Annotated in this window: 57 protein-coding genes and 2 tRNA genes (2 of these 59 running past the window's edge); 24 read left to right on the forward strand and 35 right to left on the reverse strand. The window is 61.1% G+C overall.

From position 1 onward, the window contains the following. The 4 genes in view from WDB86_RS07000 to WDB86_RS07015 are tightly spaced (at most 9 nt apart) and all read left to right on the forward strand, a layout consistent with a single transcriptional unit that may run on beyond the window. On the forward strand, window positions 1–29 hold the end of the coding sequence (locus WDB86_RS07000; protein ID WP_406736981.1) for a phage terminase small subunit P27 family. 370 nt of this gene lie to the left of the window's left edge; only the last 29 of its 399 coding nucleotides appear in the window; its start codon lies beyond the left edge, outside the window; it ends in the stop codon at window positions 27–29. Next, window positions 10–1,662: a terminase large subunit gene (locus WDB86_RS07005; protein WP_406736982.1), complete on the forward strand. Its 1,653-nt coding sequence runs from the start codon at window positions 10–12 to the stop codon at window positions 1,660–1,662. Before WDB86_RS07000 ends, WDB86_RS07005 begins: the two co-directional genes overlap by 20 nt. A 9-nt stretch (window positions 1,663–1,671) precedes the next feature. Next, on the forward strand, window positions 1,672–4,002 hold the full coding sequence (locus tag WDB86_RS07010) for a phage tail tape measure protein (protein ID WP_406736983.1): 2,331 nt from the start codon (window positions 1,672–1,674) through the stop codon (window positions 4,000–4,002). Continuing rightward, window positions 3,999–4,334 carry a hypothetical protein gene (locus WDB86_RS07015; RefSeq protein WP_406736984.1) on the forward strand — a complete coding sequence of 112 codons (336 nt, stop codon included), beginning with the start codon at window positions 3,999–4,001 and terminating at the stop codon, window positions 4,332–4,334. Before WDB86_RS07010 ends, WDB86_RS07015 begins: the two co-directional genes overlap by 4 nt. A 1-nt stretch (window position 4,335) precedes the next feature. Here the strand turns inward: WDB86_RS07015 and WDB86_RS07020 are convergent, their stop codons facing one another. Together WDB86_RS07020 and WDB86_RS07025 are read right to left on the reverse strand one after the other, a co-directional pair. After that, window positions 4,336–4,731, reverse strand: coding sequence for a hypothetical protein (locus WDB86_RS07020; RefSeq protein WP_406736985.1), 396 nt, complete (start codon window positions 4,729–4,731; stop codon window positions 4,336–4,338). A gap of 165 nt (window positions 4,732–4,896) precedes the next feature. Continuing rightward, on the reverse strand, window positions 4,897–5,286 hold the full coding sequence (locus WDB86_RS07025) for an Arc family DNA-binding protein (protein ID WP_406736986.1): 390 nt from the start codon (window positions 5,284–5,286) through the stop codon (window positions 4,897–4,899). 105 nt (window positions 5,287–5,391) lie between these two features. Here WDB86_RS07025 and WDB86_RS07030 point away from each other — a divergent pair, with 105 nt between their 5' ends. The 5 genes from WDB86_RS07030 to WDB86_RS07050 all read left to right on the forward strand — a co-directional run bounded on the left by WDB86_RS07030 (window position 5,392) and on the right by WDB86_RS07050 (window position 7,515). Next, complete coding sequence (locus WDB86_RS07030) at window positions 5,392–5,544, forward strand: Arc family DNA-binding protein (protein ID WP_406736987.1); 153 nt, start codon at window positions 5,392–5,394, stop codon at window positions 5,542–5,544. Window positions 5,545–5,569: 25 nt separating this feature from the next. Next, complete coding sequence (locus WDB86_RS07035) at window positions 5,570–5,806, forward strand: hypothetical protein (protein ID WP_406736988.1); 237 nt, start codon at window positions 5,570–5,572, stop codon at window positions 5,804–5,806. Next, window positions 5,806–6,006: a hypothetical protein gene (locus WDB86_RS07040; protein ID WP_406736989.1), complete on the forward strand. Its 201-nt coding sequence runs from the start codon at window positions 5,806–5,808 to the stop codon at window positions 6,004–6,006. Before WDB86_RS07035 ends, WDB86_RS07040 begins: the two co-directional genes overlap by 1 nt. 169 nt (window positions 6,007–6,175) lie before the next feature. After that, window positions 6,176–6,415: a hypothetical protein gene (locus tag WDB86_RS07045; RefSeq protein ID WP_406736990.1), complete on the forward strand. Its 240-nt coding sequence runs from the start codon at window positions 6,176–6,178 to the stop codon at window positions 6,413–6,415. Then, window positions 6,412–7,515, forward strand: a complete 1,104-nt coding sequence (locus WDB86_RS07050; protein WP_406736991.1) for a tyrosine-type recombinase/integrase — start codon at window positions 6,412–6,414, stop codon at window positions 7,513–7,515. The genes WDB86_RS07045 and WDB86_RS07050 overlap by 4 nt, the downstream gene beginning before the upstream one ends. A 50-nt stretch (window positions 7,516–7,565) precedes the next feature. Here WDB86_RS07050 and WDB86_RS07055 read toward each other — a convergent pair. The 17 genes from WDB86_RS07055 to WDB86_RS07135 form a co-directional block, all read right to left on the reverse strand. After that, window positions 7,566–7,641 (reverse strand) — tRNA-Phe (locus tag WDB86_RS07055). Window positions 7,642–7,783: 142 nt separating this feature from the next. Next, entirely contained in the window at window positions 7,784–7,963 is a 180-nt protein-coding gene (locus WDB86_RS07060; protein ID WP_339109185.1) for a DNA gyrase inhibitor YacG, read from the reverse strand. Then, window positions 7,960–9,003 (reverse strand): ribonuclease E/G, encoded by a 1,044-nt coding sequence (locus WDB86_RS07065; RefSeq protein ID WP_406736992.1) that lies wholly within the window; start codon window positions 9,001–9,003, stop codon window positions 7,960–7,962. Before WDB86_RS07065 ends, WDB86_RS07060 begins: the two co-directional genes overlap by 4 nt. After that, window positions 9,000–9,575: a Maf family protein gene (locus WDB86_RS07070; RefSeq protein ID WP_406736993.1), complete on the reverse strand. Its 576-nt coding sequence runs from the start codon at window positions 9,573–9,575 to the stop codon at window positions 9,000–9,002. The genes WDB86_RS07065 and WDB86_RS07070 overlap by 4 nt, the downstream gene beginning before the upstream one ends. 4 nt (window positions 9,576–9,579) lie before the next feature. Further along, window positions 9,580–9,798, reverse strand: coding sequence for a translation initiation factor IF-1 (gene infA, locus WDB86_RS07075; RefSeq protein ID WP_036636451.1), 219 nt, complete (start codon window positions 9,796–9,798; stop codon window positions 9,580–9,582). 87 nt (window positions 9,799–9,885) lie between these two features. Beyond that, complete coding sequence (locus WDB86_RS07080) at window positions 9,886–10,797, reverse strand: carbon-nitrogen hydrolase family protein (protein ID WP_406736994.1); 912 nt, start codon at window positions 10,795–10,797, stop codon at window positions 9,886–9,888. Then, entirely contained in the window at window positions 10,794–11,375 is a 582-nt protein-coding gene (locus WDB86_RS07085; protein ID WP_406736995.1) for a GNAT family N-acetyltransferase, read from the reverse strand. The genes WDB86_RS07080 and WDB86_RS07085 overlap by 4 nt, the downstream gene beginning before the upstream one ends. Further along, window positions 11,375–11,782 carry a ketosteroid isomerase-related protein gene (locus WDB86_RS07090; RefSeq protein ID WP_406736996.1) on the reverse strand — a complete coding sequence of 136 codons (408 nt, stop codon included), beginning with the start codon at window positions 11,780–11,782 and terminating at the stop codon, window positions 11,375–11,377. Before WDB86_RS07090 ends, WDB86_RS07085 begins: the two co-directional genes overlap by 1 nt. Window positions 11,783–11,803: 21 nt before the next feature. Continuing rightward, window positions 11,804–12,262, reverse strand: coding sequence for a low molecular weight phosphatase family protein (locus WDB86_RS07095; RefSeq protein WP_339109179.1), 459 nt, complete (start codon window positions 12,260–12,262; stop codon window positions 11,804–11,806). Continuing rightward, window positions 12,262–12,741, reverse strand: coding sequence for a UPF0262 family protein (locus WDB86_RS07100; protein WP_339109178.1), 480 nt, complete (start codon window positions 12,739–12,741; stop codon window positions 12,262–12,264). Before WDB86_RS07100 ends, WDB86_RS07095 begins: the two co-directional genes overlap by 1 nt. A gap of 111 nt (window positions 12,742–12,852) precedes the next feature. Further along, the gene (gene hisD, locus WDB86_RS07105) at window positions 12,853–14,154 is read right to left on the reverse strand and encodes a histidinol dehydrogenase (RefSeq protein ID WP_406736997.1); all 1,302 of its coding nucleotides are present in this window, start codon (window positions 14,152–14,154) and stop codon (window positions 12,853–12,855) included. Window positions 14,155–14,210: 56 nt separating this feature from the next. After that, a complete protein-coding gene (gene arsJ, locus WDB86_RS07110) occupies window positions 14,211–15,461 on the reverse strand; it encodes an organoarsenical effux MFS transporter ArsJ (protein ID WP_406736998.1) in 1,251 nt (416 codons plus the stop codon). Next, the gene (locus tag WDB86_RS07115) at window positions 15,458–16,456 is read right to left on the reverse strand and encodes an ArsJ-associated glyceraldehyde-3-phosphate dehydrogenase (protein WP_406736999.1); all 999 of its coding nucleotides are present in this window, start codon (window positions 16,454–16,456) and stop codon (window positions 15,458–15,460) included. Before WDB86_RS07115 ends, arsJ begins: the two co-directional genes overlap by 4 nt. 1 nt (window position 16,457) lies before the next feature. Next, on the reverse strand, window positions 16,458–17,276 hold the full coding sequence (locus WDB86_RS07120; RefSeq protein WP_339109174.1) for an ArsR family transcriptional regulator: 819 nt from the start codon (window positions 17,274–17,276) through the stop codon (window positions 16,458–16,460). Window positions 17,277–17,529: 253 nt separating this feature from the next. Continuing rightward, window positions 17,530–18,015, reverse strand: coding sequence for a DUF2948 family protein (locus WDB86_RS07125; RefSeq protein WP_406720349.1), 486 nt, complete (start codon window positions 18,013–18,015; stop codon window positions 17,530–17,532). Between the two features lie 114 nt (window positions 18,016–18,129). Beyond that, window positions 18,130–19,398: a UDP-N-acetylglucosamine 1-carboxyvinyltransferase gene (gene murA / locus WDB86_RS07130; RefSeq protein ID WP_406720348.1), complete on the reverse strand. Its 1,269-nt coding sequence runs from the start codon at window positions 19,396–19,398 to the stop codon at window positions 18,130–18,132. Beyond that, window positions 19,398–19,604, reverse strand: a complete 207-nt coding sequence (locus WDB86_RS07135) for a hypothetical protein (RefSeq protein ID WP_339109171.1) — start codon at window positions 19,602–19,604, stop codon at window positions 19,398–19,400. Before WDB86_RS07135 ends, murA begins: the two co-directional genes overlap by 1 nt. A 134-nt stretch (window positions 19,605–19,738) precedes the next feature. Here WDB86_RS07135 and WDB86_RS07140 point away from each other — a divergent pair. From WDB86_RS07140 to WDB86_RS07180, 9 genes are all read left to right on the forward strand, one after another. Continuing rightward, window positions 19,739–19,813, forward strand: a tRNA-Thr gene (locus WDB86_RS07140). A 223-nt stretch (window positions 19,814–20,036) separates the two neighbouring features. Then, window positions 20,037–20,555, forward strand: coding sequence for a hypothetical protein (locus WDB86_RS07145; RefSeq protein WP_406737000.1), 519 nt, complete (start codon window positions 20,037–20,039; stop codon window positions 20,553–20,555). A 109-nt stretch (window positions 20,556–20,664) separates the two neighbouring features. After that, window positions 20,665–22,032, forward strand: coding sequence for a CmpA/NrtA family ABC transporter substrate-binding protein (locus WDB86_RS07150; protein WP_406720346.1), 1,368 nt, complete (start codon window positions 20,665–20,667; stop codon window positions 22,030–22,032). Between the two features lie 83 nt (window positions 22,033–22,115). Then, window positions 22,116–23,207: an ABC transporter permease gene (locus WDB86_RS07155; RefSeq protein WP_339109161.1), complete on the forward strand. Its 1,092-nt coding sequence runs from the start codon at window positions 22,116–22,118 to the stop codon at window positions 23,205–23,207. A 5-nt stretch (window positions 23,208–23,212) separates the two neighbouring features. Continuing rightward, window positions 23,213–24,886: an ABC transporter ATP-binding protein gene (locus tag WDB86_RS07160; protein WP_406737001.1), complete on the forward strand. Its 1,674-nt coding sequence runs from the start codon at window positions 23,213–23,215 to the stop codon at window positions 24,884–24,886. A 5-nt stretch (window positions 24,887–24,891) separates the two neighbouring features. After that, the gene (locus tag WDB86_RS07165) at window positions 24,892–26,130 is read left to right on the forward strand and encodes an NAD(P)/FAD-dependent oxidoreductase (protein ID WP_406737002.1); all 1,239 of its coding nucleotides are present in this window, start codon (window positions 24,892–24,894) and stop codon (window positions 26,128–26,130) included. A 25-nt stretch (window positions 26,131–26,155) separates the two neighbouring features. Beyond that, window positions 26,156–28,801, forward strand: coding sequence for a molybdopterin-dependent oxidoreductase (locus WDB86_RS07170; protein WP_406737003.1), 2,646 nt, complete (start codon window positions 26,156–26,158; stop codon window positions 28,799–28,801). Between the two features lie 100 nt (window positions 28,802–28,901). Beyond that, window positions 28,902–29,486, forward strand: coding sequence for an ANTAR domain-containing protein (locus WDB86_RS07175; RefSeq protein ID WP_339109157.1), 585 nt, complete (start codon window positions 28,902–28,904; stop codon window positions 29,484–29,486). Continuing rightward, entirely contained in the window at window positions 29,483–30,649 is a 1,167-nt protein-coding gene (locus tag WDB86_RS07180) for an ABC transporter substrate-binding protein (RefSeq protein ID WP_339109156.1), read from the forward strand. Before WDB86_RS07175 ends, WDB86_RS07180 begins: the two co-directional genes overlap by 4 nt. Before the next feature lie 52 nt (window positions 30,650–30,701). On the opposite strand, the gene cynS is transcribed toward WDB86_RS07180, so the two are convergent. From cynS to cyoA, 11 genes are all read right to left on the reverse strand, one after another. Continuing rightward, on the reverse strand, window positions 30,702–31,166 hold the full coding sequence (gene cynS, locus WDB86_RS07185) for a cyanase (protein WP_406737004.1): 465 nt from the start codon (window positions 31,164–31,166) through the stop codon (window positions 30,702–30,704). A gap of 22 nt (window positions 31,167–31,188) precedes the next feature. Further along, window positions 31,189–32,859, reverse strand: coding sequence for a protein kinase domain-containing protein (locus WDB86_RS07190; RefSeq protein WP_406737005.1), 1,671 nt, complete (start codon window positions 32,857–32,859; stop codon window positions 31,189–31,191). 65 nt (window positions 32,860–32,924) lie between these two features. After that, the gene (locus WDB86_RS07195; RefSeq protein WP_339109153.1) at window positions 32,925–33,776 is read right to left on the reverse strand and encodes a formate/nitrite transporter family protein; all 852 of its coding nucleotides are present in this window, start codon (window positions 33,774–33,776) and stop codon (window positions 32,925–32,927) included. A gap of 45 nt (window positions 33,777–33,821) precedes the next feature. Further along, a complete protein-coding gene (nirD, locus tag WDB86_RS07200) occupies window positions 33,822–34,148 on the reverse strand; it encodes a nitrite reductase small subunit NirD (RefSeq protein WP_339109152.1) in 327 nt (108 codons plus the stop codon). Then, a complete protein-coding gene (gene nirB, locus WDB86_RS07205) occupies window positions 34,145–36,589 on the reverse strand; it encodes a nitrite reductase large subunit NirB (protein WP_406737006.1) in 2,445 nt (814 codons plus the stop codon). The genes nirD and nirB overlap by 4 nt, the downstream gene beginning before the upstream one ends. Before the next feature lie 385 nt (window positions 36,590–36,974). Continuing rightward, window positions 36,975–37,862 carry a uroporphyrinogen-III C-methyltransferase gene (gene cobA, locus WDB86_RS07210; RefSeq protein ID WP_339109150.1) on the reverse strand — a complete coding sequence of 296 codons (888 nt, stop codon included), beginning with the start codon at window positions 37,860–37,862 and terminating at the stop codon, window positions 36,975–36,977. 208 nt (window positions 37,863–38,070) lie between these two features. After that, a complete protein-coding gene (locus tag WDB86_RS07215; RefSeq protein WP_406720333.1) occupies window positions 38,071–38,793 on the reverse strand; it encodes an SURF1 family protein in 723 nt (240 codons plus the stop codon). 86 nt (window positions 38,794–38,879) lie between these two features. Further along, the gene (cyoD, locus tag WDB86_RS07220) at window positions 38,880–39,254 is read right to left on the reverse strand and encodes a cytochrome o ubiquinol oxidase subunit IV (protein ID WP_339109148.1); all 375 of its coding nucleotides are present in this window, start codon (window positions 39,252–39,254) and stop codon (window positions 38,880–38,882) included. After that, on the reverse strand, window positions 39,254–39,877 hold the full coding sequence (gene cyoC / locus WDB86_RS07225; protein ID WP_339109478.1) for a cytochrome o ubiquinol oxidase subunit III: 624 nt from the start codon (window positions 39,875–39,877) through the stop codon (window positions 39,254–39,256). Before cyoC ends, cyoD begins: the two co-directional genes overlap by 1 nt. A gap of 2 nt (window positions 39,878–39,879) precedes the next feature. Next, entirely contained in the window at window positions 39,880–41,877 is a 1,998-nt protein-coding gene (gene cyoB / locus WDB86_RS07230) for a cytochrome o ubiquinol oxidase subunit I (protein ID WP_339109147.1), read from the reverse strand. After that, window positions 41,867–42,982: a ubiquinol oxidase subunit II gene (gene cyoA, locus WDB86_RS07235; RefSeq protein WP_339109477.1), complete on the reverse strand. Its 1,116-nt coding sequence runs from the start codon at window positions 42,980–42,982 to the stop codon at window positions 41,867–41,869. Before cyoA ends, cyoB begins: the two co-directional genes overlap by 11 nt. A gap of 726 nt (window positions 42,983–43,708) precedes the next feature. Between cyoA and WDB86_RS07240 the strand changes: the two genes are divergently transcribed. From WDB86_RS07240 to WDB86_RS07260, 5 genes are all read left to right on the forward strand, one after another. Then, complete coding sequence (locus WDB86_RS07240; RefSeq protein ID WP_406735583.1) at window positions 43,709–44,455, forward strand: siderophore-interacting protein; 747 nt, start codon at window positions 43,709–43,711, stop codon at window positions 44,453–44,455. A gap of 72 nt (window positions 44,456–44,527) precedes the next feature. After that, window positions 44,528–45,028: a DUF4405 domain-containing protein gene (locus WDB86_RS07245; RefSeq protein WP_339109145.1), complete on the forward strand. Its 501-nt coding sequence runs from the start codon at window positions 44,528–44,530 to the stop codon at window positions 45,026–45,028. A gap of 67 nt (window positions 45,029–45,095) precedes the next feature. Continuing rightward, on the forward strand, window positions 45,096–45,755 hold the full coding sequence (locus WDB86_RS07250) for a response regulator (protein ID WP_339109144.1): 660 nt from the start codon (window positions 45,096–45,098) through the stop codon (window positions 45,753–45,755). Next, a complete protein-coding gene (locus WDB86_RS07255) occupies window positions 45,752–47,164 on the forward strand; it encodes a sensor histidine kinase (RefSeq protein ID WP_406735584.1) in 1,413 nt (470 codons plus the stop codon). Before WDB86_RS07250 ends, WDB86_RS07255 begins: the two co-directional genes overlap by 4 nt. 357 nt (window positions 47,165–47,521) lie before the next feature. After that, window positions 47,522–49,750, forward strand: a complete 2,229-nt coding sequence (locus WDB86_RS07260; RefSeq protein WP_406735585.1) for a methyl-accepting chemotaxis protein — start codon at window positions 47,522–47,524, stop codon at window positions 49,748–49,750. A 38-nt stretch (window positions 49,751–49,788) separates the two neighbouring features. Here WDB86_RS07260 and WDB86_RS07265 read toward each other — a convergent pair whose 3' ends face one another. Continuing rightward, window positions 49,789–50,709, reverse strand: a complete 921-nt coding sequence (locus WDB86_RS07265) for a formate/nitrite transporter family protein (RefSeq protein ID WP_406735586.1) — start codon at window positions 50,707–50,709, stop codon at window positions 49,789–49,791. Between the two features lie 179 nt (window positions 50,710–50,888). Between WDB86_RS07265 and WDB86_RS07270 the strand changes: the two genes are divergently transcribed. After that, window positions 50,889–53,210, forward strand: coding sequence for an FdhF/YdeP family oxidoreductase (locus WDB86_RS07270; RefSeq protein ID WP_339109140.1), 2,322 nt, complete (start codon window positions 50,889–50,891; stop codon window positions 53,208–53,210). A 71-nt stretch (window positions 53,211–53,281) separates the two neighbouring features. Here WDB86_RS07270 and WDB86_RS07275 read toward each other — a convergent pair whose 3' ends face one another. The 4 genes from WDB86_RS07275 to gcvP form a co-directional block, all read right to left on the reverse strand. After that, window positions 53,282–53,977: an anti-sigma factor domain-containing protein gene (locus WDB86_RS07275; protein ID WP_406735587.1), complete on the reverse strand. Its 696-nt coding sequence runs from the start codon at window positions 53,975–53,977 to the stop codon at window positions 53,282–53,284. Beyond that, window positions 53,974–54,573, reverse strand: a complete 600-nt coding sequence (locus tag WDB86_RS07280; protein ID WP_406735588.1) for a sigma-70 family RNA polymerase sigma factor — start codon at window positions 54,571–54,573, stop codon at window positions 53,974–53,976. The genes WDB86_RS07275 and WDB86_RS07280 overlap by 4 nt, the downstream gene beginning before the upstream one ends. Before the next feature lie 67 nt (window positions 54,574–54,640). Continuing rightward, the gene (gene nadC / locus WDB86_RS07285) at window positions 54,641–55,477 is read right to left on the reverse strand and encodes a carboxylating nicotinate-nucleotide diphosphorylase (protein ID WP_339109137.1); all 837 of its coding nucleotides are present in this window, start codon (window positions 55,475–55,477) and stop codon (window positions 54,641–54,643) included. Between the two features lie 103 nt (window positions 55,478–55,580). Beyond that, window positions 55,581–55,990: the end of an aminomethyl-transferring glycine dehydrogenase gene (gene gcvP / locus WDB86_RS07290; protein ID WP_406735589.1), read on the reverse strand. 2,422 nt of this gene lie beyond the right edge of the window; only the last 410 of its 2,832 coding nucleotides appear in the window; the start codon falls outside the window, past its right edge; the stop codon is at window positions 55,581–55,583.

Below are 55,990 nucleotides of genomic sequence, written 5' to 3' on the forward strand. Positions count from 1 at the left end.
GGGGTGAAGATGATCCACTCGACATGTGAGGGTGTGCTCAATTTTGAGCAGGCCCCCAAGGGCGTGGCCTCGACCTTCCCGACATGGATCTATGACGGCTCGGAAATCCCTGACCCTCTGGGCTTCGGGGAACGCGCTGTGCGCTTCCTGCGGATGCTGAAGCACCCCAAGAGCGGCAAGCCGTTCCAGCTCGACCCGTGGCAAGAGCGCGTCGTGCGGCGCATCTATGGCCCGCGCGACGAGCACGGGCGGCGCATTGTCCGGCAGGTGATCCTTCTCCTCCCTCGGGGAAACCGGAAAACATCCCTATCGGCGGCGCTGGCGCTACTGCATACGATCGGCCCTGAGCATGTGGCGGGCGGTGAAAGCATCGTGGCCGCGTCTGACCGCAAGCAGGCCAAGATTGCCTATCGGGAGGCGCTGGGGCTCTGTCAGGCCCATGCGAAGATCAAGCCGCATGTGAAGCCGCTAGAGAGCCAGAACAAGCTTGTTTTCCGGAAGGACGGTTCGTTTTTCGAGGCCATTTCCTCGGATGCCGGAACCCAGCACGGGCGGACGCCTGTCTTCGCGCTGGCCGACGAGCTGCACGTTCACAAGAAGCGCGACCTCTGGGAAGCGATCCGCACCGGCCTTGTGAAAACGCCGGGGGCGCTTCTCGTCGTGGCGACCACGGCAGGGCGCGGGCAGGAGAACCTTGCTTGGGATGTGATCGAGGATGCCCGGAAGGTGGCGCGGGGTGAGGTTGACGATCCGTCAATCCTGCCCGTCCTGTTCGAGGCTGACCGGAACTGCGACTGGACCGACGAAGATGTGTGGATGATGGTCAATCCGGGCTTGCGGCATGGTTATCCGGATCTGGACGCGCTGCGGCAGATGGCGCTGGAGGGCTCGCGCAAGGTGTTCGAGCGCGAGAGCTTTCGGCAGCTGCACCTGAACATCTGGCTCGACCACGCGACCGACCCCTTCGTCGAGATGCCGATTTATGACGAGGGCGCGGGCGCGGTCGATCTGGATGATCTGGAAGCGACACAGGCCCCGTGCTGGCTTGGCGTTGACCTTTCCTCGAATAACGACCTCACAGCCGTTGTGGCGGCATGGAAGGACGGCGAAGACGGCTATCAGGTCCACCCGTGGTTCTTCTGCCCGGAAGAGAACCTTCAGCTTCGTCAGGACGTGGCCGGCGTCCCGTATGTCGATTGGGCACAATCCGGACAGTTGACCGCGACCGATGGCAATGTCGTCGATTTCCGCGCGGTCGAAGATCAGATCCGCGAGCTATGCGCCCGCTTCAATGTCCGCGAGATCGCCTTCGATCCGCACCTCGCGCGGGTGATGCTGAACACGCTTTTGGAAGACGGGCTTCCGGCGGTCGAGTTCCGGCAAGGGTGGGTGACGATGGCACCTGCGGTGAAGGAACTCGAACGGGCCATCGTGGGGCGGCGCTTCCGGCACGGCGGGCACCCTGTCCTGCGGTGGAACTTCGCCAATATCGAGGTCCGGACGGACAGCGCGGGCAACCGTGCGTTTCACAAGGGCAAATCGAAAGACAAGATCGATGGTGCTGTCGCTGCGGCTATGGCCGTGGGCCGCGCTGCAATGGACGAGGGCGGCCTGAACACGGCGCAGCCTTGGTTCGATGATGACGACATGTGGCTTGCATAGGGGGATAGCATGGCAGGAGATGAAGAACGGCTTGTGGTGCTTCTCGAAGCCCGTGTGAATGATTTTGAGAAGCGGATGAAGGCCGCCGAGCGCACCGGCTCGAACAGCTTCCGGCGCTTGCGGCAGGACAGCCGGACGGCATCGCGGCAGATGCAGCGGGACATGCAGCAATCGACCGCCTCGATGAACCAGTCGCTCGCGCAGGCTACGACCAAGATCGGCGCTTTCGGCAAGGCGTTCATCGGCGGGGCCATCGCGAGCGCGGCGACCGCTGTCTTCGCGGGCATCACCTCGCACGTCAACGAGACCGTCACGGCGATTGCCGAGATGGGAGACGCGGCCAAGAGGTCCGGCCTCGCGCTCGAAGCCTTTCAGGAATGGTCCTTTGTAGCCGACCAGAACCGCATCGGCATCGATAGCCTTATCGACGGGTTCAAGGAACTGTCCCTGCGGGCCGACGAGTTCATCGTAACCGGCGCAGGCTCTGCGCAAGAGGCGTTCACCCGTCTGGGCTATACCGCGACCGACCTGAAGCAGAAGCTCAAAGACCCGTCCGAACTGATGCTGGAAATCATCGGGCGCTTGGAGGGCATGGACAAGGCCGCGCAGATCCGGATTGCCGATGAAGTATTCGGGGGCACGGGCGGCGAACGTTTCGTAGAGCTTCTGAGCCAAGGCGAGGACGGGCTTCGCAAGACGATCTCCCGCGCCCATGAGGCCGGTGTGGTGCTGGATGAAGAGCTTGTTCAGAAGGCGGCGGAGCTGGACCGCAAGTTTTCCGAGCTGACGGCCAAGGTCTCGACCTTTGGCAAGAAGCTGGCCGTCGCGCTGGCGGATATTCCCTTCGACATGGTGCAGACCCGCCTGAACGAGATTTTCAGCGATGAAAACATGGGCCGGTCGATCCTTGGCGATGATGTCTATGATGCGCTGCGCGAGGCTGGCAGCCTGACCGATGACCAGATCCAAAGCCTAGAGACTCTGCGCAATCGATATTCTGCGGTCGAGGAGCAGGCTCGCTCGATGGCGGTGGCGCTGTCCGGAGCGGCGACCACGGCAGACCAGATGGGCAATGACGCGCTCTGGGAAGTGCTGGCGGGTGCCTCGAACGATATGCGGGCGCTGGCGGACGAGTTCGCGCAAGGGTCGATCGATGGGCAGACCTTCGCCACCAAGCTCGACGAGATCCGGAGCAACGCGAGTGACGCGCTTTCCGAACTGGAAGGCATCGACCAGCAGTCTTTCGGCGGCGTGATGGCGCAGCTCGGGGCGCTGGGGAATGTCATCCTCGCGCTTATCCCGAAGGCCAAGGAGCTGAAGAATAGCCTTCCGGGTTCGCAGATGGGCATGGATACAGGAACCGGCCTGACGGTCGATGACATTCAGCTTCCCGGAACGGCCAGTGCGCCGACCTCTTCCCCGCGCCCGAAAACCACGCCTTTCGTGGGCGATGTGGTCACGACCGATAACTTCGACACCTCGACCGGCAAGGGTGGTGGTGGCGGTTCTTCCCGCAATGTCTGGGCTGATCGGGTGAAGAGCATTCAGGAGGAAACCCAAGCCCTGCAGAACGAAGCCGCGGCGCTTGTGCAGGCAGCCGGAACCCAAGGGGCCTATGCCGATGCGGTCGAATATGCCCGCACCCGCGCCGAGCTTCTGACGGCGGCACAACGGCAGGGTATCGAGATCACGCCCGAAATCGAGGGCCAGATCGATCAGCTTGCCGAGGCCTATGTGAAGGCGGGCAATGCGGCAGACGATGCGGCCGATCGGCTTCAGAAGATCCAAGACCAAACGAACGCGGGCGCGGACGCTATGTCTAACCTGTTCATGACCATCACCGAAGGTGGTGACGCGGCAAAGCAGGCGATGGCGCAGCTTCTTTTGCAGATGGCGCAGGTTCAGATGAAGAAGGCGCTTCTGGGGCTTGATGCGGCAGGTGGCGGCGGCTTCCTTAAAGCTGTCGGGTCGATGCTGGGATATGCGTCCGGCGGCTATACCGGATCGGGCGGCGTCAACGAGCCTGCGGGCGTGGTCCACAAGGGTGAATATGTCTTCAGCCAGCGGGCGGTCCAGAACATCGGGGCCAGCAGCTTGGAGAGCCTTCACCAGCAGGCACGGCGCGGCTCGACGGGCAGCGCAGGCGGCAACGGTGGCGGCGGTGGGTCTCAGCAGGTCGATGTGACGGTCTCGGTCGATGACAAGGGCGGCCTGAAAACCTTCGTCGAGAAGCGCAGCACGGCCATAGCTCAGCAAGCGGCGGCGAGTGCGGTGGGCCAATACGATAAGATAATGCCCGACCGCGTGAATTACATTATACGGAACCCGTGGAAACGATGATGACCCTGAAAAAGCAACTCGTCCAAGCTGTCCGGGATGGCCGCAAAGGCAAGGGCCGCGTTCCGGAAGCCGGTGCCATCATCTGGGAAGCCTTCATTGCCCTCTCGATGCGGCGGGCCCATGACCAAGGCATCCCGAACCCGATCAGCTTCACCGAGATCGATGCCTATTGCCGCGTCATGCGCTGGCCGATGGAGCCCCATCACGTCGATATGCTTCTGGCGATGGATGACGCATGGCTTGCCACGATCCAGACCGGCGGAAAGGCGAAGGACATGCAGAAATCAGCGCACGGCCTGACGCCGGATCTGTTCGACGTGAGCTTCGGCTAGGTCAACAACCTACTAAGACATATGAATAAAGCTGCGAGACGAGCGCCCAAGTGTACACTCCTATCCAAACTCCAATGAAAACTAGCAGGACGCCGAACAAGAACTTGGCTGCCTTGGGTGGTGTTTTTCCACCCTCCTTGTCGTGGAAGACGCTTAACATTACAAACCGAGAGGCTGTTGAGGAGATTGCAAGTAACGCTGCAATCACTCCAAAGACGAAAGCAGGGTCGCCCCACGCGGAAAGCACATCAAACTTTCCCGGATGCTTCACGAAGTACGCTTTTGCCGCAAGCATGCTCAAAGCAATCCAGCGCCAGATTTTCCAAAGATCATCACAGGTTGACCAAATGATCGCGGAGACGGCTTGTAGTTTATTCTTTTGGGATATTTCAGTCATGCTTCAGAATATTGCTTCGTTAAGTTTAGGCTCGATAAACATCCGATGCGGGGTTCGTTCCATATTATCGAGCTTCCGACGCCCCCAGATTTGGGCTGGTTGGGGGGGGGCCCAAATTTGCCCCCCCAACGGAGGGCGGACGCCCCCCAAATTTGAGGCGAGTGCTCAATCTTCGTCGGGATGCCTGTAGATGTGCTGCGTATACCCCTCTTGCTCATCGACGGGCTTATCCAGCTCTGACAAGGGGATGAACTTGATTTTCGACTGATAGCGGTCGCGGGCGAGCTCTAGGTGAACTCTGGAAATCACCTCTGCCAACGCAGGGTCATGGGGGTCCTTAATGCCAGATGCCTCAATAGCCTCGCGGAAACGCTTGGCAATCGCATCCTCGTTGCGCGGCGCGGGATACTTCTCGTCAAGCGTTGCGACAATTTCGGCGTTCATGCTGCGATTGTTCGCCTCGGCAGCAGCCTTGATGCGGTCGCGCATCCCGTCGGGAAAGCGGACCATGAACTGTTCCTGCTTATCGCTCGGGAAGCCTTTGCGCGCCATCATCTACCTCACTGCACTTTCATCATAGTGAATAGCTACATAAGAAGTTGACGCAATAGTAGTGAGTCGCTATTTTTTATTGTAGCGAATCACTACTAAGGAAACCACATGCAGAAAGATATGAAGCAACTGCCGATCCGCTTTCCTCCGGAAGTAAAGGACTGGCTGGCAGACCAAGCGAAGAAAAATAGCAGCTCGCAAAATTCCGAAGTCATTCGGGCGGTTCGCGAGCGCATGGAGCGCCTCGACGCTCAAGCCTGACCCTTAACTCTGTGGAGAATCCCAGATGAACACCACGACCACCGACCCCGCCTATCAGGCGCTCGTTGCTCATGTCCAAGACCAGCAGGACAGCATGATCACCGTATGCGGCCTTCTCGAGGCGATGGACCGACTCATGGAGATGAAGGATATGGAAGACGCCCGCTTCAGTCTCTTGGCTATCGTCCGCGAGAAAGCTGACGCCGTGAGACGTGCCCTAGATGTGCAGGCGATCGGGCGCCTCGAAGACGGTGCGGCCTGATGACCAGAAAGCAGCACGAAGAGATGATCAACGCGCTCTATGACGCCATGTGCCTTACCTCTCTCGTTTCGGCGGCGACCTGCCAGCTTGATGACACCCCGACAACGGCAGGCATCCGGACCGGCTGCGAGACCATCATGGCCAAGATCAGCGCTGTGCAGGACACGCTGGAAGTCGAATGGAGGCCCGCCCCGAGATGATCGGAGCCCTTTTATGTGGAAAACTCGAATCAGGCATTTGGCGTTTTCGCGATAATGCCTGATCTTATGCGCAAGGCCCGCACAGACGGCGGGAAGTGGGACAAAACAACGACACGCCTTGTCTCCACCAGGGCAGCAGAGCCGGTGGCGGCAATACAAGGAAATTCAAATGGCAGGAGCAACACTTAGCGTTAGCGTGATCGAAAAGCGCATGATGAACCAGACAGAGGCGGCGGACTACTGCGGTCTCGTTGTGAAGCACTTCAAGTCACATTGCCCCGTCGCCCCCATCAGGCTCGACATGAGGCGCGAACTCTTCGACAAGCGCGATCTGGATCAGTGGATCGATACCGTCAAGCAAGGCGCGATCGCTGCATCCCATGACGACATTATCGGGAGACTCGCTTGACGGTCATTCGCATCAAGGGCTTCAAAATCTTCAAGGACAAGAAGCCTCCCTACAAGCAGCGGTGCTATCACCGCAAAACCAACACGAAGATCGATCTTGATCGCTTCCCTATCGGAACGGCTGAGTTCTTCTCGGAATGCGACCGGATCCGCCTTATTTCCGAGGCGGCCAAAAGGGCTGCGCCTAAGGCTGGCACGCTTGGCGGGCTGATTGAAACCTATTATCGGACCGAGCATTTCGCCGACACGCTGTCGGATCGCACCCGGAAGGACTATCTGAAGGTTGCAGATTACCTTGAACCGATCCGGGATATTCCCGCCACATCGATCACAACGCCTCTTCTCACGGATATCCACGATAAGGCGTCAAAAAAGCTGGGCTGGCGGCAAGCGAATATCCTTCGGACATTCTTGTCTGAGGTCTTCAAGTACAACATCCCCAAGGGGCAGATCGATCAGAACTATGCCACCGGGGTCATTCCTAAGCCGCGACCCAAAAACAGACCTCGCGCCAACCGACCTTGGACAATCGAAGAACTCGTGTTCGTGCTGGATAATGCTCCCAGCCAGATAGCCGCGGCTATCGCACTTATGGCGAATACTGGCCTTGATCCATCTGACGCACTGTCGCTAACCCGCAACGCCATTTCCGACGGGATGATCTGGGCGCAGCGCGGCAAGACCGGCAATCAGGCACCGATGCCCATGCCTGAGCGACTGAAGGCCGTCCTGGACGCACAGCCACCCCACGATGCGATCACGATCCTAGCCACTTCGCGCGGCCGCCCTTGGACATATGACGGCTTTTCGACGGTGTGGCACCGCTACAAGGCAACCCAAGTTGCCGCCGAGACGCTGCCTGCGGACCTGACCCTTAAAGGCCTGCGGCACACTATGGCGACCATCCTGCGCGAAAGCGGCATGGACCTACGGTCGATTGCTGACCTCTTGGGCCAAAAGACCGAGAGCATGGCGAACTGGTATTCACGGGACGCGGAGCTGGCCGAGCGCAACCGAGAAACGATGCAGGCCTACCAAGACGAGATCGAGCGCAGAACCAAAACTGTCAAACCCTTCCCAAAAACTGTCAAACCCCAATAAAGGAGCGGGCCTTGAAACAGGAAAAAACCAACAATTTTAGGGTGAAAAAGTGGTGCCCGGAGGCGGATTCGAACCACCGACACGCGGATTTTCAATCCGCTGCTCTACCAACTGAGCTATCCGGGCACTTTCAGCTTCGGGCGCTGCCCTCTGCTTCGGTAGGGCGGTATTTAGAGAAGCTCGGGGGTGGTGTCCAGAGGGAATTTGAAGTTTTTTCAAATTTCCTTCCAGCCCCCCTCAAAATTCCGAATTCTCCAGTATTTTCAGATCAGTGGGGTTTCTGATCGGGGGCCCATTCCTCCGGTGCGCGCTCTTCTTCCTCGGCAATATCGCCCGGAATCACATAGGACCCGTTAAGCCACTTCGCCAGATCCACATCGGCGCAGCGTCTGGAACAGAAGGGCCGGTATTTGGCATCGGCTTTCTTGCCGCAGACGGGGCAGCTCATGCTGCCCCCTTCCCGACCAGCGCCTCCAGCGAGACGCGATCGCGTTTGCGTTGCAGCTCGTAATTGCCCAAGGGCGTCCAGCCCGCAAGCGACGCCTCGGCCTCGCCCTTGAAGGCGGTCTTCATCTGCTGCTCCAGCGGCTGGCGGTCACGTTTGGGCATCGGCGCGAAATCGACAACGATCTGCCCACCCAAGCCCCGCAGACGCAGCTGACGCGGCAGCTCGCGCGCGGCGGCGATATTGGCCTTCAGGCTGGCCGCAGGCGAGGTGTCATTGCCGGTATTCACATCCACGGCGATCAGCGCGCGCGTCGGCTCGATCATCATATGCGCGCCACCCGGCAACTCGACCCGCGCGCGCAGAAGCGCGTCGAGCTGCTCGAGCACCCCGTGCTCCTCGAAATCGCCCTCGATCACCTCTTCGGGTTCCGGCTCGGCCCAGTCGCGCCATGCCTCCTCATGCGGGTCCGGCACATCGACCAGCAGCTCCGGCTCGCCCGAGAGATCCGCCATCACCGCCTCGGCCAGCTCGCGCATCGCGTTGATATCCTCGGCCAGCTCGCCCTCCTCGGCCAGCGGCGCGGCAGAGCGCAGGATCAACCCCATATCCGAGCCGTCCATCACCACATCCGCCAGCGACTTCAGACCATCGCGGGTGTCCTCGTCGCGGATACGGCGCGAGATATTGATGCCGGGCGCACCGGGCGTCACGATACAATAGCGCGATTTGAACAGCACCCGCAGCGAGACCGGAACGGCCTTGCCCGCCTCGGTGCCGCCAGTGACCATGCAGATGACAGTCTGACCGGGCGCAAGGCCCTTGACCTCGCGCAGGAAGCCGCGCTGACCTTCGGGCAGGTCCACGAAAACCCCGCCCTGCCCCTTCATCTGGCGGCCCACCTTGCCGCGCAGGATCGCACCCGGCGCAAGCGGCTGCACTTCGGAGGCATCAATCAGGAAATCTTCCAGTTGACCATCCACCATCAAAGCGGCGGCCTCGCGTTCTTTGTAGCTGCCCAGAACGATAGTACGCCCCTTCATACGGCCTCCTTGGCGGTCACGCCCGCCGATGTCAGTAGGATTGCGGTCTCGGCGAGGGGAAGTCCCACGACGCCGGTGTAAGACCCTTGGATCCACGGGATGAAGGCCCCGCCCAAGCCTTGGATGGCATAGCCACCCGCCTTGCCCTGCCATTCGCCCGAGGCAAGATAGGCGTTCACATCCTCATTCGACAGCGGGCGGAATTTCACCACCGTATCGACCAGACGTTCACGGATGCCAAAGGCCCCACGCACGGCCACAGCCGTCAGCACATGGTGACGGCGGCCTGACAGCATAAAGAGGAATTCGGCGGCCTCGGCGGCATCTTCGGGTTTGCCCAAGATGCGGCGGCCACAGGTGACGGTGGTATCGGCACAAAGAATGACCTCATCGGCCGCAAGATCCAGCGCCATTGCCTTCTCGCGGGCCATCCGCGCGACATAGTCGCGGGGGCGTTCATTCTTGCGGGGGGTCTCGTCGATATCGGGTGCCCGCACGGCGTCGGGCACCAGACCTAGCTGGTCCAGTAGCTCGCGTCGCCTCGGGCTCGCGGAGCCTAGGATCAGTTTCATGGGCTTACTTGAAGCGGTAGTTGATGCGACCTTTCGAAAGGTCGTAGGTGTTCATTTCGACTTGAACTTTGTCGCCGGCGAGAACGCGGATGCGGTTTTTGCGCATCTTCCCTGCCATATGTGCGATGATTTCATGGCCGTTCTCAAGCTCGACCCGAAACGTCGCATTTGGCAGGAGTTCCTTCACGACGCCGGGGAATTCGAGCATTTCTTCCTTGGCCATGGTCACTCCATAATTGCGTAAAGGCGCTTGAAACGCGCCATCGTGGCGCTTAAATGCGCCCGCCCGCTTTAAAATTCAAGCTTAATGTCAAGGCTGGGGGGCAGTTTCACGCACAATCGCGACCGTTTCGGCCTGATCGGCGCTTTCGGGCCAGTGCTGAAACAGCAAAACCCCGCCATCATGGCGCGATTGCCGCACCCGATCCAGATCGACCTGCGCATGGACCCAGCCCGGAGAATCAAGCCCGCCTTCGGCCAGCACCCCCGTTTCCGGCCAGCCGGTATCGGGCGGGCCGAAGACCCCCGCAGCCCCGCGGTTCGTATCGACCGCAGGACACCAATCGACATCTCCCACGGTGGGCGATTGCACTGTGACACATTGGTTTTCCAGCGCCCGCGCCTGCGCCCCGATCCGCACCCGCGAATAGCCCGCCACCGTATCGGTGCAGGACGGCACAAGAAGGATCTCGGCGCCCTTCTCGCACAGCGCCCGCGCCAGCAGGGGAAATTCGCTATCGTAGCAGATGGTGATGCCGATGCGCCCGAGGGCGGTGTCAAAGACCTGCAGCCCCTCGCCCGCGCCAATCTGCCAGTCCTCGCGTTCAAAGCGCGTCATCACCGCCTTGTCCTGATGACCGATCAGACCGGCAGGCCCCACAAGGGTCGCGCGGTTGGTGCGGATATCGGCCCCTGTATGGTTTTCGATTACCGGCCCCGAGGGCACAAGGATATGCACGCGATGCCGGAAGGCCAGATCGATAAACAGCGTCTCCATTTCAGGGCGATAACGCGCCACAACCTGCAGTGCGGCCTCCAAGTCGCGCGCAGCCTCGGCCCCGCCCAGTGACGCCAGCTCCATCGCGCCATATTCGGGAAAGACCAGAAGCTGGGCCCCCTCGGCCACGGCCGCTTCGACCCAGCCCGTCACTTTGGCCTCATAGGCGTCCCAACTGTCATGCCAGTCCAGCGGATAGGCAGCGGTAGCGATATGGAGTGTCATAGGGCACGCCCCCAGAATTGCAGATATTTCACCGTTTCAGCGGTCTCGCCCAGATCCGTCCAGCGGAAACCGGCGATCACCCCCTCCAGCGGCTGATAGCCCCGTTTATGCCAGAACCCGTCCAGCGGGCGATAGGCCGCGGGCTTCAAAGGATGGTGACCCTCGCGGATTACCGCGCAGAAGACGCTGTGGCTGCGCCCGAGCGCCCGTGCATGTGTTTCACGGGCCTCAAAGAAGGCATGGCCCAAACCCTGCCCGCGATAGTCCGGCAGAAGAACCGATTCCGCACAATAGAACACATCCCCCAGCGCCAGACCGGTGCGGCCAAAGGGGGCCGCGAAATCTGCGGCATGGTCTTCCAGCGGCGTGCCGGTGGCCGCCCCCACAAGACGCGCGCCGTCAAAAGCGCCAACCACGACCGCGCCATCGGAGGAACGGTAGCGTTCCAGATAGCGCCGCTCGTACTCCAGCGAGCCGTCATAGATATAGGGCCAGTCGCGGAACACGCGGATGCGCAGCGCCGCCACATCGTCCAAGGCGGCATCCAGCGCCGCCCCCGTAAGCACACGCACCTCCATCAGGAGACCTGCTTGATCCAATCCGAGAGGTTGTAATAGGTGGTCACCCGCGCGATCTTGCCATCCTTGAGGTCAAAGAAGGTGCCCGCAGGCAGGCGATAGCTTTGGCCGCGCGCCTCTGGCAGGCCTTCATCCGTCTTCAGATAGGTGCCGTTGACGATAAATTCCGCCGCAGCCCGCGTGCCCGCCTCATTCGCCATCACGCAGAGATCAGTCAGCGTCTCGCGGTAGCACTGCGTCATATGGGCATTGAATTCGCGGAAGGCCTCGGCCCCACGGCGGATATTGCCCTCATTCACATGATGTTCGAAATCATCGGCCAGAAGCGCCTCCATCGCTGCGGTATCTCCGGCGTTGAAAGCATCGTAATAGGTCTTCAGGGTCTCAAGAGCCTCAAGGCGTGACATGGTTCCATCCTGCTGGTTTTGTTATTCATTATGGGTGGGTGGCCCGAAGCGCGACACCATCCGGTCGCGGATCTGGTCGCGGGTCTGGCGATAGGCGGCCAGCTTGGCCTCGCGCCCCTCGCCGATGCCCGTGGGGTCCATGATCGGCCAATATTCGATATCCAGATGATAGAAGCGGGTCAGCTCCAGCGCCTGACGCTGGCTGGCGGGTGACAAGGCGACGATCAGATCGAAGGTCGAGATATCATCGCCCCATTCCTGCATATCCTCGAAGCTGCGCACGCGGTGGCGTTCCAGATCCACGCCCACCTCATGCATGACGGCAATCGTGAACCCGTCGATATCCAGTTCCGATTTGACGCCTGCCGATTGCACATACACGCCAGGGCCATAGAAGCGCTTCATCATCCCCTCGGCCATCGGAGAGCGCGTGGCATTGTAGTCACAACAAAACAGCACCGATTGCGGCAAGCCTGACATTATTTCACCGGCGATAGGACACAAACAAGGGTGAACAGCCGCCGGGCGGTATCAAGATCCAGCTCGGCCTTGCCTTCCAGACGTTCCTCAAGGATCCGCGCGCCCTCGTTATGGATGCCGCGCCGCGCCATATCGATCGCCTCGATCTGGCTGGGCGGCATGGTTTTCACAGCCTCGAAATAGCTTTCGCAGATCTGGAAGTAATCCTTGATCACCTGCCGGAAGGGGCCGAAAGACAGGTGGAACTCGGCCAGCGGATCATCGCTCTCGCTGCGGGTATCAAAGACCAGCCGCCCGTCGCGCACCGACAGCAGCAGGTTGAACGGCCCTTCCGGCGCGGCCAGATCGCCTTTCCCCGGCAGGGTGAAGCTATTGTCTTCAAGAAGGTCGAAAATGGCCACACGACGTTCCTGCTCGATCTCCGCGCTCGGCGCGGGCAGACCGGAATCATCGACTTCCAACTTGGCAATATGGGCCATTACTCTTCTCTCCCTGTGGCCGGCGACGCGGCTTTAGGAAAGGCTAGACCGAGTAATGGCCACGCGCAACCGCGTCCCGCGACAGAGGCGGGCACGATTGCGACGATCGGGTTATTTATTCAGCGCATCCAGACGCGCGCGGACCGAAAGACCATGCGCTTCAAGGCTTTCGGATTTCGCCAGCACCTCGGCCCCCGGCCCGATCTGACGCAGCGCCTCGGGCGTCATCATCGACAGCGTGGTGCGTTTGACGAAATCGAACACCGACAGCCCCGAAGAGAAACGCGCCGAACGCGCCGTCGGCAGAACATGGTTCGGCCCGCCGATGTAATCGCCAATCGCCTCGGGCGTCCAGGCACCCATGAAGATCGCGCCCGCATGGGTGATCTCTTGCGCCAGAGCCTCGGGCTCGGCCACGCAAAGCTCAAGGTGCTCGGGCGCCACGCGGTTTGACAGCTCTGCCGCCTCGGCCAGATCGCGGGTGAGGATCACCGCGCCAAAGTCACGCCAGCTTGCCCCCGCGATCTCGCGGCGTTCCAGCGTCTCAAGGCGTTTTTCCACGGCCTCGACGACCTTATTGGCGAAACCCTCATCAGGGGTGATCAGGATCGATTGCGCCGAAGCATCATGTTCGGCCTGCGACAGCAGGTCGAGCGCGATCCAATCGGGGTCATTCTGCCCATCGGCAATCACGAGGATCTCCGAGGGACCGGCGATCATATCGATGCCCACCTTGCCAAAGACCCGACGCTTGGCGGCCGCCACAAAGGCATTGCCCGGACCGGTGATCTTATCCACAGGGCGAATGGTCTCCGTGCCATAGGCCAAAGCCGCCACCGCCTGCGCACCGCCGATACGGTAGATCTCGTCCACGCCCGCAATCCGGGCTGCCAGCAGAACAAGCGGGTTCACCTTGCCGTCGGGCGTGGGGCAGACCACCACCAGACGACCGACGCCTGCCACCTTGGCGGGGATCGCATTCATCAACACCGAAGACGGGTAGCTCGCCAGACCGCCCGGCACATAAAGACCCGCAGCCGTCACAGGCGTGAAGCGCCAGCCCAGTTTCGCGCCGCTTTCCTCTTCCCACATCGCATTGGGCGGCATCTGGCGGGCGTGATAGATGCGGATACGCTCGGCGGCCAGTTCCAGCGCCTCACGCTCAGGCACCGGCACGCGGGCGATCTCGGCCTCGATCTCGGCGTCAGAAAAACGCATGGTCTCGGGCGTCAGCTCCAGCCGGTCGAATTTCGCGGTCAGCTCCAGCACGGCGGCGTCGCCCCGCGCCCGCACATCCGCGATGATCTGGCCGACGGCCGCATCCACATCGGGGCTATCCTCGCGCTTCATGCCCAATAGCGCGGTGAAACGGGTCTCGAAATCGGCAGCAAGCGTGGTCAGGAAATGCGGCATGGGAGTCTCCTTGAGGTCGCCACGGAAATAGTCCAGCAGGCAGGCATGGGCAAGCACTACTGCGCGGATAGGCGCCCCGCCATAAGCGCCGACAGCCCCACCATCACCGTAGCCACCCCCAGCATCAGGGGCAGCCCTCCCAGCTGATAGCTCAGCCCCGAGGCCAGCGTCCCCAGAAGGCGCCCGCCCGCATTGGCCATATAGTAAAACCCCACATCCATGGTGACGCGCTCGGATTTGGTGAAGGCGAGGATCAGATAGGAATGCAGCGAGGAATTCACCGCAAAGACCGCGCCAAAGACCAGCAACCCGATGACCAGCGCCACGGTCAGCCCCTGCCCGCCCAAGCCCAGCGCGGCAATGGTCAGACCCGCGGGGATCACGCATAACCCCCAAGCCCAAAGCTTCGCATCCGCCACCAGCGCCTCTGGCGCGCGGGTCTTGGCGCGCAGGATCTTTGGGGCAAAGCCCTGCACCAGCCCGTAAAGGATGATCCACCCCGCCATGAAGCTGCCGATCAGGAAGAAGGCCGCACGGTCGCCCGCCTCGGTGCCATCCGACAGGATCGCGGTGAAATAGATCGGGATGCCCACCACAAACCAGACATCCCGCGCGCCAAACAGAAACACCCGCGCCGCCGAAAGCCGGTTCACATTGGCCGACTTCGAGAAGACCTCGGAGAATTTCGCCCCCTTGCGCCCCTGCGGCAGCCCCTTCGGCATGGCGATCACGATGGCCATCAGGATTACCGCCAGCACAAGCGCCATGGCAAGGATCGACCCCGTAAAGCCCACCAGCGCCAGAAGCCCCGCGCCCAGCAGAAAGCCAAAGCCCTTCACCGCGTTCTTGGACCCCGTCAGCACCGCGACCCAGGCAAACAGCCCATCCTGCGCGGAAGGGGCCAAGAGCTTCACCGCCGATTTCGACGACATCTTCGCCAGATCCTTGGCCACCCCCGAGGCGCCCTGCACCGCCATCACATAGAGAACCGAGGCCGTCACCCCCCATGCAGGGTCCAGCCCCGCCAGCGCCATAAGCGCCGCCACCTGCAGCCCCAGACCCGCGTAAAGCGTAGAGGCCAGCCCGAAGCGCGCCGCAATCCAGCCCGCGCAAAGATTGGTGACCATGCCCGCCACCTCATAGAGGAGGAACAGATAGGCCAGCTGCACAGGCGAAAACCCGAGGCTGTGGAAATGCAAGAGCACCAGCATCCTCAGCGCGCCATCGCTGAGCATAAATGCCCAATAGGCCGCCGTGACCGCGATATAGGCCGAAAGCCCCTCGGGCTTCTGCCCGCCAGAGGTCACAGCGACTGCCCGACCATCAAAGCCACATCCACCAGACGATGGGCATAGCCATATTCGTTATCATACCACGCATAGATCTTTACCTGCGTGCCATTGATGACCATCGTCGAGGGCGCATCAATGATCGACGAACGCACATCATTGACGTAATCGGCCGACACCAGAGGCCGCGTTTCATAGCCCAGAATGCCCTTCAACACCCCTTCCGAGGCCGCCTTGAACAAGGCGTTGACCTCTTCGGCAGAGGTCGCGCGTTCAACCTCGAAGACGCAATCTGTCAGTGACCCGTTCAGCAGGGGCACCCGCACCGCATGACCGTTCAGACGGCCCTTCAGCTCGGGGTAGATCAGCGTGATCGCCGTGGCCGAGCCGGTTGTCGTGGGGATCAGCGAATTCAGCGCCGAGCGCGCGCGCCGCAGGTCTTTGGCGGGGCGGTCCACGAGGGTCTGGGTGTTGGTGACATTATGCAGCGTGGTGATCGAGCCATGCTTGATGCCCAGCCCCTCATGGATCACCTTCACCACCGGTGCCAGACAGTTGGTCGTGCAGCTGGCCGCCGTCACGATATGATGGCGGGCTGGGTCATAGCTGTCGTTATTCACGCCATAAACGATATTCGCCGTCGGCCCGTCCTTCACCGGTGCCGAGACCACCACCTTCTTCACCCCCGCTGCGAAATAGGGCGCCAGATCGGCCTCGGTCTTGAATTTGCCGGTGCAGTCGATCACCACATCCACACCCTCCAGCGGCAGATCGGCCAGCGCAGCGGTGCCCACGAAAGGCAGGCGCACCCCGTCGATGCTGACCGATGTCGCATCATGCGCAAACAGCGAATCCCAGCGCCCATGCACGCTATCGAATTCCAGCAGGTGGGCGTGAAGCTCGGGCGTACCGATCGCGTCATTGATCCATGCAATCTCGGCCCCCGCATCCAGAAGCGGGCGCAGCGCCAGCTTTCCCATCCGGCCCAGACCATTCAGCGCATAGCGTACCATTCTAATGTCCCTCCCTTCGGGCAATATCGTCCACGGCGCGCTGCACGGCGAGGCGATCCAGACTTTCGAGAGGCAGCGCGATAAACGCCTCGATCCGGCGGCGCAAAGCTCCGTAAGCCTCGCGGAAGGCCAAGGCCGCCTCGGCGGGGCTGCGTGCCTGCGCGGCCCGCGCCACCGGATCAGGCACGCCCCAATGGCCGCTGACAGGCCGTCCGGGCAAGGCCGGGCAATCCTCGTTGGCGGCCAGATCACAGACCGTAAACACAAAATCGAAAGGCGGCTCATCGGCCAAGGAGCCGAGATCCTTGGAAAACAGCCCGCCCACATCATGGCATTGCTGCTGCAACAGCGTCACCGTCTGCGGGTTGATCATACTTCCGGGATGGGTGCCCGCAGAATGCACCTCGAAACGATCTGCCCCCAGCTCGCGCAACAGGGCTTCGGCAAAGATCGAGCGCGCGGAATTGCCGGTGCAGACAAACAGCACCCGATACCGGCGCGCAGGCTTGCGGGGGGCCAAAGACAGACAGTCCGACACCCGCCCGCGACAGCAGTCATCCAGCAGAAATCCGAAAGTGGTCTGCACGACCTCCATCTCGATGCGGTAAAGAAGCGACGTCCCCACCCGCTCTTTCGCCAAAAGCCCCGTCTGCATCAGCGCGGCAAGATAGGCCGAAAGCGTGCTGGGCCGCAGCCCGAGGATCTGCCCGATCTCGCCTGCGGGCAACTGATCGGGATAGCGGCGCGTCAGAAGCCGGAACACCGCAAGCCGCTGCGGGTGGCCCAAAACGGCCAGAATTTCTGCAATCTCTTTTTCCATATTTCGTGGATATGCGAAATATGGGCCTGCAACCAGTGAAACTTTTGTAACGACGCAGGAAGACGGCCCGGACGCTCCTACTGTGGCGGGAAAGGATCTTTGATCGTCCTCCCGAAGAGCCGCGCGATGGTAAAGGCCAGCGCGAGCGCGCTATAATGCCGTTTACGCAGTCAAATGCCGCCCGTCAGATGCACAGCCAACGTGACATCCCCCGAAGCTCCCCGCCCGCAGATCCCCGACTGCCGAACAGCCCTTACATGCCATCGTCACGGTGCTGCGGCACCTTGCCCGAGACAGCCTTGTAAGGCTTGGTCACATCGCGCAAATCCACGGCCAATGCCTCGACAGAAACCGCAATCGCGCCATCCCCTGCCAAGGTCAGCACCAGCTCGCCCGCGCCATCCTCCGCAGGGGTCCAGACCAGATCGAGGATCGAGAGCACCAGATCTTTCTCGGCCCGGTCCACCCCTTGCGAACGCACGGCCAGCACTTCGGACACCACCAGAAGCGATTGCACCCGCTCATAGGCGCGCCCTTCGGCTTCGGCGGCGGCACGATCTTCCCAGCGGAAACGATTGACCAGCAGCGCCAGTTGGCGACGGGCGCGATCATAGCGGATCTCGGTCACCGGCAAGACACAATCCTGCACCAGCGCGGAAATCACCGGCAGGTCTTCGGCCGTCTCCGCCCGCAAAGCCAAGGCGCGTTCCGCCCCGTCCTCGAATCTTGCATCCGCCATAGTCGCCTCCGTCCATTGATCTGCTGCCGCAAAGATAGACGGGCAGGCCTGCCCGTCCAGAAAGTCTGTCCAGAAAGTCCGGCCAGAAGGTCTATCCCCCTTCCGGATCGGTGCCTATTCGGACACGCGCTCGATATCGGCACCGACGGCCTTCAGCTTGCGCACCAGACGTTCATAGCCACGGTCAAGGTGATAGACGCGGTTGACGATGGTCTCGCCCTCGGCGGCAAGACCCGCCAAAATCAGCGACACCGAGGCCCGCAGGTCGGTCGCCATCACCGGCGCCCCCTTCAGCTTCTTGACGCCATGCACGGTGGCATGCCCGCCATGCACCTCGATATTGGCGCCCATCCGCACCAGTTCGGGCGCATGCATGAAGCGGTTCTCGAAGATCTTCTCTTCCAGAACCGAAGTCCCCTCGGCGGTACACAAAAGTGCCATCATCTGCGCCTGCAGGTCGGTCGGGAAGCCCGGATAGGGTTCGGTGACCACATCCACCGCATTCACCACATCCCCGCGACGCTTGACCTTAATCCCGTCTCTGGTCTCTTCGACATGAATGCCCGCCGCATCGAGCTTCTCGCAGAAGGATTCGACCAGCGCGATCTTGCCGCCCAGACATTCAACCTCGCCGCCACAGATCGCAGGGGCCAGCATATAGGTGCCCAGCTCGATCCGGTCGGCCACAACGGGATGGGTCGCGCCATGCAGACGGTCCACACCCTGAATTTCGATGGTCGACGTGCCATCGCCCGAAATCTGCGCGCCCATCGCCCGCAGACAATCCGCCAGATCGACGATCTCGGGTTCGCGCGCGGCATTCTTCAGCACCGAGGTGCCTTTGGCCAGAGCCGCCGCCATCAGGAAGTTCTCGGTGGCCCCCACAGAGGCAAAGCGCATCTCGTGCACAGCGCCTTTCAGGCGGCCACCGGCAACCTTGGCATGCAGATAGCCTTCCTTCAGCTCGATCTCGGCGCCGAGCGCTGTCAACGCATCGATATGGATATCCATCGGGCGCGCACCGATGGCACAGCCCCCCGGCAGCGAGACGACCGCATGGCCCAGACGCGCCAGAAGCGGCCCCAGCACGAGGTTCGAGGCCCGCATCTTGCGCACGATGTCATAATCGGCCACCGGATTGATCTCGCCATGACAGGCCGAGGCCAGCACCTTGCCCTCCTGCAACTGGGTGACCTCGGCCCCGAGGCTGGCCAGAAGATCGGTCATGGTGCGGATGTCAGACAGACGCGGCGCATTGGTCAGCGTCAGCGGTTCCTCCGACAGAAGCGTGGCCGGCATCAGCGCCAGACAGGCGTTTTTCGCGCCCGCAATTGGGATCTGCCCCGAAAGCGGCCCGTTGCCGCGCACGATAATGCGGTCCATCAGCTGTCCTTTTCGTTCTGCTCGTGTGGCGGCGTGCCGTGAGAGGCTGCACCATCCCTATCTGTTTCTATCTGCTCGGCCTTACGACCGCGTGCCTGCGCCTTACGGCGGGAAAGATTCGCACGCAAGGCCGCGCGCAAACGATCTTCTCGCGCCGATTTGGGGTCTTTCGACCCGTTCTTGGGGTTCTTCGGATCCTGTGCCATGCGCCTTCTGTAGCGTCAGGAGAAAAATCTGTCGAGAGATGTCATTTTTTCTCTTGCACCCGTCGGCGACCTCCTCTAAATCCCCGCTCACGGTCGAAGGGCGGCACTGAAAAGCACCGCCACCGACACAGGATGCTGCCGTAGCTCAGGGGTAGAGCACTCCCTTGGTAAGGGAGAGGTCGAGAGTTCAAATCTCTCCGGCAGCACCACTTAATCACCGAAAACATATAACAACCTCTCGCTCAAGCTAGGTTCCTTATGTTTAAGCTGGATCTTGAGGCCAGACGTTAGCACGCGACGCTTTCAGCAAAGCACCTGCCTGTCCGGCAATAAAAAGGGCGCGCGGGAATTCAGCGGCTGCGTTTATCCGCCGCCATACCGGCGGGGGTACCCGCAGCCGCTTTAGCCATCGCAGGCGCAACCTACGCCTTTATGACACTGCTTGCTGCGGCTGATGCAGCTATTTCCGCAGGCTTTCCCCTTATGGCAGGTCTTGCAGCAGCCCGCATAGACTGCCGCCCTCGGGCCGTCGAGCGCGTGCAGGCGCTCCAGAAAGCTTTGCGCCGGAGAGGAAAGCGCGGGAACCGCCGCCTCCTGCGCCCGACCCGCACCGGACAGGGCTGCCATCACCCCGACCGCCATTACAAAAATCTTCAACAAAACCACAAACCCATCAGCCAGACGCTCAATAGCGGCCCCTTACTGATCTCTCTTGCCGCGAAAGAGAAGCTTGCCCTACGCATTTTATCCACTTTCTCCGGCGGATCGCTTCGCATTTCGCCGCTTTTTTACACATGGGCCCGCCCCACACGCTCAAAATGCTCTCGCAAGACGGGTAACGCAGCATTTTGCAGCGCGAAACTGAAAGAAATCCCACGAATCGCCGGTTTTCTGGCAAGAAGGTCTTGTCGCTTGGCAACGGTGCCGCGACACGGAATTTCTCCCCGATGATCGGGGAATGAGCAAAGCCGCTCGATGTATTGGACCTAACGAGGCCCGATCATCGGCGGCTTTTTTTGTTTTTCGACTTTGCTGCATGGCAGCCCGCAAAGGACGTGACATGAAGAAACTTCTCCTTGGCCTCGCAGCCAGCACGCTTCTGGCCAGCCCGACCTTCGCCGAGATGCTGGATCTCGAGAAGGACCAGCTGACCTTCGGCTTCATCAAGCTGACCGATATGGCGCCGCTGGCCGTGGCCTATGAAAAAGGCTATTTCGACGATGAGGGCCTGTTTGTGACCCTTGAGGCGCAGGCCAACTGGAAAGTGCTGCTGGATGGCGTGATCTCGGGCACGCTGGATGGCGCGCATATGCTGGCAGGCCAGCCGCTGGCGGCGACCATCGGCTATGGCACAAAGGCGCATATCGTCACCCCCTTCTCGATGGACCTCAATGGCAACGGCATCACCGTTTCGAACGAGGTCTGGGAAGAGATGAAGGCCAATCTGGAAACCGATGCGGATGGTAAGATCAAGCACCCGATCTCGGCCGAAGCGCTGAAGCCGGTGGTCGACCGCTTTAAATCCGAAGGTAAGCCCTTCAATATGGGCATGGTTTTCCCCGTCTCGACCCATAACTACGAGCTGCGCTACTGGCTGGCGGCGGGTGGTCTGAACCCCGGTTACTATTCGCCCGAAGATGTGAAGGGCCAGATTGATGCGGATGTCTTCCTGTCGGTGACCCCTCCGCCGCAAATGCCCGCAACCCTCGAGGCAGGCACCATCATGGGCTATTGCGTGGGCGAGCCGTGGAACCAGCAGGCCGTGTTCAAAGGCATCGGCGTGCCGGTGGTGACCGATTACGAGATCTGGAAGAACAACCCCGAGAAAGTCTTCGGCCTGACCGCAGACTTCATCGACCAGAACCCCAATACCACGCTGGCCATCACCAAAGCGCTGATCCGCGCCGCCATCTGGCTGGATGAGAACGACAACGCCAACCGTCCCGAGGCGGTGGAGATCCTGTCGCGCCCCGAATATGTCGGCGCCGATGCGGAAGTGATCGCCAATTCGATGACCGGCACCTTCGAGTATGAAAAAGGCGACAAGCGCGACGTGCCGGATTTCAACACCTTCTTCCGTCACAACGCGACCTACCCCTTCTATTCGGATGCGGTGTGGTATCTGACGCAGATGCGCCGCTGGGGCCAGATCCCCGAAGCCAAGCCCGACAGCTGGTATGACGAAGTGGCGAAATCGGTCTACAAGCCCGAGATCTACCTCAAAGCCGCGCGGATGCTGGTCGAGGAAGGCAAGGCGAACGAGGCCGACTTCCCGTGGGATAGCGATGGCTACAAAGCCCCGACCCCCGCAGCCGATGTGATCGACGGGATCGGCTATGACGGCAAACACCCCAACGCCTATATCGACAGCCTGCCCATCGGCCTGAAAGACGCGCAGACCGTCGAAGGCGCCGAAGTCAAAGGCTAAGCGCACCGTCCGGCGGCACGCCCGCCGGACCTCCCCCCATTCCTCCGGCATCCAGACGCCATATCGCCCCAAAGGATCCGATCATGACCGCCATCGACCCGCAATCGCTTGAGACAAATGATAGCAAAGCCCGCGAAGAACGCCGCGCCCGCGCGTTCACCCGCATCAACCGCGCCGATGGCTGGTTCAAGGTGCTGGGTCTGGCATGGATCACCCCGATCCTGAAGATCATGGCGGGCGACAATCCCCGCACCCAAGGGCGCGAAATCTGGAAGCTTCTGGGTGTGCCGGTTCTGGCCATCGTGGCCTTCCTTGTGGCTTGGGGCACGCTTGCGCCCAAGGTGCAGACCTCGCTTGGCGCAATCCCCGGCCCCGTCGCCGTCTGGGATGAGGCCGTATCGCTGAATAACGATGCCCTCGCCAAGGCGGCCAAAGAGCACCAGCACAACGAGCGTGTTGCCGCCCGCAACGAGAAGCTGATCGCCGCCGGCAAGGCCGATCAGGTCAAGGACATCCCCTATACCGGCGCGCCGTCCTATTACGACCAGATCTGGACCTCGATCAAAACCGTCTTCTTCGGCTTCCTGATCGGGTCGGTCATCGCCATTCCGCTTGGCATCTTTGCAGGCCTCTCGCCCTATGCCAACGCGGCCATCAACCCGCTGGTGCAGATCTTCAAACCGGTCTCGCCGCTGGCATGGCTGCCGATTGTGACCATGGTTGTCTCGGCGCTTTATGCCACCAATGACGGGCTGTTTGCCAAATCCTTCCTTGTGTCGGCCATCACCGTGACACTGTGTTCGCTCTGGCCCACCCTCATCAACACCGCCCTTGGTGTGGCCTCGATCGACAAAGACCTGATCTCGGTTTCCAAGGTGCTGAAAATGAACACCTATACCAAGATCACCAAACTGGTTCTGCCCTCGGCCCTGCCGCTGATCTTCACCGGCCTGCGTCTGTCGCTTGGTGTGGGCTGGATGGTGCTGATCGCCGCCGAGATGCTGGCCCAGAACCCCGGTCTTGGCAAATTCGTCTGGGACGAGTTCCAGAACGGCTCCTCGCAATCGCTGGCGCGCATCATCGTAGCCGTGCTGACCATCGGCATCATCGGCTTCCTGCTTGACCGTGTGATGTTCGCCCTGCAATCGCTCTTCACCTTCTCGAACAACCGGTGATCTCTATGGGTATCATTGACTTCAAGAACGTCTCGAAAAGCCACGGCGATGGCACCAATGCCACCCATGTCCTGCGCAACATCAATCTGAGTGTCGAGGAGGGCGAGTTCCTCGTGCTCTTGGGCTTCTCCGGCACCGGCAAGACGACGCTGATCAACCTGATGGCGGGGCTGGATACGCCCTCGCGCGGCGAGGTCACCTTTCGCGGCCAGAAAATCACCGGCCCCGGCCCCGAGCGTGGCGTGATCTTCCAGAACTACTCGCTGATGCCGTGGCTGACGGTGGATGGCAATGTGATGCTGGCGGTGGATGCGGTTTTCCCCCAGCTGTCCAAACCCGAGAAACAGGCCAAGGTGGATCACTTCATCAAGATGGTGGGGCTAGCCCACGCCAAGACCCGCCGCCCTGCGGAGCTGTCGGGCGGTATGCGCCAGCGGGTTAATGTGGCGCGTGCGCTGGCGATGAACCCCGAGGTGCTGCTGCTGGACGAGCCGCTTTCGGCGCTGGATGCGCTGACCCGCGCCAATCTGGCCGATGAGATCGAAGCGATCTGGGATGCCGACAAGAAGACCTGCGTGCTGATCACCAATGACGTGGATGAGGCGATCCTTCTGGCCGACCGTATCATCGCGCTCAACCCCGATGGCACCTTGGGTCAGGAATTCCGCGTGGCGATCCCCCGCCCGCGTGACCGCTCGGCCATGAACCATGACGCGGGCTTCCACGCCCTGCGCGCCGAGGTGACGAAATACCTGATGGATGCGGGCATCGAGGCCGCCGCCGAAGGGTCGCGTTCGCTGCCCAATGTCACCCCGATCCATGCGCTGCCCAAAGCCTATGAAGACGCGGGCCGCAGCCTGAATGACGAGAAATACCTGCAGTTCTCGCAGCTGCATAAGATTTACCCCACGCCAAAGGGCCCGCTGACCGTTGTGGAAGACTTCAACCTTGATGTGCAGAAGGGCGAATTCATCAGCCTGATCGGCCATTCGGGTTGCGGCAAATCCACCGTGCTGACGATGTGCGCGGGTCTGAACGGCATCTCGAAAGGGGCGATCAAGCTCGACGGTATCCACGTCGAAGGGGCCGACCCCGAGCGTGCGGTGGTGTTCCAGTCACCCAACCTCTTCCCGTGGCTGACCGCCAAGGAAAACGTGGCGATTGGTGTGGATAAGGTCTACCCCAATGCCAGCCGCGCCGAGCGTCAGGATGTGGTGGAATATTACCTTGAACGCGTGGGCCTTGCCGATGCGATGGATAAATCCGCCGCCGATATGTCGAACGGTATGAAGCAGCGTGTGGGGATTGCCCGCGCCTTCGCTCTGTCGCCGAAACTTCTGCTGCTGGATGAACCCTTTGGCATGCTTGACAGCCTCACCCGCTGGGAGCTGCAGGAGGTTCTGATGGAGGTCTGGTCGCGCACCAAGGTCACCGCGATCTGCGTGACCCATGATGTGGACGAGGCGATCCTTCTGGCCGACCGCGTGGTGATGATGACCAATGGCCCGCAGGCGACCATCGGCAAGATCACCGATGTGAAACTGCCGCGCCCGCGCACCCGCAAGGCGCTGCTCGACCACCCCGATTACTATCACTACCGTCAGGAAGTGCTCGATTTCCTTGAGGAATACGAGCATGGCGCAAAGCCCAAACGCCCCGCAAAGATCGCGGCGGAGTAAGGGCCATGAAGACGCGTCTGGTCGTCATCGGTGCGGGAATGGCTTCGGGGCGGATGCTGGAGCATCTGGTGAAAACCGCCCCCGATGCCTTCGAGATCACCCTGTTCAACGCGGAAAACCGCGGGAACTACAACCGGCTGATGCTGTCGCCCGTTCTGGCGGGCGAGAAAACCTACGAGCAGATCGTGACCCATGATGCCGAATGGTACACCCGTCACGGCATTACCACCCGCTTTGGCGAGCGCGTGGCCTCTATCGACCGTGCGGCCAAGGTTGTGCATGGCGAAAACGGCCCCGTGGCCTATGACAAGCTGGTGATCGCCACGGGCTCCAACCCCTTCGTGATCCCCATGCCCGGCCATGATCTGCCCGGCGTCATTTCATGGCGCGACTGGGATGATACGCAGGTGATGATCGGCCAGCAGCAAGGCACCCGCGCTGTGGTGCTGGGCGGCGGCGTCTTGGGGCTTGAGGCCGCCGCTGGCATGGCCGCACGCGGTATGGATGTGACCGTGGTCCATCTGGAAAGCCACCTGATGAACCGCCAGCTTGACGCCGAGGCGGGCGCGATGCTGGCGCGCACCTTGGAAGCGCGCGGGCTGAAGATCCGTTGCAGCACGGCGTCAGAAGCGATTGTCGCAGGCCCCGATGGCCATGTGGCGGGGCTGCGTTTGAAAGATGGCTCCACCCTGCCCTGCGACCTGCTGGTGATGGCGGTAGGTATCCGCCCCTCGACCACGCTGGCGCAAGCGGCGGGGCTTGCGGTCGGGCGCGGCATCACGGTGGACGACCATCTGCGCACCTCCGATCCGTCGATCTTCGCGCTTGGCGAATGTGTTGAGCTGAACGGCGCTCTCTTCGGGCTGGTTGCCCCCCTTTACGATCAGGCCGAGGTGCTGGCCGCCAATCTGACCGGAGCGGACCAGAGCTATATCCCGAAAGAGACCTCGACCAAGCTGAAGGTCACCGGCTGCGATCTTTTCTCGGCGGGCTGTTTTGCCGAAGGGCCGGACCGCGAGGAAATCCTGCTGAGCGCGCCGGAAGATGGCATCTACAAGCGCTTAGTCATCGCAGACCAGAAGCTGGTGGGCGCGGTGATCTATGGCGATACCGAACATGGCGGTTTCTATTACGGGCTGATCCGTGATGGCGCCGATATTTCCGATCTGCGCGAGGCGCTGATCTTCGGGCCTGCCTCGGCCAATGCCGCAGCCCAGCCAAGCCGGTGCTCTCTCGCCGGTTAAGCCCCCTTGGAGAAGGATCAAGGTCATGAAAGACACCAATCTGGCCCTGAATGACGCCCCTTGGACCCGCTCGACCTGCGCCTATTGTGGCGTGGGCTGCGGGGTGCTTTTGCGCAATACCGCCCATGGGCTAGAGGTGAAGGGCGACCCCGATCACCCCGCCAATAAGGGGCGGCTGTGTTCCAAAGGGTCCGCCTTGGGTGAAACCGTGGGGCTTGAGGGCCGCCTGCTTGCCCCCGAGATCCATGGCCGCCCAGCCGATTGGGATCAGGCGCTGGATCTGGTGGCCAGCCGTTTCAAAGAGACCATCGCCGAACATGGGCCGGATTCGGTGGCCTTCTATGTCTCGGGGCAGCTTTTGACCGAGGATTACTATCTGGTCAACAAACTGGCGAAAGGCTTTATCGGCACCGCCAATATCGACACGAATTCAAGGCTTTGCATGGCATCTACCGTGGCAGGCCACAAGCGAGCCTTCGGCACCGATACCGTGCCCGGCACCTATGAGGATCTGGAAGAGGCCGATCTGATCGTGCTGACGGGGTCGAACCTCGCATGGTGCCATCCGGTGCTCTACCAGCGCATCATGGCTGCCAAAGCCGCACGCCCCGAGATGAAGATCATCGTGATCGACCCGCGCCGGACGGCCAGCTGCGATCAGGCCGAGCTGCATCTCGCGCTGAAACCCGGCACGGATGTGGCGCTGTTCAACTCGCTTCTGGCCGAGATCGCGCGGCGCAATGCTGTGGACCCTGTCTTTGCGCCCAATGTCGCGGGGCTGGAAGAGGCCTTTGGCAATGCCGAGATGGATGATCCTGCGGTCACCGGCCTCAGCTCGGAAGATATCGCCCACTTCCATGATCTGTGGATCGGCACGCAGAAGGTGGTCACCATCTTCAGCCAAGGCGTGAACCAGTCGTCTTCGGGCGCCGATAAGGTGAATGCGATCCTCAACTGCCATCTGGCGACGGGGCGCATCGGCCTGCCCGGCTGTGGTCCGTTTTCCGTCACCGGCCAGCCCAATGCCATGGGCGGGCGCGAGGTGGGCGGATTGGCCAATATGCTTGCCTGCCATCTGGATCTGGAAAACGCCGACCACCGCTCTGCCGTGCGCAGCTTCTGGGATGCGCCCGAGATGCCCGTGGCACCGGGTCTGAAGGCTGTGGATATGTTCCGCGCCATCGGCGAGGGCAAGATCAAGGCGGTCTGGATCATCCATACCAATCCGGTGGTCTCGATGCCCGATGCCGACCGCGTGGCCGAGGCGCTGAAGGGCTGTGACTTTGTGGTGGTGTCGGATGTGACCCGCGCCACCGATACCGCGCGACTGGCGCATGTGCTGCTGCCCGCCGCTGGCTGGGGCGAGAAGAACGGCACGGTCACCAATTCCGACCGTACGATCTCGCGGCAGCGCCCTGCCCTGCCGATCCCCGGCGAGGCGCGCGAAGACTGGCGCCAGATTGCCGAGGTGGGACGCCGCATGGGTTGGCCCCGCGCCTTTGACTACGAGCACCCCGCCGAGATCTTCCGCGAATATGCCGCCCTCTCGCATGTGGCCGCCCGCTTTGGCCGCGATTTCGATATTTCGGGCTTCGAGAGCCTGTCGCTGAGCGATTATGACGCGCTTTCCCCCACCCGCTGGCCGGTCAACGCAACCCGTCAGGGGGGCCGCTTCTTTGCCGATGGCAAGTTCTTTACCCCCGATGGCCGCGCCCGTGCTCTGGCGGTGACCTATCGTCCGCCCGCCGCCAAAACCGAGAAACGCTACCCCCTGCGGCTGAACACGGGCCGTATCCGCGACCAATGGCATACGATGACGCGCACCGGCAAAACCGCGCGGCTCTCGGCGCATCTGGGCGAGCCCTTCGTCGAGATCCACCCCGAGGATGCGGCCGCCAAGGGCATCAAATCCGCCGATCTGGTGCGGCTGACCTCGCCCACGGGGCAGGGCATCTTCCGTGCGCTGATCACCGAGGCCACCCGCAAGGGCGATGTCTTTGCGCCGATCCATTGGACGGGCGAGACCGCGCCCTCGGCCCGCGTGGATGCGCTGGTGGCTCCGGTCGTTGACCCCGTCTCGGGCCAGCCCGAAAGCAAGGCCGCCGTTGTGCGGGCCGATCGTTTCGAGGCTGATTGGTACGGGTTTGCCATCTCGGCCAAGCCGATGCAGGCCGATTGCGACTATCAGGCCTATGCGCCGACGCAGGCGGGCTTCCGCGCCGAGCTGGCCGGATCGCGCCGCCCTGCGGATTGGGAGGCATGGGCCCGTGCACTCTTTGACCTGCCCGATGGCCCCGTGCAGATCCTGCGCGACGAGGCGCGCGGCATGATCCGTATGGCCTTCCACCACGATGGCACGCTGCAGGCGGCGCTGTTTGTCTCGCGCGAGCCAGTGGCCGTGATGCGCGACTATCTGACCACCCTGCCCGGCCAATCCGCCCCTCAGGCGCTTTCGGGACGCGCCCCCGAAGACCGCCCCGATCCGGGGCCGATCATCTGCGCCTGTTTCAACATCGGCATGAACACCATCCTCAGTGCCATCACGTCGCAAAAGCTGATGAGCGTCGATGCGATAGGGGCTGCGCTGCAGGCAGGCACCAACTGCGGGTCTTGCCGGTCCGAGCTGGCGGGGCTGCTGGCACGAACTGAGGTGCCAAAGCTGAAGGCCTGAACGACCAGATTTTCACCTCTTGGGCGGCCCGCCGAAAGTCGCATCACGCCCGAGACAGCCAGCGCTTGCGTGGCCCGCGAAACTGGCCCAGATTGCGGTTATGAAAGACGAACTCTCCATCCTGCTGGTCGAATCCGACCGTGATCGCGCGATGCAAATCGTGGATCTTCTGTCGCAAGACCAAAGCGTAAAAATTGCCGTTATCTCCGAATCTGCGGGGCTGGCGCGTCATATTGCCGAGCGCAATCCCGATGTGGTGCTGATCAATCTGGCCAGCCCCTCGCGCGATATCCTTGAAGACCTTGCGGCGACCTCCGGCCCGCTGGAGCGTCCGGTGGCGATTTTCGTCGATAAATCCGATGACAGCCTGACACGGGCGGCGATCGAGGCGGGCGTTTCCGCCTATGTCGTGGACGGGCTGCAGGCCCATCGGGTGCGCCCCGTGCTGGATGCGGCGATCACGCGGTTCAATATGTTCAACCGTATGCGGCGCGAATTGGAAACCACCAAGCGCGCGCTGGAAGAGCGCAAGCTGATTGACCGCGCCAAGGGGATCCTGATGAAGGCCCGCGGCCTGTCCGAAGACGAGGCCTATGCCCTTCTGCGCAAGACGGCGATGGACCGGGGCCGCAAGGTCTCCGAGGTCGCCGAGGCTCTGGTGACGACGGCAGGGCTTTTGGCATGACTTTGACACTCAAGGCAGGTTTTCTACCGCTAACCGATGCCGCCCCGCTGATTGTTGCCCGCGAGATGGGCTTTGCCGCCGAGGAAGATCTGGAACTCGATCTGGTCAAACTGCCCTCTTGGTCGGTGATGCGCGATTACCTGATGCTGGGGATGATCGATGCGGCCCATCTTCTGTCGCCGGTGCCGGTCGCCAAGGCGCTGGGGCTCTCGGGCCCCGAGGGCCGGATCGATGCGATTGCGGCGATGAATACAGGCGGCAATGTGATCGGCGTCAGTGCCGCGATTGCCGAAGAGATGCGCGCCGCTGGGCACCGTTTCGATTTTGCCGATGCGCGAGCGGCGGGCGAGGCGCTGCTGGCGCTGGGGCGGCCTTTGCGGGTGGGCGTGCCCTTCCCCTTCTCGATGCATGCCGAGCTGCTGTATTACTGGCTTGAACGCTGCGGGCTGAGCGATCCGGCGATGCTGGCGGTCAATACGGTGCCGCCGCCGCTGATGGCCGATGCGTTGGCCGCGGGCGAGATTGACGCTTTCTGCGTGGGCGAGCCTTGGGGGTCGCTTTCGGTCGAAAATGGCGTAGGAACGCTTTTACTGCCCACAAGCGCGATTAGGCGTTCGGCAATCGAAAAGGTGCTGGCGGTGCGCGGCGGCTGGGCCGATGACAATAGCGATCTGGCGGGGCGGCTGTTGCGGGCCCTTTGGCGGGCGGGCACTTGGCTGGACCGTCCACTCAAACGCGCCACAGCCGCCGAGATCATGTCCCGCCCCGAATATCTGGACCTGCCCGTCAATCTGATCGAGCGCGGTCTGAATGGCAGTTTCGTAATTTCTGAAATGGGTGAAGTCCGGCAGGATCCGCATTTCCTGACCTTTCAGGAAGGCGCTGTGGGCTTTCCGTGGCGGTCTCAGGCAAGCTGGATCGCCATGCGCATTGCCAAACGTCTGGGTCTGGAAGAGGCAAGCGCCATCAAGACCGGCAAAAGCTGCTTCCGCACCGATATCTACCGCAAGCATCTGCGCGAGCTTGGTGCGGATCTTCCCGGAGCTTCAGAAAAACTTGAAGGTGCGATCTCGCAGCCCACGGCGGTGCCTTCGGAACGCGGCCGCGTGATCCTGTCGCCCGATCATTTCTTTGACGGGCAGGTCTTTGATCCCGAAAGTTAAAAAAGGGTCCAGAGGATGCTCTGGACCCAGTCTGGGGTAATATCGGCGGAGCTTACCAGCAGTTATATTGCAGGTATTTGCCCGACATCTCGACCTTCACACGGTCGCCTTTTTCATGCGGCACCTTCTCGACCTTCATGTCGAAATCGATGGCCGACATGATGCCATCGCCGAATTTCTCATGGATCAGCGCCTTCAGCGTCGGACCATAGACGCCAACGATCTCGTAAAAGCGGTAGATGCAGGGGTCGGTCGGCACGGTCTGGTCCCAGATCTTGGTCGGGCTTTCGGTCAGCGCGTCAAACGCCTCTTCGGGAAGATCCAGCAGGTCGATGATCGCGCGGGCCTTGGCCTCGGGGAAAGCATTCATTCCCATCGCAGCCGAATGGGTCCAGACGGGCGACATGCCGATCCCTTCGGCAATGCCTTCCCACGTCAGGGATTTGCGCTTTTTCGCTTGTAGGATCAAGGCGGTAGCGTCTTCTTTGGTCAGGCTTTCGGTCAGAAGGTCTTTCATGGTCGTTCTCCCTGATTGGCCGTCACGTGACAGCAAGATAAAGGCAAAGCGCCGCCAGAACGGCACAGAGGCTTTGCCAGAGTAAAACCGGATTACGCTCGATCAGCGGGCGATGCCGTCCCGCCTGCCACTCTGGATTGGGGCGTGTCATATCGGCCAGAAACTCCGACAGAGCATCATAGCGGCGGCTGGGATCGGGATGGCAGGCCCGTTTCAGCGCCGGATCCATCCAGTCGGGCACGCCGCTTAGGTCATCGCGGGCCGGGGCATAGCGAAGGGCTGCCTGATCCTTGCGTGACCGGATACGCGCCACCTTGGCGCCATAGGGCAGACGGCCCGTCAGCATCTCATAGGTGATCACCGCCAGCGCATATTGATCCGACCGCCAGCTGACCTGATCGCCCGACAGATATTCCGGCGCGGTATATTGATAGGTCCCCGCCTGAGCGCCAAAGCCACCCGCGGTCGTGCGTTCAACGCCCGTCACCGCAACCGAACCAAGGTCGATGATCTTCACCGTACCCTGACGGTCGATCATGATATTCTCGGGGCGCAGGTCCTGATGGATCATATTGCGCCTATGCAGCGCACGCAGACCCTGAATGATCTGGCCCAATATGGCACGCAGCTGCGGCAATTCGGGCTGCGGGTGATCGGTCATCCACTGACGCAGGCTCTGCCCCTCGATCCATTCCGACACGGCAAAAAGATAGCTGCGCGGCCCCGCCTCGGGCACCCGCAGCACATGATCCGAGCGGACCCTGCGCGCGGCCCATTCCTCGGCCAGAAAGCCCGCACGGAAGGTCGGATCCTCGGCCATCTCGGCAGAGGGGATCTTCAGCGCGACGCGCAGACCATCGAGGGATTCGGCCATATAGATATGGCTGCGGGCGGTCGACTGGATCTGACGGATGATGCGGAACCCGTCCAGCATCTCGCCCGCGCGCGGCAGCGCAGGCAGGGTAAGATCCTGCGGCAAGGGCGCATCGGACGCGGGCAGCTGATCCAGCCGCAAGATCTGCACGCTAAGGTTATCGGCACTGCCCGCCAGAAGCGCCTGATCCACCAGCCTCTGCGCGGCCTCCTGCGGGTCGGGCTGAAGAAAGGCCATGCGCAGCGCCTCGGGCGACAGATGCTCGTGCAGGCCATCGGTCGAGAGCATCAGGATATCGCCCTCTTCGAGGGGCAGGCTGCGATAGGTTACCTCGGGCTGGGGGCCGATCCCCAAAGCGGCCTCCAGCGTGGTGCCCGTGCGGTGATCTTCGGTCAGCGCCTGCAAATGCCCCCCGCGCCACAGGCTGATCCGGCTATCCCCGAGATGCAGGCAATGAGCGGTCTGATCCTTCACCACAAGCGCCGCTATCGTCGCCACATGGCCCTTTTCGATATCGGTCAGCGCCTCATTCGCGGCCCAAAGCGCTGCGTTGATCGCAGAGATCACCCCCATAGCGGCCGTCTTCACAGGCCATGAGGCAGGCGTGGCGTAATAGTCGTTGAGAAAGGAGGTCACCGCGAATTCCGCCGCCTCCGCTCCGAAGTCCGAGGTGGAGATCCCGTCGGCCAGCACAAGGCTGATCCCATGGCCCGCGCTATCGGTCAGCATCGCCCCCGAGCGGTCCTGATTTTCGGGTTTCACCCCCGCAACCGACAGCTGACCAAGAGAGACCCGAAGGCTACTGCGCATTGGCTTCATGGAAATATCCCTCAGGCTTCAATAAAAAGGCCCCGCCAATGGCAGGGCCTTCCTCCGAGAGTGGATTACTCTGCGGCCACGCCGCTTGCGTCGTTATTGCGCGAGATCTGCGCATTACGTTTGGGGGATTCCTTGAAGTGGGTCATGTAGATCATGCCGCCCACGAAAGTCAGACCGCCAACGAGGTTGCCCAGAACAACGGGAATTTCGTTGAACAGCAGGTAGTCGGACCAAGTGAACTGGCCACCCAGCATGATGCCCGAGGGGAACAGGAACATATTAACAATCGAATGCTCGAAACCGAGGTAGAAGAAGACGAGGATCGGCATCCACATCGCCATGATCTTGCCCGAGACCGAGTTCGACATCATCGCGGCGACCACGCCGGTCGAGACCATCCAGTTGCACATCACGGCGCGGATGAAGACGGTCAGCATGCCCGAGGCACCTGCTGCGGCATAACCCAGCGTCCGTGCCTCACCGATCTTACCGATCTTCTGGCCCACGGCGTTGGGTTCGGTCGAGAAGCCCATCGTGAAGATGATCGCCATGAACACGGCCACGGTCATCGCGCCACCGAAGTTGCCCAAGGCCACCAGCCCCCAGTTGCGCAGCACGCCGCCCCAGGTACAGCCCGGACGTTTGGCAACCACGGCCAGCGGAGCAAGGGTGAACACGCCGGTCAGCAGGTCAAAGCCCAGCAGGTAGAGCATGCAGAAGCCCACGGGGAACAGCAGCGAAGCGACAAGGAAGTTGCCAGTCTGCACCGCGATGGTGACCGCAAAAGCCGCCGCCAGCGCCAGAATGGCCCCCGCCATATAGGCACGGATCAGCGTGTCTTTGGTGGACATGAAGATCTTGCCTTCACCGGCATCGACCATCTTGGCCGCGAATTCCTTGGGTTGGATATACGACATGAGTTTAGGTCCCTGTTGGTTGATTTTTATAGGTCTTATCTTCTGTCAGACGCCTAGATAGACGGTGTCGCCGTCCAGCTTGACGGGGAATGTCTGGGTCTGGCCCTTATCGGCACCCTGAGCGGCGCCGGTTTCAAGCGAGATCACCCAGTTGCAGATCGGGCATGTGACAAGGCCGTCATGCACGATCCCTTGGCTCAGCGGCCCGTTATCATTCGGGCAGCGGTCTTCCAGCGCGAAGAGCCGGTCGTCGCTGGTACGAAAGACGGCAATGCTGGTATCGCCCTTGATAACGCAGCGCGCGCCAAGGCGGGGGATTGCGGTCAGGGGGCCGATGGCCACCCAATGCAGGCTGGTTGCGGTGGCGTTCATTCTGCGGCCTCCAGTTTGATTTCTGCCATCGGTTCAATTTCGGCCGCACCGTTACCGGCGACGAATTCGGCCCAAGGATCGATCTGCGCGAATTTCTGGGAATAGACGAAGCGGTCGTAATAGGCGCGGCGCTGTTCGGGGTCGTTCACTAGCACGTCCTGGATATGGTCATAGCCAAGACGGTTGGCCCATTTGTAGATGCGTTCCAGATAGAAGCCCGTCTCGCGATACCATTGCGTCAGCGCGCCGGTATATTCGACAACCTCTTCTTCGGTGGCCACATTCACTAGCTTCGTGGTGCCTTGGATATGCAGACCCGCCGCGCCGCCATAGACGATCTCGTAGCCGCTATCGACGCAGATGACGCCGATATCCTTACAGGTGGCCTCGGCGCAGTTGCGCGGGCAGCCGGTGACCGCCAGTTTCAGCTTGGCCGGAGACCATGCCCCCCAGAGGAACTTTTCAAGCTTGATCCCCAGCCCCGTGCTGTCTTGCGTGCCAAAGCGGCACCACTCTTTGCCAACACAGGTCTTTACCGTGCGCAGCCCCTTCGCATAGGCCGCACCCGAGACCATGCCCGCCTTGTTCAGATCGGCCCAGACGGGGATCAGGTCTTCTTTCTTCACGCCCAAGAGGTCGATCCGCTGGCCGCCGGTCACCTTCACGGTGGGGATGTTGTATTTATCGGCGACATCGGCAATCGCGCGCAGCTCGTCGGGCGTGGTCATGCCGCCAAACATCCGCGGGACCACCGAATAGGTGCCATCTTTCTGGATATTGGCATGCAGACGCTCGTTGACGAAACGCGAGCGCTGGTCGTCCTCATATTCGCCCGGCCATTCCGACAGCAGGTAGTAATTGATCGCCGGACGGCATTTCGCGCAGCCCTCCGAGGTCTTCCATTCCAGCGTCTGATAGACGGCCTGAATAGATTTCAGACCAGCCTTCTTGATGGTGGCACGGACGATCTCGTGGCCGTGCTCGGTACAGGAGCAGACGGGTTCCACCGCCTTCTGCACGAACCCGTCCCCCAGCACGGATTTCATCACACAGGCCACAAGGTTCGAACAGCTCCCGCAGGAGGCCGAGGCTTTGGTATGGGCGCGCACATCCGCCAGCGTCGTCAGGCCCTGTTCATTGATCGCCTTGACGATGGTGCCCTTCGAGATCCCGTTACAGCCGCAGATCTCGGCATCATCGGACATGGCCGCCGCTGCCTCGACCGGATCGAAATTGCCGCCGCCCTGATGGGCCTGACCGAAGATGATGGTCTGGCGCATGTCTTCGATACAGGTGCCCGCCTTGAGCATCTCGTTATACCAGCCGCCATCGGCCACGTCGCCGTAAAGCACCGCGCCGACGATCTTATTGTCCTGTACGATCAAGCGCTTGTACGACCCGCGCGAGGCGTCGCGCAGCACGATCTCCTCATAACCTTCACCGAACTGGCCAACCGAATACAGGTCGCAGCCCGTCACCTTCAGCTTGGTGGGCGTGTCGACATGTTTGAAACCCGCAATCGGTGCGCCAGCCAGATCGGCGGCGGCGATCTTCGCCATATCGTACAGCGGCGCGACAAGCCCGTAGACCATACCGCCCACTTCGACACATTCGCCCACCGAATAGATCGAGGCATCCGAGGTGCGCATCTGACCGTCGGTGACGATGCCGCGGTTGACCTCAAGCCCCGCCTCTTTCGCAAGACCGGTATTAGGGCGGATCCCCACCGCCATGACCACAAGATCGGCGTCCAGAATGGTGCCATCCTCCAGCTCGACCCCTTCCACGCGGTCGGTGCCAAGGATCTGCTTGGTGTTCGATTTGCAACGCACCTCGATCCCGCGCGCCTCAAGCGCCTGCTGCAGCAGATGACCGGCTGCGGGGTCCAGCTGACGCTCCATCAGCGAGGGCATCAGGTGCAGAACGGTCACCTCCATGCCGCGGTTCTTCAGACCGGCGGCGGCCTCAAGCCCCAGAAGACCACCGCCAATCACCACCGCACGGCCACCACGGGCCGCCGCCGCGATCATATTCTGCGTGTCGTCAAGGTCGCGATAGGCCAGCACGCCGTCCAGCTTATGGCCCGGAACGGGGATGATGAAAGGGTTGGAACCGGTGGCGATGACCAGCTTGTCATAATGCACAACGCGGTCACGCGCCGAAGTCACGGTCTTCGCGTCACGGTCGATGCCGATGATGCGCTCGCCCATATGCAGCGTCACACCATGGCTGGCATACCACTCCTCGGAATGGATGATGATGTCTTCATAGGTCTTGTCGCCTGCCAGAACCGGCGACAGCATGATACGGTCATAATTGACGCGCGGCTCGGCGTTGAAGATGGTCACATCATACATATCCGGCGCGGTCTCGAACAGATGCTCCAGCATCCGGCCCGGAGCCATACCATTTCCAACGATGACGAGTTTCTGCTTGGTCATAACGAACCCCTAATGGCATGCGACACGATGGTCGCGGCGAGTGAGTTCGGGAGTGAAGCTGCATGAACGGGCAGGCATCATCCCGCATTCTGAAGAAGATCAGTGCGAAATGCAGCGCCATTGCCGCAGGCCCCTAGGGGCATTTTCGGAAGATACCGCGCCTTTGCGGCAGCTGGCCTTTCAGCAGGCCTTGAACAGATATTTACGAAATCATCCCGATTCCGCCAAAAGATTTCTCGTTGCTCGCTGGATGAAAGCCGAAAAACAAGGAGATGCCCGCTTTGAATGCATAAATTTGATGTATCATCGGCTGATAAGATTACTTTCTTGGCAGAATAAAAAAAGCCGGACCATTGGTCCGGCGTATTTTCAGATGGAACAGGGTTTATCCGGCTATGGCTTTGCGGGCGGCTTTTCTGGAAAGCGCGGCTTTGGCCTGTTTCGGATAGCGGATCAAGATCACCGCCGGACTTTGCAGGCCCTGCGCTGCGATGTCTTCCGACAACCGCCCCAGCGTCATATGGCCTTGGCGCTCATGGGCGGTGCTCACCGACCCAACGACATCCACCGCGCAATCGGGCGGTACGCCCGCTTTCAGCAGATCCCGCTGGATTTCGGCAGCGCGTTCGACCGCCATATAAAAGGCCATCGACGTGCCGGGCCGTGCGAAACGGGTCCTGTCCGAAGGCGCATCCCCCGGACGGCAGGTGCCGGTGGTCAGCACGAATGTATCCGTCTCGCCGCGTTCCGTAAGCGGGCGGGTCAGGCTGGCGGCAGCCGCCGAAGCGGCTGTAATACCGGGTATGATCTCGACGGGAATATCTGCGGCGCGGGCCGCATCGATCTCTTCGCTGGCCCGGCCGAAAATCGACGGATCACCGGATTTCAGTCGCACGACACGCCGCCCCTTGCGGGCCTCTTCAACGATCAGCCGGTCGATCTTGTCCTGCGGCCACGTGCAGGCCCCCACGGCTTTGCCGACATAAACGGTTTCGACGCCCTGCGGAATGATATCAAGCACCTCGTCAGAGATCAGCCGGTCATAAAGCACGATATCGGCCTGACGGATACGGTCGATGGCGCGCATGGTCAGCAGATCCACCGCCCCCGGCCCGGCCCCGACCAAAGCGATATGCCCCGTCTTGCCACGGGCCTTGCGGCGCTGCGCCAGAAGCCGCTGCGGGCTTTTGGCCCCTGCATCGATATTGACCAACCCAAGCCCGATGCCGAACCACCGAACGCGATCACGCAGGGCCAACGGAATGCTCATCATAGTCACGGTCCCTCAAAAAGAAAAAGCCGACCGATCGCGATGCCTTGGCACCCGATCAGGCAGCTTTGCCCGGATTTTACTGGAGATCAGCGCGACGCCATTGCCGCTTTCCTTCCCTTACGAAAGACACAGCCCTGCCGCAACGATCTTGCGGCAGGGCGCGTGGCAAACAGGTTTGCGGTGCTCGTTTTGCCTGCAAAATAGGCGATCAGTCCCGATTTTTCAGCTCTTGCCGAAGCACGACCCCCCAGCCCACCAGACTGAGAAGCGCCATCGCGAACCATGTAATGGCATAGCTGAGATGGGAATTGCGGAATTTCACCACCGTCTGCCCGCCGCGCGGGAAGCCTTCGGGATCGGTCAGATCCTGATCGATGAAATAGGGGGCGGCATTTTCCAGCCCCTTGGTCTGGGTGATCGATGCAATATCGCGACGATACCAGACACCATCCTGCGGGCGATCCTTCTGGCTGAAGAGCCAGCCGTGATCCTCGCTCAGCCGCAAAAGGCCGGTGATATGCTGCACGCCCGCGGGGGCCACACGGCTTGCGGGGGATTTCTTTTCCTCGGGCACGACGCCGCGGTTGATCATGACGATCGTGCCGTCATCGCGCTTGAGTGGCGTCAGCACCCAATATCCCGGTCCGAACATGGAGGGGGTATAGATCTGCACTTCCTGATCATTCAGGAAGGTGCCGGTGACCGCGACATGGCGATATTCATCCCCTTCGCGGGTCAATCCGGCCCAAGCGTTCGGTCCGGGGGCGGGCACGGGCGCGGCGGCCACGCGGCTATCCACCCGCGCGATCAGATCAAGCTTCCAATGCAGACGATGCACCTGCCAGATCCCCAATGACATGAAAACTGCCACAAACCCTGCGGCGAGGATGGTCGCAATACTCAAACGGACCCAGCGAATATTCCTGCTCATGGTGGTCATCCTCAAATGGAAGCGAGCTGCAGATAGCAAAACGGGGCCAGTTTCCCGGCCCCGTCTTTTGGGAGATGCGCCTCGGATCAGCCTTGCTGGTTCTGGAGGTTCATCATTTCCAGCATCTGTTCCTGGCTGGGCATCGGCATCATGTTTTCGTTCATGTTGTGCATGACCCAGAGCGAGCCTGCCAGAACGATACACAAGATGATGATCGCCAGAACGCTGGCTGCCAGCGTCCAGCCCTCTTCAACCGAGCGGTTGACATGGAGGAAGTAGACGAGGTGCACGATGATCTGCACCGCGCCCAGACCCATGATGATCCCGATGATCGTGGTCCGCGACATCTCGACGTCAGCCATCACCAGATAGAAGGGGATGATCGACAGGATGACCGCCAGAACGAAGCCGATCATCAGCTGCCCCATGGTGCCATGCGAATGCGAGCTATGTTCAGCCATTAGACGAGCCTCACGAGATAGACAAAGGAGAAGACGCCGATCCAGATCAGGTCGAGGAAGTGCCAGAACATCGACAGGGTCGACAGGCGGCGCATATTCGCCTCGATCAGGCCGTGCTTACGAAGCTGGAAGACCAGAGTGATCAGCCAGATCGACCCGAAGGTCACGTGCAGACCGTGGGTCCCGACCAGCAGGAAGAACGCCGACAGGAAAGCGGAACGGTCCGGCCCTGCACCGATATGGATCAGGTGGTGGAATTCGTAAAGTTCGATGGCAAGGAAGCCTGCACCGAACAGAACGGTGATGATCAGCCACATGATCGTGCTGCCCAGCTTATGGGCAGTCGCGTTCAGCATGGCCACGCCGAAGGTGATCGACGAGATCAGCAGCAGCGCGGTTTCCCACGCCACCAGACCCGGCTCGAACAGATCTTTCGGGCCCGGACCACCGGCATAGTTGCCACCAAGAACGGCATAGGTCGCGAACAGCGTGCCGAAAATGATGCAGTCCGACATCAGGTAGATCCAGAAGCCGATCGGCGTCGGGCTCACATGATGATGGTCCTGATGATGGTCCGGACCTTCCGGCCCCTCGATGGGGCCGGTGATGGGGGTATCAAGCATCGTCATGCGATATTTCCCTTTGCTTCGGTTTCCGCGATTTCTTCTACGGGGATGTAGTAATCACGGTTGTAGTTGAAGGTGTGGTAGATCGTGTAGCCAACGAGGCCGACGAAGCTGAGAACAGCCAGCCACCACATGTACCAGATCATTGCGAAGCCGAAGATGAAGGCCAGCACCGAGATTACAAACCCTGCGGGCGTGTAATGCGGCATGTGGATCGGCTGGTAGTCGGTCGACCACTTGAAGCCTTCCTGCTTCATGCGCCAGAACTCGTCGATGCCGTGGACATGGATGTCCTGCGGGAAGTTGTACTTCGCGGGCGGGGACGAGGTTGCCCAATCAAGGGTGCGGGCATTCCACGGGTCCGAACCGCATGCCAGTTCTTTGCGCTTGTAGATCGAGTAGGCGAAGTTCGCGAAGGTGAACAGGATGCCTGCCAGAATGAACAGCGCGCCGATGGCTGCGATCACGAAATAGGGCTGCCACGAGGGATCCGAATATTCGTTGATCCGGCGGGTCACACCAATGAGGCCAAGCGCGTAAAGCGGCATGAACGCAAGGTAGAAGCCCACGAACCAGCACCAGAAGGAGGCTTTGCCCAGACCGTCATGCAGCTTGAAGCCGAAGGCTTTCGGCCACCAGTAGTAGACGGCTGCATAGATCGCCCAGACAACGCCACCGATGATCACGTTATGGAAGTGCGCGATCAGGAACAGCGAGTTATGGAGCTGGAAGTCAACCGGCGGGATTGCCAGCATAACGCCGGTCATACCACCGATGGTGAAGGTCACGATGCCGCCGATCACCCAGTACATCGGGGTCTCGAACCGCACGCGGCCTTTGTACATGGTGAAAATCCAGTTGAAGATCTTCACACCGGTCGGCACGGCGATAACCATCGTCGTGATCCCGAAGAAGGTGTTCACGGCTGCGCCCGAACCCATCGTGAAGAAGTGGTGCAACCACACGATGAAGGACAGAACCATGATGCAGCAGGTTGCCCAGACCATGGTCTTGTAACCGAAGAGCGGCTTGCCGGAGAAAGTCGAAACCACTTCCGAGAAGATACCGAAGCAGGGCAGGATCAGGATGTAGACTTCCGGGTGACCCCAGATCCAGATCAGGTTGATATACATCATCGCGTTCCCACCAAGGTCGTTGGTGAAGAAATGCGTGCCAAGATAGCGGTCAAGCGTCAGCATAACGAGGGTCGCGGTCAGGACCGGGAAGGCCGCCACGATCAGAACGTTGGTGCACAGCGCGGTCCAGGTGAAGACCGGCATGCGGAACAGCGACATGCCCGGCGCACGCATCTTGAAGATGGTGGCGCACATGTTCACACCCGAAAGCGTTGTCCCGATACCCGCGATGTTCAGCGCCCAGAGATAGTAATCCATCCCCGGTCCGGTCGAATAGGCAGCGCCCGACAGCGGCGGGAAAGCCAGCCAGCCGACGCGTGCGAATTCACCGATGAACAGCGAGATATTGACCAGAAGCGCACCGGCCACCGTCATCCAGAACGAGAAGTTGTTCAGGAAGGGGAAGGCCACGTCGCGGGCACCGATCTGCACGGGCATGACGAAGTTCATCACACCGGTGATGAAGGCCATAGCCACGAAGAAGATCATGATCACGCCGTGTGCGGTGAAGACCTGATCGTAGTGGTGCGGCGGAAGGTAGCCCTCTGCCCCGCCCGCAGCCATTGCCTGCTGCGCACGCATCATCAGCGCATCGGCAAAGCCGCGCACGAACATGATGAACCCGAGCACCATATACATGATGCCGATCTTTTTGTGGTCGATGGTGGTGACCCAGTCGGTCCACAGCGGCTTCCATGCCTTGAAATAGGTCATGAGCGCCAAGAAGATAATCCCGGCCACGGCCACACCCGCGAAGGTCGCGATGAGGATCGGCTCGTGATAGGGGATCGACGAAAGACTTAGCCGCCCGAAAATCGGCGAAATCGTCTCATGCGTCGTTTGAGCGACTTCAGTTGACATTAGTTTTGTACTCCTGGTTCGGGAGGCAGAGGCCATCGGCGCTAAGTGCGACCTGAGCCATCAGCTTGCGCGCGTCCAAAGCAGACATATGCTCTTCGGACGTGTCGGCCGGAAGGCTGATCAGGTTGCCATGACCGTCGATCGAACGCTCCATGTCATATTCGAACAGCTGCTTCGGCAGACCGATCTGACCATGCTCGCCTTCGGAAGATTTATCGTCCTCTTCGGCTTTCGGCATCATGTCGCGATGCATGTCGAGCATCATCATCTCGTTCATGCAAACTTTGTTCTCTTCGACACAAAGCCCGACAATGCGATTGAAGAGATTGTCTTCGACCGAATTGTAATAGCTGATCGGGGCGGCGATCGAGGGCTGCTCAAGCTGCAAGTAAGATGCGCGGGTCAGAGGCTGACCTTGTGCTTTTGCTTTTTCGACCCAAGCATCGAAATCGGCGTCGGTCACGGAATGCGTGGTGAACGTCATTTTCGAGAAACCGGGGCCCGAATAATGGGCAGAACGCGACTGGAAGTCACCGGTGGTATCGGCGATGAAGTGCAGTTGCGTCTCCATACCGGCCATCGAGTAAACCATCCCCGTCAGCGCCGGAACCCAGAACGTGTTCATCACGGTCGAGCCGGACAGCTTCATGTTGATCGGGCGCCCTTCCGGGATCACCAGTTCATTGACAGAAGCCACACCTTGTTCGGGATAGATAAAGAGCCATTTCCAGTCGAGCGATACCGCTTCGACTTCCACCGGCGCACCCATGTTTTCGGTGTGGTCCAGCGGACGATAGGGGTCCAGACGATAGGTATAGATCGCCAGGAAGACGCCAAGGATAGCGACGATAATGATGGGCGCACCCCATACGATCACCTCGAGCTTGGTCGAGTGTGCCCATTCGGGTTCGTAATCGGAGGTGTCATCACGGTCATGACGGTATTTCCACGGGAAATAGACGGTCATGACGATCACGGGAACGATGATCAGCAGCATCAAAACTGTCGAGATGAGCAGCAGATTTCGTTCTTGCACAGCGACCCAGCCGCTCGGTGCGAGAACTTCGTACTGACATCCCGCCAGAGACGCTGCCGCCAACAGCATCAGGGGGAGTTTGAAGTGTTTCAACAATGCGTGCCTCTTGCAGCTTTGCAGCTTCGGGCATGCAATGCAGCACCCTCGCCGCAATTGGTAGTAAAAGTCGTGACCACATGCCATGAGCATGTCGCCAAGACAAGACTATTGCCCGCATTATGCATCACGGCGCCATTTCGCGATGCGACATTCCGACGCGCTGCATTAGGGCATGCTTTGGACTAGCCGATTCTCTTTTTCGAAAATCGGCGGCGCGAATCATGTATCACAAAAGTGTAACGAAGCGTGAATTTTGCTAAGCAAGCGAATGTAAAATATAACAATTTTGAAAAATCACCCTGTTTTTGTTCATAAAATTTTTCTTGATCGCAACGACATCTCCACCTCTCCTAGATGTGGGTTGACAGAATTGATCTGGCGCAAATCAAGCCGATTATCTGCCCCTGCCCCGCGCCGGAGATACAGTTTTCAACTCACAGTTTTTTGATAAAATTGCATATCCGATATGCGCTAAACTCATGGCAATTCCCGCTCTACGTCCGAGATTTGCGCAAATCGGCCCGTGACGGCTTCCCGCCTCGCTCAACAGTGAAAATTTGCACAGACCATTCTGCATCGGGGCGGCTTGACGAAACCTCAATCTCGATCTTTTTTATCAAGAAATAACAGGCCGCGCTCCGCTGACCCCATATGCACATCATACGCACCGGCCTTCCGTCTTTAGTAAGGATTATAATGACCGACCTCGATAGCTTGCCCCGCATTGAACGCCAGCGCCACGAACTTGTCCGCCGGACCCTCACCGTCTCGGAAGCCCACGCCCTGACCCCGCATATGATCCGCATCGTGCTGACCGGCCCCGAGCTGGAGGGGTTCACCTCGACCGCGCCGGATGACCATTTCAAACTGATGATCCCCGATGCGAATGGCGAGAAAGCGATGCGCGATTATACCCCGCGCCATTTCGACCCCGAAACCCTGTCGCTGACCGTCGATTTCGCCCTGCATGAAGCGGGACCGGCCACGCTTTGGGCGAAATCCGCCAAAGTCGGTGATACCGTGATGATGGGCGGGCCGCGCGGCTCGCAAAACATCACCGGCCCGATCCAGCGCTGGGTTCTTATCGGGGACGAAACCGCCCTGCCCGCCATCGCGCGGCGCCTCTTCGAGATGGAGGCCGGAACGCCGGTGACCACGCTGGTCGGCGTGCCGGAAGCCGCAGACGAACAGGACATGCCGACCAAGGCAAACCACCTGCCGCTCTGGGTCCATCGCACCGATGCCACCGACCCCGCGCCGCTTCTGGAACAGCTCAAGCAGATTCCGCTGGGCGAAGGCACATTTGTCTGGATCGCCGCCGAGGCGTCCGTGGCCCGCGCGCTGCGCGACCACCTGCAACAAAACGGCCATCCTCTGCCCTGGATGAAGGCCGCAGGCTATTGGGTGGCCGGACAGGCCGATGCCAGCGACAAATCGCTTTAAAGCTTCAGCTTTACATCAGGTTCATATTAAAGGATTCCAGAGAACGCGTTTACCGCTTTTCTGGAGTCCATCATGCGCAGCTTTTTCTTTCGTTACGCCACGCCCCTGATCACCGGGCTATTTCTGGTATCCCTCGTTTCCGGCGTTGCCCTGTTTTTCCATTGGCAGATGGGCTGGTTCCACAGCATGCACGAATGGCTGTCGATGGTGCTGATCGTGCCCTTCGTCCTGCATCTGTGGCGCAACTGGCGCCCATTGATGAATTACATGAAGAAGGCCCCTATGGCGCTGGCGCTGGCCGCGTCTTTGGTGGCCGCTCTGGCCTTTGCCATTCCGGCCACTTCGGGGACCGGCACCGCCAAAGGTGGCCGTCCGCCGCAATTCGCGCTGGCACAGAAGCTTCTGGAGGCGCCGCTATCGGAAGTGGCACCGGTGCTTGACACCACCCCTGAAGACATTCTGGCCCGTCTGACGTCGGCAGGCTACCAAGGCACCGCAGACCAGTCCGCCACCCAGATCGCCGAAGCGTCGGGCACCAGCGCCGACACTGTCGCGCGCCTGCTGATGCCATAAGCCCCTTGATGCCCCCGCCCTGTGCTTTGGGCAGGGACCGCCTCCCTCGCCGCGAAGGACATGCCCCATGCGTATTCTGCTGATCGAAGACGACAAGAGCCTTGGCAGCGCCGTAAGCGACCAGATCCGCGCCGACGGCCATTCCCTCGACTGGGCGCAAACGCTTGAAGAAGCGCGTGATCTTACGAGGATTTCGCGCTTCGACCTGCTCTTGCTGGACCTGATGCTGCCGGACGGGCGGGGCATCACCTTCCTCAAGGACCAACGCAATGCCGGCAATAGCGTGCCGGTGATCATTCTGACCGCGCTCGATCAGGTCAGCGACAGGATTGCCGGACTGAATGCCGGTGCCGATGACTATCTGGTCAAGCCGTTCGATCTGGACGAACTGTCCGCGCGTATCGGCTCTGTGGCGCGACGTTATAGCGGCAATCCGAATCCGATGATCGAGCTTGCCGATCTGAGCATTGATCTGCCCGCGAAATCGGTGAGCCGTGACGGGCAGCCTGTCACGCTGACCGGTCGCGAATGGGCGCTGTTCGAAGCTTTTCTTGGCCGCCCCGGCCAGCTTCTGTCCAAGGCCCAGCTTGAAGAGGCGCTTTACAGCTTTGATGACGAGATCGGCTCGAACACGATCGAGGTCCATGTCAGCCATCTGCGCAAAAAGCTGGGGCGTGACCGTATCCAGACCGAACGCGGTCTGGGCTACCGGCTGGTAACGCAATGACTCTGCCGCATTCTCTGGGGCTGCGCATTGCCCTGCTGATCGGTGCGGGCATCACCGTGCTCTGGCTGGTCGCGGCCATCGTCACGGCGGGGCTGATGAGCCACGAGATGAACAGCGTCTTTGACCGCGAACTCAGCGCGACGGCGCAGCGTATCCTGCCTTTCGCGCTGCGCGAACAGCGCCTGCGCGCCCGCAATGACGGCACCGAGACCGACGAGCCCTCCCGTCAGAAAGGCACCCGAGACGAGGCCCTGACACCCCCCAATGGCCGTCTCTGGCCACCGCCACCGCCCGAGAGCCGTGCCATTGCGCGGCTGGATGAACGCCCCGATACGGTCGAATTTGTCGTGCGCAATCAGGCGGGCGAGGTGCTTTTGCAAACTGATGGCAGCAAGGCGATCACGCTGCCCGCCCGCATTGGTGCGGGATATGTCACGGTGCCCGGCTACCGGCTTTACACCGATATCTCGCGGCGGGTGGGGCTGTCGATCACCGTGGCCGAGCCACTGGACCATCGGCAGTCGGTGCGGCGCAATATGATCGTTCTGCTGTCCCTGCCGCTGCTGATCGCCCTGCCCTTCGGCCTCTCCGGCATTTTTCTGGCGGTGCGGCGCGCGCTTAATCCGGTGCGCAGTCTGGAGCGCGCTCTGGCCAGACGCGGCCCGCAAAATCTGGACCCACTGGCCAGCGATGGCATGGTCACCGAATTGCGCCCGATTGCGGCGGGCATCAACGGATTGATCAACCGGCTCAGATCGGCCTTCGAGTCAGAGCGCAGCTTTGCCTCGAACGCGGCGCATGAAATGCGCACCCCTGTGGCCGGAGCGATCGCGCAGGCCCAGAGACTACGTGCCGAAAGCAAGGATCCTGTGGCGATTGCCCGCGCTCTCGAGATCGAGAGCGGGCTGAAGCGGCTCTCGCGCCTGTCCGAGAAGCTGATGCAGATGGCACGGGCCGAAGGCGCAAGGCTGCGGGTGGAGGAGAAAACCGATCTGCGCATGATTCTGGATATCCTTCTGGACGACATGCGTCGCGCCGATCCGCAATTTGCCGCAGCGATTACGGTAGAGCGTCCCGCCACGCCGGTGATGAGCGACCTTGACCCCGATGCCTTTGCCATTCTGGCCCGCAATCTTATTGAAAATGCACGCAAACATGGTCAGGGCGAGATCGGTATCGCGCTGCAGCCGGATGGCCGTTTCTCGGTGCAGAATGATTGTGCGCCCCTGCCCGCCGACCAGCTTGCCCGCATGTCGGACCGTTTCGCACGCGGCGACGGAGCAGGCGACGGCACAGGGCTGGGCCTTGCGATCGCCCATGTCATCGCCGAGCGCGCAGGGGCCGATTTGTCACTTTACAGCCCCATACCTGATCAAAAACGCGGTTTTATGGCCGTTTTTTCCGGTTAGATCACCCGTTATGAGCATTTTAGCCAATTAGCTAAACATTTTTTAGGGTCCGCCCCTTACCCAAGGAAATCAAGCCGACGGGAATCATCCCCTTGGTCTGTTTTGCTTGAAAGGTGTGTCATGACGTTCGGTGCAATGCTTTTCTCCGGCGCAGATTCTGCGCCCTGCCCATATACGTCCCGCCCATATACGTCCCGTCCGTGCACGGCCCGCCCCCGCTCGGGCACAGTGGCGCGCGGCCTGCCACCCGACGCAGATCAACGGCAAAACACGCGCAGAGCGACGACAGGCAATGCGCGCCCCGATGGTGTCCCCTTCGCACAGACCGCCGTCCCGAACTAAGAGGCCAAGGACCATATGAAACCCTTCTCCAATATCCGACGCTTTCTGGGGGGCATTGGCCCCCGTCTGGCCTTTAGCCAACTGGTTCTTGTAGGCATTCTGGGAAGTGCCATCGGTATGGCCTGGATGAACTTCCAGCACTTCTCGCTCAGCATGGACAGGCTCAGCGAAAATCGCGTGCCGGATCTGCGCAATACAAACGATATCATGGTGGCCACCAACCGGTTGCCCGAAATCATCACCGCCTTGCTTTTGGCCGACACACCCGCTGACATAGAGCAGGTGCTGAGCACGTCGGACCAGCAATTCAAGGCCTTCATTGCCCTGACCCAACAGCTGTCGCAAGAGGATGCCGCCCTGCTGAACCGACAGGTGGCCGCCTTCCAAGGCAATATCGACTCCCTGTCGACCGCCCGCGAGAATGCAGCGCAGGCACATGCCACCATGCGCGACAAACTTGCCAAGCTGGAACTGCTGGTATCGCAACTCGAACTGATGGGCACCCCGCAAGCCCGTGCCGATGCCCAGGCGCTCCTGCGCCAGATTGTGAGCATTTCCTTCGAAGGCGAACTGATCGGATTGGACCGTCATAAAGCGGCGATTGAAGGGCAGACGAAGCTGCTGATCTTCAGTCTCGGGCGCGGGTATGAGGATGATGTCGCCACCCTGAACACGATAATCGACCCTGACACCGGGGTGATCGCCCAACGCGGTCTGGAACTCTCGGCGCTGCAAGAGGCCTCGGATGCGGCAACTGCGGCACTCAAAACGGTTTCCCAACTCAGCGAAACGGCCGAAACCGTCAGCGATAGGGCTTTGGACGAGGTGAGCGAGAGCGCGAACACTCTCAATAGCGCGACGGATCGTGCCACGCGGATGATGGAAATGGCCACCCTTGCCGCGATCGTCGTGCTGGTGCTGACCATCGGCTTCTTGCAGTTTGTGCTGGTTCGCCCGCTGCGGGATCTGACCTCGCGGACCCGCAAACTGGCTGAAGGTGACACCGATGCGCTAGAGGGGGCGAAGCGTCGCGCAGGCGAATTGGGCGCGATGCGCGAGGCGCTTGAAACCTTCCGTCAGAACATCGTGGCCAACCGCGCCCTGGAGGAGCAGCAACGCGAAGCTCGGGCACGAGAAGCTGCCGAACGTGAGGCCGAAGCCCAGCGCAAACTGGATGCCGAACGCGCCGAGATGGAGCGTCAGACCCGCGAGACGCAGGAACGGATGGAGCGCGAACAAAGCGCCGCTGCCGAAAAACAGCGCCTTGCCGCACAGGCCGAGGCCGAGACTGCGGCCCGTAATGCGGAACAGGCGCATGTGGTCCGGACATTGGCAGAGGCTTTGGGCCGCCTGTCGCATGGCGACCTCACACGCCGCATCGACACCGCCTTCCCCGACAGCTATGAGGCGCTGCGCACCGATTACAATCGCACCATCGACTCTCTGAGCCATCTGGTCGGGTCGATCCAGACCAGCGTGAGCCACATCCTGAACAACTCGGCCGAGGTCAGTCAGGCATCCTCGGATCTGTCCCACCGCACCGAAAGCGCGGCGGCCACTCTGGAGGAAACCGCTGCCGCAGTCGAAGAACTGGCCGCCAACACCGCTTCAGCCGCCGAAAACAGCCGCCGCACGGAAAAGATCGTGGACAGTTCGAAATCCGAGACCCTTGCCTCGCGGGAGATCATGGCACAGGCCGTTGCCGCCATGAACTCGATTGCGGAAAGCTCGAACCGGATCACACGGATCATCGGGGTCATCGACGACATCGCCTTCCAGACCAACCTTCTTGCGCTGAATGCGGGGGTCGAGGCCGCAAGGGCGGGTGATGCCGGACGTGGCTTTGCCGTTGTCGCCTCGGAAGTACGGGCTCTGGCGCAGCGGTCCTCGGAAGCGGCCAGCGAAATTGGCGGGCTGATTTCGGAAAGCTCGCAAAGTGTCACGGTCGGGGTGGATCTGGTGGGCCAGACAGACACGGCCCTGCAACGCATCGCCGATTCCATTGCGGCAATCGCAACCAATGTCTCCAGCGTCGCGAATTCGGTGGAAGAGCAGTCGCATGCCGTGCGCGAGATCAATTCGGCCACCGCCCAGCTTGACCAGATGACGCAGCAGAATGCCGCCATGTTCGAGGAAACATCCGCCGCGAGTCTGGCTTTGTCCCAAGAAGCACAGACGCTGAACGAGGCCATCACCCAGTTCCGTGTAAGCACGGCGCAGGACACGCGGTCTCACGCGGCCTGAATGGCGATGAACTGGTGGGGCACGCCCCACCAGTCCCGTCAGGTGCGGCGGCGGGGTGCGTTTTGATCCTGCCGCCACGGGCAGTCTTTCGGCTCTTCCAGCTCGGTCTTGATCTGCGCCCATGTCAGCACAGTAAAAAACACCGAACCGCCCAGAACATTGCCGATAAGTGTGGGCAGGGTAAAACCCGACAACGCCTCCATGATGCCCATCTTGCCCGCCAGAATGACAATCGTCGCCTCGGTCGATCCCGCCACCACATGGGTAAACTCCGCGGTGGCGATGATCCAGGTCACCAACACGATCATCAGAAGCTTCGATTGACGCGCATTCGGCAGCATCCAGACCAAAGCGGCAATCAACCAGCCCGCACCGATGCCGCGCAACATGGTTTCCATCCACGGGAAATGGGTGGCCTCTTCGGAGAGGTCCAGCACCGCCTGCCAGAGTGCGGGGTCGTAGCCGCGCGTCAGATACATCACCGACCCGAACAGCATGGCCCCTATCAGGTTGAACAGAAACACAATCCCCCAAAGGCGCGCCAGGCGTTTGAACACATCGGCACAGGGTTCGTCCAGGGCCGGACAGACCGCCGTGATCGTGTTCTCGGTAAACAGCTGCATCTGCCCCATGATCACGATCACAAAGCCGACCGTATAGCCGAAATTCTCGATCAGGGGACGCCAGTCCGTTTCCGGCAGATGCGCGCGCAGCAGGCCTTCGGTGAAGACCGAAAACCCGATCGCAATCCCGGCAATCAGTGCCGACATCACCAGGGCCGAGGCCGGACGCATCAGCTCCTCGATACCCGACCGCCGGATCGATTCAAATATCGCGGGCGGGCTCATCGCCCCTGTCTGCTCGATCGCGCGTAATTCGTGCTCGTCGAAAGAGCCTTCATGTTTCTTCTCCGCCTGCGTCTGCGCCTGATCTGCCGCCGCCTGTCCATCTTCCGCCACGTCCTGTTCCCCTTGAACCCGCTGCACTCACGCAGAATTTCACTCGGGTGAGGAACGTTAGCCGGTGCAAAATCGTTCCGGCTGTCGCGATGCGTGCTATAGATTGTCGCATACAGGCTTGTGCCATATCGCCCGTCGCGGCACAAAATCCAAAGCCTTGCGCGCAGGGAGATCGCATTATGAAGCCAGAAGATTACAGCCATTCGCCCATTTCTGCCGATTCCGGCACGCCCGCCTACAAGCGGCCCGCAGGCGGCTGGGGGTCTTTGGAAGGGGTCGCGCGGATCATGAAAAAAGAGCCGCCAACCCCTTTGGCGCTACAGATCCTTGCCAAGCTGAACAAGCAAGGCGGGGCCATGTGCTCGTCTTGCGCATGGGCAAAACCCGCCAATCCCGGCACATTCGAATTTTGTGAAAACGGGGCGAAAGCCACGCTATGGGAGCTGACCACCAAGAAAGTCGGTCCGGCATTCTTCGACCAGCATAAGGTGGCAGATCTGCGCAAATGGTCGGATCACGATCTGGAATATGCCGGACGCCTGACCCATCCGATGCGCTATGATGCCGCAAGCGATACCTATAAACCCGTCGCCTGGGATCAGGCCTTTGCCGAGATCGGGCAGGAACTCAAGGCCATCGCCCCCGACGAGGCGGTATTCTATTCCTCGGGGCATGCGGCGCTGGAGCCGTCCTATCTTTATGCGTTGATGGCGCGGATCTATGGCACCAACAACCTGCCGCAATCCTCGAACATGTGCCACGAGACGACCTCGGTCAATCTCAACACCTATCTCGGCGTGCCGGTGGGCACCTGCACCTTGGAAGATTTCGACCATTGCGATGCGCTGTTCTTCTTTGGCCAGAATACCGGCACCAATAGCCCAAGGCTTCTGCATACGCTCAAGCTGGCGGTCGAGCGCGGCTGCAAAGTGGTCACGTTCAATCCGATCCGCGAGAAAGGGCTGCTGGAATTTACCGACCCGCAAAGCCCGAAACAGATGGTCATGGGCAAAGCGACCAAAATCTCGGACCATTATTATCAGGTGCGCCCGGGCGGTGATATCGCCGTATTGGCGGGCATGATCAAATATGTTCTGGCCTGCGAGGACGCCGCCCCCGGCACCGTGCTGGACCATGCCTTCCTTAAAGACCATACACAGGGCGTGGACGAGGCACTGGCCGAGATCCGCATGATGGACTGGGCCGAAATCGAGCGCCACTCGGGCCTGAGCCGCGCGATGATCGAGGAAGCGGCCCAGATCTATGTCAGCGCCAAACGGGTGATCGGTGTCTATGGCATGGGGCTGACCCAGCATGTGAATGGCTGGCTGAACCTTGGGATGCTAGTCAACCTGTTGCTTTTGCGTGGGAATATGGGGCGCTTGGGGGCGGGGATCTCGCCTGTGCGGGGGCATTCGAATGTGCAGGGCCAGCGCACCGTAGGCATTGGTGAAAACCCCGCCCTCTTCCCGCTTGACCGACAGGAGGAGATGTTCGGCGTCACCCTGCCCCGCGAACGCGGCATGAATATCGTTAAGGCAGGCAAGGCGGTGATCGAGGGCCGTGTAAAGGCCACCATCGCGCTTGGCGGCAACCTCTTGCGCGCCATGCCCGATATCGAACGGCTGGAAGAGGCATGGGGCAGCCAGAACCTCACGGTCTCGATCGCGATCAAGCTCAACCGGTCGCATCTCAATCCGGGCAAGGTGTCCTATATCCTGCCCTGTCTGGGCCGCACCGACGAGGACCTGCAAAATGGCGTGCCGCAGGTGCAGACGGTCGAGGACACCATGAGCCATATCTTCGCCTCTCTGGGCCGCGCCAAACCGCCAAGCGACCAGCTGAAGTCAGAACTGGCGATCATCACCGGCATCGCCAAGGCCATCCTGCCTGAAAACCCCACCCTGAAATGGGATGACTGGACCGCAAATTACGACCATGTGCGCGATCTCATCGCCGCCACATGGCCCGCGCAATTCCACGATATGAATGCGCGGATGAGCCAGGCGGGCGGCTTCTATCGGGGGAATGCGGCACGGGAACGGCGCTGGAACAACGCCGCCGGAAAGGCGCTGTTCACCACGCCGACCACCTTGTCGGCATTGGGGCAGGAACCCGGAGAAACCGCGCGCGGTCAAAGCTATACGCTCAATACGATGCGCTCAAACGATCAGTTCAACACCACGATTTACGGCCATTCCGACCGGCTGCGGGGCCTGTCCGGCTCGCGTATGGTGGTGTTGATCAATCGCGGCGAGATGGCGCGCGCCAGCCTGACAGAGGGCCAGAAGGTCACGCTGGTCTGTGATATTGACGACGGGCGCGACCGCCGCGTGTCGGGGCTCAGCGTCACCGCATTCGATCTGCCTGATGGGTGCATCGCGGGCTATTACCCCGAGCTGAACCCGTTGATTCCGCTGGAACATCACGAGATCCGCTCCGGCACACCCGCCTATAAGGGGACCCCTGTGCGCATCATCCCCGAAGCGCCAGCCTCCTAAATATCGGGCGCTGGTCCAAGCGGATCAGGACGCGGTCGCGCGGCTTCAGCCCCCGCGCGACCCCGGACAGCCTAGACCGCCGTCATCATCCCTTGCGCAATCACCGGCCCTGTCGCCACGCCCGCAGGTGCGCCCCCCAAAGGCTCGTCGGTAATCGCGAAAGTGGCCCCTGCCAGCATCGGGCGCAGGTTTTCGGGCATCGGCATCTGCGCCTCGCGATTTTCAGGCATCAGCCCCAACGAGATCGGCGCCTGCCCGCGCGGGATCAGCCAAAGCTCCATCGAACGATCTGCCGCATGTCTGACGCCGTCCATCTGCACCAGACGGACATCTCCGGTGCCGGTATCATATTGCACCTGTACCAGAAGGCGGTCATCCGCCCCCATCAGCTCGGCCTGCATTCCGGCGGTAAAGCCATGCAGCGCCGGTGCCGTCAGAATGCGCAGGATATTGGGCACGAAGAAAGTCGCCGTAATCCCCAGCGCCACCACGCCACTGGCCAGCCAGCCCCAGAGCAGAACGGATTTCCGGCTGGTCCTGCCGCCGATCTGTCCCATCAGCCTGCGCTTGAGCGCGGCAGGGGGAGCCGCTTCGGGAAAGCTGTCGGACAGCGCGGAAAGCCGCGTCTCCCATGCGCGCAAGGCGGTGCGCAGCGCGGGATCATCTTGCGCGCGCTTGGCAAAGGCGGCCTGTTCCTCGGGGGAAAGCAGGCGCAGCGCCTGTTCGGCGGCCAGCAGATCGTCATCGGAATCGGGCGCGGCACTCATTGGCTCATGCAGTCCTTCAGCTTCATCAGGCTCCGGCGCAGCCATGTTCGCATCGTGTTCAGCGGCACGCCATGCCGCTCGGCCAGATCGGCATAGCTATCGCCGCGCAGATAGGCCCCGCGCACCGCATCGGCACGACCATCTTCCAGCCGCTCAAGGCAGGAGCCGATCCGTCTGGCCTCCGAATGTGCAATCAGCACCGCTTCGGGATCGGGGCGGCCATCGGAAAGATCGGGCATCTCGTCAAGGTCGGTGCGCCCCTTCTGGCGCTTGCGCAACCGGTCAATGGCCAGATTACGTGCCAGCGTGATCAGCCATGTCATCGGGCTATGCCCTGTGGCGCTATAACGGTCGGCCTTGCGCCAGATCCGCAGGAACACGTCCTGCAAAGCATCTTCGGCCTCGGCGCGATTATCGAGGATGTTCAGGCAGACGCCGAACAGCTTGGCGCTTGTGGCATCATAAAGCGCCGAAAACGCCGCGCGGTCGCGCAGGACAATACGGGCAATCAGCCCCTCGATCTCTTCGGGCGTCGAGATCCTGCCCCCGACCGCTCCTGTGGTCTTGCGCGGGGCAGTCCCGCTGATCGTCTGCATGGACCTCATCCTCCCTGAGCGGTCGGGCCATTATCTAAGACCCTGCGCCCTTATGTCCATGAAAACCTTACAGGTCATCCAGCCCGATATCGACGCAGGGCGCGCTTTGGGTAATACGTCCGACCGAGATGAAATCGACGCCGGTTTCCGCCTTGGCGCGGATCGTGTCCAGCCGCACCCCGCCCGAACATTCCAGCGGCACGCGCCCGCCCACCAGCCTGACCGCCGCGCGCATCTCGTCATTGCTCATATTATCCAGCATGATGACATCAGCCCCCGCCGCCAGCGCCTCTTCGACCTGCTCCAGACGGTCGCATTCGACCTCGATCTTGGTCAGAACGGGTGCTGCCGCCTTGGCGCGTGCCACCGCCAAAGTGATCGATCCGGCCACCGCGATATGGTTGTCTTTCAACATGATGCCCCCATCAAGGCTGAGGCGGTGGTTGCGCCCGCCGCCACAGGTGACCGCATATTTCTCAAGCCCGCGCAGCCCCGGCGTGGTCTTGCGCGTATCCACCAGAAACGCCCCCGTGCCCTTGATCTCGGCCACATAGGCGGCGGTCAGAGTGGCAATGCCGCACATCCGCTGCATCAGGTTCAGCGCGACACGCTCACCCGTCAGGATCGCCTGCGCATTGCCCTGAATGATGGCGAAAGTGGTGCCCGCCTCGATCCGCTCGCCTTCCTCGGCCAAAGCCTCCAGCTTCAGTTTCGGGTCCAGATGGCGGAACACGCGCGCGGCCATCGGCAGCCCTGCCAGCACCATATCCTCGCGCGCGTTAAAGGCGAACCGCCCCTGCGCGTCCTCCTCCACCATGATCTTCGCGGTCAGATCGAACTGGCCACAATCCTCATCGAGCCAGAGCGCGATCTGGGCGTCGAGCTTGCGCATATCGTAAAGCATCGGGGTCCTCCTCCGGTTTGCCGGTTTCTACCCTGTCATGCGCCCAAGCAAAAGAGGCCGAAAGGCCAAAGAAAAAGGGGGCGCTATCGCCCCCTCTTATGGATCATTCTGCCGCATAGGCCTCGGGCGGCGGGCAGATACAGATCAGATTGCGGTCGCCATGCACGTTGTCCACACGCCCCACCGGCGGCCAGTATTTATCCTCGCGGAACGACCCGGGCGGGAAGCAGCCCGCCTCGCGCGTATAGGCGCGGTCCCATTCGGCCACGAGGTCTTCAACCGTATGCGGGGCATGGCGCAGCGGGCTGTCTTCCGCCGAGATCTCGCCATTTTCCACTGCGCGCACTTCCTCGCGGATCGCCAGCAGCGCCGTGATGAAGCGGTCGATTTCCGCCTTGGTTTCCGACTCGGTCGGCTCCACCATCAGCGTGCCCGCCACGGGGAAGGACATGGTCGGCGCGTGGAAACCGTTATCCACCAGACGCTTGGCCAGATCATCCACCGTGACCCCCA

This window comes from Thioclava sp. GXIMD4215, from assembly GCF_045291555.1.
In the GTDB taxonomy this organism is placed as follows: Bacteria; Pseudomonadota; Alphaproteobacteria; order Rhodobacterales; family Rhodobacteraceae; genus Thioclava; species Thioclava litoralis.

What these genes read in the sequence shown, in the direction of transcription:
- cyoA (WP_339109477.1), bottom strand. Translation starts at nt 42,982, where the DNA reads ATGCTGTTGGCGGCAGCGTCTCTGGCGGGATGTCAGTACGAAGTTCTC.
- WDB86_RS07135 (WP_339109171.1), bottom strand. Translation starts at nt 19,604, where the DNA reads ATGGCACAGGATCCGAAGAACCCCAAGAACGGGTCGAAAGACCCCAAA.
- WDB86_RS07090 (WP_406736996.1), bottom strand. Translation starts at nt 11,782, where the DNA reads ATGTCACGCCTTGAGGCTCTTGAGACCCTGAAGACCTATTACGATGCT.
- infA (WP_036636451.1), bottom strand. Translation starts at nt 9,798, where the DNA reads ATGGCCAAGGAAGAAATGCTCGAATTCCCCGGCGTCGTGAAGGAACTC.
- WDB86_RS07100 (WP_339109178.1), bottom strand. Translation starts at nt 12,741, where the DNA reads ATGGCCCATATTGCCAAGTTGGAAGTCGATGATTCCGGTCTGCCCGCG.
- WDB86_RS07045 (WP_406736990.1), top strand. Translation starts at nt 6,176, where the DNA reads ATGGCAGGAGCAACACTTAGCGTTAGCGTGATCGAAAAGCGCATGATG.
- WDB86_RS07085 (WP_406736995.1), bottom strand. Translation starts at nt 11,375, where the DNA reads ATGGAGGTGCGTGTGCTTACGGGGGCGGCGCTGGATGCCGCCTTGGAC.
- WDB86_RS07190 (WP_406737005.1), bottom strand. Translation starts at nt 32,859, where the DNA reads ATGAAGCCAATGCGCAGTAGCCTTCGGGTCTCTCTTGGTCAGCTGTCG.
- WDB86_RS07240 (WP_406735583.1), top strand. Translation starts at nt 43,709, where the DNA reads ATGACCGACCTCGATAGCTTGCCCCGCATTGAACGCCAGCGCCACGAA.
- WDB86_RS07025 (WP_406736986.1), bottom strand. Translation starts at nt 5,286, where the DNA reads ATGATGGCGCGCAAAGGCTTCCCGAGCGATAAGCAGGAACAGTTCATG.
- WDB86_RS07070 (WP_406736993.1), bottom strand. Translation starts at nt 9,575, where the DNA reads ATGAAACTGATCCTAGGCTCCGCGAGCCCGAGGCGACGCGAGCTACTG.
- WDB86_RS07260 (WP_406735585.1), top strand. Translation starts at nt 47,522, where the DNA reads ATGAAACCCTTCTCCAATATCCGACGCTTTCTGGGGGGCATTGGCCCC.
- WDB86_RS07120 (WP_339109174.1), bottom strand. Translation starts at nt 17,276, where the DNA reads ATGGAAAAAGAGATTGCAGAAATTCTGGCCGTTTTGGGCCACCCGCAG.
- WDB86_RS07035 (WP_406736988.1), top strand. Translation starts at nt 5,570, where the DNA reads ATGAACACCACGACCACCGACCCCGCCTATCAGGCGCTCGTTGCTCAT.
- WDB86_RS07125 (WP_406720349.1), bottom strand. Translation starts at nt 18,015, where the DNA reads ATGGCGGATGCAAGATTCGAGGACGGGGCGGAACGCGCCTTGGCTTTG.
- WDB86_RS07030 (WP_406736987.1), top strand. Translation starts at nt 5,392, where the DNA reads ATGCAGAAAGATATGAAGCAACTGCCGATCCGCTTTCCTCCGGAAGTA.
- WDB86_RS07180 (WP_339109156.1), top strand. Translation starts at nt 29,483, where the DNA reads ATGACTTTGACACTCAAGGCAGGTTTTCTACCGCTAACCGATGCCGCC.
- WDB86_RS07215 (WP_406720333.1), bottom strand. Translation starts at nt 38,793, where the DNA reads ATGAGCAGGAATATTCGCTGGGTCCGTTTGAGTATTGCGACCATCCTC.
- WDB86_RS07250 (WP_339109144.1), top strand. Translation starts at nt 45,096, where the DNA reads ATGCGTATTCTGCTGATCGAAGACGACAAGAGCCTTGGCAGCGCCGTA.
- WDB86_RS07270 (WP_339109140.1), top strand. Translation starts at nt 50,889, where the DNA reads ATGAAGCCAGAAGATTACAGCCATTCGCCCATTTCTGCCGATTCCGGC.
- nadC (WP_339109137.1), bottom strand. Translation starts at nt 55,477, where the DNA reads ATGCTTTACGATATGCGCAAGCTCGACGCCCAGATCGCGCTCTGGCTC.
- WDB86_RS07280 (WP_406735588.1), bottom strand. Translation starts at nt 54,573, where the DNA reads ATGCAGACGATCAGCGGGACTGCCCCGCGCAAGACCACAGGAGCGGTC.
- nirB (WP_406737006.1), bottom strand. Translation starts at nt 36,589, where the DNA reads ATGACCAAGCAGAAACTCGTCATCGTTGGAAATGGTATGGCTCCGGGC.
- WDB86_RS07155 (WP_339109161.1), top strand. Translation starts at nt 22,116, where the DNA reads ATGACCGCCATCGACCCGCAATCGCTTGAGACAAATGATAGCAAAGCC.
- cynS (WP_406737004.1), bottom strand. Translation starts at nt 31,166, where the DNA reads ATGAAAGACCTTCTGACCGAAAGCCTGACCAAAGAAGACGCTACCGCC.
- WDB86_RS07150 (WP_406720346.1), top strand. Translation starts at nt 20,665, where the DNA reads ATGAAGAAACTTCTCCTTGGCCTCGCAGCCAGCACGCTTCTGGCCAGC.
- WDB86_RS07020 (WP_406736985.1), bottom strand. Translation starts at nt 4,731, where the DNA reads ATGACTGAAATATCCCAAAAGAATAAACTACAAGCCGTCTCCGCGATC.
- hisD (WP_406736997.1), bottom strand. Translation starts at nt 14,154, where the DNA reads ATGCCGCATTTCCTGACCACGCTTGCTGCCGATTTCGAGACCCGTTTC.
- WDB86_RS07005 (WP_406736982.1), top strand. Translation starts at nt 10, where the DNA reads ATGATCCACTCGACATGTGAGGGTGTGCTCAATTTTGAGCAGGCCCCC.
- WDB86_RS07160 (WP_406737001.1), top strand. Translation starts at nt 23,213, where the DNA reads ATGGGTATCATTGACTTCAAGAACGTCTCGAAAAGCCACGGCGATGGC.
- WDB86_RS07255 (WP_406735584.1), top strand. Translation starts at nt 45,752, where the DNA reads ATGACTCTGCCGCATTCTCTGGGGCTGCGCATTGCCCTGCTGATCGGT.
- murA (WP_406720348.1), bottom strand. Translation starts at nt 19,398, where the DNA reads ATGGACCGCATTATCGTGCGCGGCAACGGGCCGCTTTCGGGGCAGATC.
- WDB86_RS07145 (WP_406737000.1), top strand. Translation starts at nt 20,037, where the DNA reads ATGACACTGCTTGCTGCGGCTGATGCAGCTATTTCCGCAGGCTTTCCC.
- WDB86_RS07275 (WP_406735587.1), bottom strand. Translation starts at nt 53,977, where the DNA reads ATGAGTGCCGCGCCCGATTCCGATGACGATCTGCTGGCCGCCGAACAG.
- cyoC (WP_339109478.1), bottom strand. Translation starts at nt 39,877, where the DNA reads ATGCTTGATACCCCCATCACCGGCCCCATCGAGGGGCCGGAAGGTCCG.
- WDB86_RS07015 (WP_406736984.1), top strand. Translation starts at nt 3,999, where the DNA reads ATGATGACCCTGAAAAAGCAACTCGTCCAAGCTGTCCGGGATGGCCGC.
- WDB86_RS07060 (WP_339109185.1), bottom strand. Translation starts at nt 7,963, where the DNA reads ATGAGCTGCCCCGTCTGCGGCAAGAAAGCCGATGCCAAATACCGGCCC.
- WDB86_RS07245 (WP_339109145.1), top strand. Translation starts at nt 44,528, where the DNA reads ATGCGCAGCTTTTTCTTTCGTTACGCCACGCCCCTGATCACCGGGCTA.
- WDB86_RS07165 (WP_406737002.1), top strand. Translation starts at nt 24,892, where the DNA reads ATGAAGACGCGTCTGGTCGTCATCGGTGCGGGAATGGCTTCGGGGCGG.
- WDB86_RS07195 (WP_339109153.1), bottom strand. Translation starts at nt 33,776, where the DNA reads ATGTCGTATATCCAACCCAAGGAATTCGCGGCCAAGATGGTCGATGCC.
- WDB86_RS07095 (WP_339109179.1), bottom strand. Translation starts at nt 12,262, where the DNA reads ATGTCAGGCTTGCCGCAATCGGTGCTGTTTTGTTGTGACTACAATGCC.
- cyoD (WP_339109148.1), bottom strand. Translation starts at nt 39,254, where the DNA reads ATGGCTGAACATAGCTCGCATTCGCATGGCACCATGGGGCAGCTGATG.
- WDB86_RS07115 (WP_406736999.1), bottom strand. Translation starts at nt 16,456, where the DNA reads ATGGTACGCTATGCGCTGAATGGTCTGGGCCGGATGGGAAAGCTGGCG.
- WDB86_RS07175 (WP_339109157.1), top strand. Translation starts at nt 28,902, where the DNA reads ATGAAAGACGAACTCTCCATCCTGCTGGTCGAATCCGACCGTGATCGC.
- cyoB (WP_339109147.1), bottom strand. Translation starts at nt 41,877, where the DNA reads ATGTCAACTGAAGTCGCTCAAACGACGCATGAGACGATTTCGCCGATT.
- WDB86_RS07010 (WP_406736983.1), top strand. Translation starts at nt 1,672, where the DNA reads ATGGCAGGAGATGAAGAACGGCTTGTGGTGCTTCTCGAAGCCCGTGTG.
- WDB86_RS07170 (WP_406737003.1), top strand. Translation starts at nt 26,156, where the DNA reads ATGAAAGACACCAATCTGGCCCTGAATGACGCCCCTTGGACCCGCTCG.
- WDB86_RS07065 (WP_406736992.1), bottom strand. Translation starts at nt 9,003, where the DNA reads ATGAAGGGGCGTACTATCGTTCTGGGCAGCTACAAAGAACGCGAGGCC.
- cobA (WP_339109150.1), bottom strand. Translation starts at nt 37,862, where the DNA reads ATGATGAGCATTCCGTTGGCCCTGCGTGATCGCGTTCGGTGGTTCGGC.
- nirD (WP_339109152.1), bottom strand. Translation starts at nt 34,148, where the DNA reads ATGAACGCCACCGCAACCAGCCTGCATTGGGTGGCCATCGGCCCCCTG.
- WDB86_RS07080 (WP_406736994.1), bottom strand. Translation starts at nt 10,797, where the DNA reads ATGACACTCCATATCGCTACCGCTGCCTATCCGCTGGACTGGCATGAC.
- WDB86_RS07040 (WP_406736989.1), top strand. Translation starts at nt 5,806, where the DNA reads ATGACCAGAAAGCAGCACGAAGAGATGATCAACGCGCTCTATGACGCC.